Genomic DNA, 56,382 nt, shown 5'->3' with positions numbered 1-56,382 from the left:
CTCGCGATCCATACGCGTGGACAGTCCCTCGATGCCGCCCACGCACAACTCGTCGCGTGGCAGGGCGAGCCCGTCGCCTTCGCGCCGTTCGAGCGCGACCTGGCGCGGATCGCGCAGGATCCGATGACGCGCACCGCCGAGATGCTCGCCGCGCTGGCGATCGAGGACGGCGCGCGCGGCCGGCAGGGCGCGGCGCTGCGGCGCTATCACCACGCGATCCTCGACCATGGGCGGATGCGCAGCGACCACGTGGCGCGCGTCGCGCGCGACCGGGCCCTTTCGTAGCGTTTTGCGACTGTCAATTCCTCTGGACAGACATGCTCCGATAGTGTCGAATGCCTGAGCGGGAGAGTCTAAACGACCATCAGGAGCAGGATCATGCGCACACCATCAACGATGCGGATTGGCCATCTTATTTTCGGCGTATCATGCGCCGCGCTTGCGCTAACGGCGTGCGCGAAAAAGACCGAGAGCGAAGACACGAGCACCAAGACGACGACCGAAACGACCGCCGCGACCACTGCGCCGGCCGCCGCCCCGGCGGGGGCTCCGGCTGCCGCGGCACCCGCGGTCGCCGCCGACAATGTCGATACGATCGCCGGCGTGAAGCTCGCCGCCTATACCGGCGACGCCAAGAAGGGCGAGGCGGACTTCATCACCTGCAAGACCTGCCACGCGATCGAGGCAGGCGTGAACCGGATCGGGCCGTCGCTGCACGCCGTCGTTGGGCGCAAGGCCGGGACCATCCCTGGCTTCGTCTATTCGACCGCGAACAAGGACAGCGGCATCACCTGGACCGAAGACAAGCTGTTCCAATATCTCGAAAACCCGCAGCGCGTCGTACCGGGGACCAAGATGACCTTCGCCGGTTGGCCGACCGACCCGCAGAAGCGCGCCGACGTCATCGCCTATCTCAAGGCGAACTCATAACAATGGGCTACGGTGTGTCACTCCGGGGCTAGTCCCCCGGGGTGACGCCCGACGGGCGGATATCGCGCCGCTAGACCGCCTTCGATCGATCGCGCAGTGCCACGTCCGCCAGATGCGCCGGAAACGACAGCAAGAGCGCCAGTGCGATCCACGGCCATGCCAGCCCGACCAATGCCGCGCGTAATGCCAGCAGCAGTATCGCGCCCGGCAGCAAGCACAGCATCGCAGCGCTCGGCGTCCATCCCCGCCACTGCGTCAGCCAGACCGCTTCGAGCAGCAAGCAGCCGAAGACCAGATCGACCGCATGGCCCTGACCATAGAGCCAGTCCGCGACCCCGCTCACCCGAACGGGCCGTTGAGCCGCGCGATCGCCATCGTGAGATAGCCCGCAAAGGTCACCCCGCCGAGATAGGGCAGCAGCAGCAAGGCGGCGGCGAGCGAGCGTGGCCAGAGCGTGTAGATCCACACCGCGATCGCCACCCACCATGCGACCGCCTCGACCGCCGCCCAATCGGGGCGATGCAACCGGAAGAACAGGATGCTCCACACGATGTTGAGGAAGCCGCTGAGCGCGAACAGCCCGACCATCGCATCGGCCCCCTGCCGATCGGGCATCGCCCGCCACCCGGTGATCGCGGCACAGCCGGTGATCAGATAGAGCGTCGTCCAGCCGATCCCATAGGCCGCATCGGGCGGCGCCCAGCGCGGCTGCACTAGGCCGTGATACCATGGCCCGGTCTCGGTGATCGTGCCGCCCATCACCGCGACGACCGCAGCCGCCAGCGCCGCCGCCACGATCGGCAATCCCCAGGCGGGGTGCAACAGCGGTGCGTTGCGCCTCATGCCGGTGCCAGCCCGAGCAGGTGGCGCATGTCCTTGATGAAGATGCGGACATGCGCGATCGGTTTTGCGCGGACGAGTCGCTTGTGCATATAGGCGTCCCAGGTCAGCCGCTGGACATCGGGATCTTCGCAGATCTTGACGAAGCGCTCGCGCCGTTTGTCGTTGGCGTACCAGAAATACTGCATGATCCCGAGGATCCAGAACACCCGGCCATGCGCGCGCAGGAAGCGTTTGCGCGCCTGGCGCAGCGCCGCCGCCTTGCCCGTCGCGAGATAGGCGTCGATCGCCTCGGCCGCGTAGCGCCCCCCCGCCATCGCATAATAGATGCCCTCGCCCGATGCCGGCGCGACGACGCCGGCGGCGTCGCCCGCGACGAGCACGTCGCGGCCATTGTCCCAGCGCTTGAGCGGCTTGAGCGGGATCGGCGCGCCTTCGCAGCGCAGCGTCTCGCACGCGTCGAGCCCGGTCTGCGCGCGCAGCGCCGCAACCGAGGCACGCAGACCGAACCCCTTGCGCGCGCTGCCGACGCCGACGCTCGCGGTGTCGCCGTGCGGGAACACCCAGGCGTAGAAATCGGGCGAATGCTTGCCCTGGTAGAAGACGTCGCACCGCGCCGGGTCGAAATCGGTGCTGCCATCGGACGGAGCGGCGATGATCTCGTGATAGGCGTAGACGCATGGCACGGGGGGGACGCCGGTGAGTTCGGTCCGTGCGACTTCCGAGCGGGCACCGTCGGCGCCGATCACGCAGCGCGTCGAGACGCGCTGCTCGGCCTCGCCACGGGCGCCGCGCAGAACGACGACCGGATGCCCGGAGGCGTCGCGGTCGACGCGCACGAAGCTGCCGGTGCGCCGCTCCGCCCCGGCGAGCGCGGCGCGCGCGCGCAGCCATTCGTCGAAATCGGCGCGATCGACCAAACCGACGAACCCGTCGCCGACCGGCATGTCGACCGCCTTGGCCGACGGCGCGACCATCCGCGCGGCGGTCGCGCGCGCGACGAGCAGATGATCGGGAATCGCGAAATCCTCGATTGCGCGCGGCGGGATTGCGCCGCCGCACGGCTTGATCCGCCCGCCGCGATCGAGCAGCAGCACGCGCCGCCCGCTCCGCGCAAGGTCGGTCGCGGCGGTCGAACCAGCCGGCCCGCCACCGACTACGACACAATCGAAATCAGGCGTCATATCGTCACCTCCCGGCCAGGCGCCGCGGAGCGTCGCGGCGAATCGATCGAAACGGCGGCGGCGAGCACGAACAGCAATGCCTCGGCGCCGAACACGAGCATGAAGGTTTCGGGCAGCGACCCGATCAGTGCGCGCCCGGCATCGACCGCGACCGCGCCGGTCAGCCCGCCGAGCCCGAAAGCGATGGCTTGCGCCGCCCCCCACAGGCCCATGCGCAAGCCCGCCTGCGAATCGCCATCGGCCCCCGCCAGCGCCATCATCGCGCCGATCGCGGCAACCGCGAACACGCCATTGGCGAAGCCCAGCGCGAAGATATTGGCGAGGATCGGCCAGCCCGGCCCGACTTGCGCCGCCAGCGCCAGCCCAGCGAGCGCGAGCGCCGAGCCGAGACAGCCGCCGATGATCCAGCGCTGCATAGCCCCGCCGCCGCGCCGGGCGTCGTACGCCCCGCCGCCAATCCCGACCAGGATCATCCCGAGCAGCACGCCGCCATGCTGGATGCCGGAGACCTGCGTCGATTGGCTCGGCGTCATGCCGAAGCGCAAGCCGGTGAACGGCTCAAGGATCAGATCCTGCATCGCGTAAGCGAGCATCGACAGGAAAACGAAGCCGGTGAAGCCGCGCGCGCGGCGATCGGCCCAGAGGGCCGCGAGCGCAGGACCGAGCCGCGCGGGCGGCGCGGACATCACGGTGCGCGGCGTCACGCGTGTGCCTTCGACGCCCCAGATCGCGAGTGTAGCAAGCAGAAAAGCGCCGACGGCAATCCCATCGACCACCGCCTGCAGCCGCGCAAACGAGAAGGGATCGATGAGCTTGCCCGCGACCCCCGCCGATATCGCGATCCCAGCGACCATCATGATCCAGGTGATCGCCGCCGCCGCCGCGCGCCGCTCGGGCGCGACGCGCGTCGCAAGCACCGCGAGCAGCGACGTCCCCGCCGCCCCGACGCCTGCGCCAATCAGCGTGAAGCCAAGCACGGCCATCGCGATGCCCAGAGCGGGGGCTTGCGGGACCAGCCCGATCGCCGCGACCGCCAGCATCGCCCCGCCCGCCAGCACCGCCATCCCACCGATCACCCACGGCGTCCGCCGCCGGCCACTGTCCGAGCCATGCCCCCACAGCGGACGCGAGAGCTGCACCGCATAATGCCACGCAACCAGCCCGGCGGGCAGCGCCGCGGGCAAGGCATATTCGACGACCATCACGCGGTTGAGCAGCGAGGTCGCGAGCATCACGATCGCGCCGATCGCGCTTTGCACCAGCCCGAGTCGGGCGATGCCGAGCCAGCCAAGCCCCGCAACCAGCCCCGCACCCGACCCCGCGCGCGTCATAGCCCGAGCACTCCACCCAAGCCGAGCGCAGAAGCGAGCATCCCGAGCACATAGAGGCTCGTCCCCGTCGCATTGTACCACGGCGTGTGCGCGAGCGGATCGCGCAGCAGGCGCGTCATCAGTGCGAGCTGCCCGACGAGCAATGTCGTTACGGTCGCCGCGACGAGCGAATGGTCCCATAGGCTCAACAGCACGATCACCGCGATTTGCGGCACCACCATCACGACGCACGCCAGCCGCGCCGCCCGATCGACGCCGAGCGTCGCCGGCAGCGAGCGGATGCCCATCGCGCGGTCGCCTTCCACCGCCTTGAAATCGTTGAGCGTCATGATGCCGAACGCGCCAGCGCTGTAGAGCAAAAGGATCGCGAGGATCTGCGTCGAGGGGAGAGCCCCGGCCATTACGGCAGTTCCTGTGAACCAGGTCAGCCCTTCATAGGTCAGGGCCACCGCTATCGGCCCCCAGACTCCGCTTTGCTTCAGCCGGAACGGCGGGGCGCTATACGCCCAGGCGAAGATCAGGCCGAGGCTGGTGGCGGCGAACACCCAGCGGTCGGTCACCGCTGCCACGATCAGTGCGAGCACGGTCCCGATGATCGCGATCCACAAGCCCCATTGGCCGGGGATCCGTCCCGATGGGATCGGTCGTCCGGGTTCGTTGATCGCATCGACATGGCGGTCGAACCAGTCATTGACCGCTTGGCTGGTGCCGCACACCAACGGGCCGACGAGCAGGATTCCGGCGATGAGGAACGGCCAGCGGCTCGCTACCGGCACCCCCGCCGAAGCGACGCCGCACCCAAAGGCCCAGATCGGCGGGAACCAGGTGATCGGCTTGAGCAGCTCGAGCACATCGCGGGGCCGCGGAAGCTGCGGAGCAGCGAGCGAAGGAGTCGTCACACGTGCCATGTCACGAAGCTATGGCGACCGAAGCGCAGCGTCAAATAGTTTTGACACTCACACTGTCAACATTTCGTGTCAGCGGCTCAATTGTCGCCAGAGACGAGGTTTCCGAGGCCGTGCCGATGGAGCTTAGAATAGAGGCTCTGCCGGCTGACGCCGAGAATCTCCGCCGCCGATGCGCGATTGTCCGACGTGTAGGCGAGCGCCGCCTCGATGCAGAGCCGTTCGATCAGGTCGGTCGATTCGCGGACGATATCCTTGAGCGACATCCGCCCGACCAATTCGGTCAATTGCTCGACCGAACGCGGGGCGTCGCGTTCGTCGGACGCCACGCTGTGCAGGCGCCGCGCGACATTGCGGATCGTGAAGCCGTAGCACGGCGAATCGCCCTGCGGTGCGACGACGCCCGACAGTTCGATCTCCTCCTGCGCGCCATTCTGGCCGCGCAGGATCGTCGCGACATTGCGCACGGCGTTGTGGTCGCGAATCTGCGCGAGGATCAGGTCGAGATCGATTCCCGGGCGGCCGAGCCATGTGCCGAGCGGCGCGCCGATCACGCGTTCGGCCGAGGCGACCCCCGCCAGCTCGACGAAGGCGGCGTTGGCGACGAGGATGTTGAGCGCCGCGTCTGTCAGCACGAAGGCGTCGGGCATGTGCTCGATCACGTCCTCGACCGCGGCGGCGTGCGACGCGAGCACCGCCACCGGGGTCGCCGCGACGATCCGCACGAGCAGCAAGGCCGCGCGTCCCTGGCGGAACAGCCGTGCCGAAATGTCGGCATTGCCCTGCTCGCCAGCGAGTCGAACCGTGATCGGCGGGAGATCGTCGGTCGCGCTCGCCGCGCCGAGATGTGCGATGAAGCTGTCGCGATCGTCCGGCGCGACGATCGTCGCGATCGGTTGGTCGGCGAGCGCACCGTCCTTGACGCCGAGCAGATGCAGCGCCGCCGGGTTGCTCTCGCGGATACGGCGCGTTGCTGCATCGACGATCAGGATCGGTTCGGTGCCAAGGTCGAACAGCATGCGATAGCGCGCCTCAGCCTGGCGCAGCTTGATATAGTCGCGTTCGAGCGATTGCTGCGTCTGGAGCAAGCGCTGCTGCAGCGCCGCCGCCGCGCGCATCTCGCGGCCGATCGCGATCACGCTGCCGTCGGCGCCCGACTTCATCACCATATACCGCATCGGCACATCGCCGCCGACAACGCGGTGATTGATCTGGCGCCAGCGCGCCGGCTCGGCGGTATCGCCGAGCATGTCGGCGACCTTGCCGATGCTGTCTTCGGCGACCACATCACGCCATGGCTGACCGACCCACTGGCGGACGCCCTGCGCATCGAGCTCGGCATTGGGGACGGCGATGTCACGGATCACACCAGCCGAATCGATCACCAGCGCGACGTCACCGACCGAGGCGAGCAACGCCACGGCTGCGTGGGGCGCAAGGGTGCGCGCCACCGTTTCGGGATCGCAAAAGGCATTGGGTGCAGGATGGGGGGGACGATCGTTCATCGCCGAACCGTTCATACTCCTGAAGTCCTTCGTCCCGCGGTCTGCCTGTTGCCGCGTGACCCAAGATTGGATCAGCCGGTCATCGACGCAACCGCCTCCCGAGCGACCGCATCGACCAGCTCGCCCGCGACGCGAACCGCCGCACGCGCATCGGGCGCCGTTCCATCGGCCCCGACCGCGGCAGCGCGGCTGGCATCGAGGGCGAACACCCGGCCACCGACCATCACGCAAATCCGTGGATTACAGGACGCTGCACGAATGCTGCGGACGATCGAAGGCAAGGGCGCGATATGGCAGTCACACGTGATCGTCAATCCGACCAGATCGAACCAAGTGTCGCGAACCCGCTCGAGCAGTTGCGGCTGTGTTGCCTCGGCGAGCCGATCGGTCATCCAGCCGTGCGCGCAGAACAGTTCGTCGACCACCACGGTGCCGAAACTGTGCTGGTCGCCCTCGAGTGAGGCGAACAAGGCGCGGCGCGCGAGACTCGGAATATGGCCGTCAGGCGTGGCGCGACCGAAAATCTCGTGCACCACTTCCTGCAACCGCCACAGCCCCATCGTCACATCGACGAAATCGCAGCGATCCTCTTCCCAGAACTGGCCGAGCATCCGCGCGGCAGGCGCAAGCAGATCGACCAGCAGCGTCTCGCGCGATACGCCGCGCGCGATCAGCGCCTCGACATGCTCGAGCAATTCGTCGGCCTCGACCTGCAGCGCGAGCGGCGCGAACGCCGCGACCTCGGTATCGGCGATCCGGTCGCTATGCGCCGCATCGGTCGGGGCAATCGGCGCGGCATGCGCGACGAGCAAGCGGGGGATGATCTCGCATTCGATCAATTGATTGAGCGCGCGCGCCTTATCCACCGCAGGCGCGGGATGCACGGCATCGCGCCTTTCGTGCGTAGATCGATCGCGCAAGCGACTCAATCGCGCGCGGCCACGCTGGACGAACTCTTCGAACCTGATCACCGAAGCCACCCCGACTCTCCCGGTCTGGTTGATCACGCGATGTACGTCGGCGGCCATGTTTGGCTGGTCCGGCGACTCGCAACGTATGCCTGTCGCAAGGCGGTGGCAACGCCCTATCGATGCGGCAGCGCACCATTCTGTAATAATTTTTGGACGTCAATTTTTATTGACACTCCAAATGGGCTGGCCCAGTCTGCTGTCACGAAAAGTGGAGCGGAAAGATGCGGCTTAGCGGGCATTCCGATACGAAACGGGCCAACCCTTCGAGGGTGGGTCTCTACACGCCCGAAGAGCGGCTGCGGCGCGATTCGACACGCTGGACGCTCGTCCAAGGCATTCTTGCCCCGCTGCAATTCCTCGTCTTCCTGGTCAGCACCATTCTCGTCCTGCGCTATCTCGGAACGGGATACGGCGCGACCGCGGCGACCGTCTCGATCGTGCTCAAGACGCTGACGCTCTATACGATCATGATCACCGGGTCGTTCTGGGAAAAGGCGGTGTTCGACCGCTGGCTGTTCGCCGACGCCTTCTTCTGGGAGGATGTCGTCAGCTTCCTCGTGCTCGGCTTGCACACCGCGTATCTCGGGATGCTGACCTTCGGGCTCGGCAGCGAACGCGGGCGGATGCTGCTCGCACTCGCAGCCTACGCCACCTATGTCGTCAACGCGACGCAGTTCCTGCTCAAGCTGCGCGCCGCACGCTTGCAGAGTAACGGCGCGACACCCGGCCTGCAGGCGGTGGCAGCATGAACGCCCTCACCCTCGCGGTCCCGGCAGGCAGTGACTGCGCGCCAGCCGTGCGCGGCGCGGTGCTGCGCGAACGCGGCCAGCGCGAGGTGTTTTGCGGGCTGACCGGGATCATCTGGCTCCACCGCAAGGTGCAGGACGCGTTCTTCCTCGTCGTCGGCTCGCGCACCTGCGCGCATCTGCTGCAATCGGCGGCGGGCGTGATGGTGTTCGCCGAGCCGCGCTTTGGCACGGCGATCATCGAGGAGCGCGATCTCGCCGGGATGGTCGATTGCAATGCCGAGCTCGACCGCGTCGTCGATCGGCTGCTGGCGCGCCGCCCGGATATCAAGCTGCTGTTCCTGGTCGGCTCGTGCCCGTCCGAAGTGATCAAGCTCGACCTGTCGCGCGCGGCGCAGCGGCTTTCGGTCAAGCATTCCGGCGCGACGCGCGTGCTCAATTATTCGGGCAGCGGGATCGAGACGACCTTCACCGAAGGCGAGGATGCCTGCCTCGCCGCACTGGTGCCCGAGCTTGCCGCGACTGCGCCCGGCGACGCGCTAGAGCTGATGATCGTCGGCGCGCTGCCCGACGTGGTCGAGGACCAGTTCCTGCGGCTGTTCGCGCAGCTCGGTATCGCGCGCGTGCACAGCTTCCCCGCGCGGCGCGCTGGCGCGATGCCGCCGGCCGGGCCCAACACGCGCTTCCTGCTCGCGCAGCCGTTCCTCGGCGAGACGGCGCGCGCGCTCGAGGATCGCGGCGCGGTGCGGCTCGATGCGCTGTTCCCGTTCGGCGCCGAGGGGACGAGCGCCTGGCTCCATGCCGCCGCGGTCGCCTTCGGGATCGACGAGATGCACTTCCGTACGGTCATCGCGCCGGGCCGCGAACGCGCCAAGCGCGCGATCGCGCATGCGCGCGAGCAACTCGGCGGCAAGAGCATCTTCTTCCTGCCAGATTCGCAGCTCGAACTGCCGCTTGCGCGCTTCCTGGCGCAGGAACTCGGCATGGTGCCGCTCGAAGTCGGCACGCCCTATCTCCATCGCGCGCATATGGCGCGCGAACTCGCGCTGCTCCCGGCCGAAACGGTGATCAGCGAAGGGCAGGACGTCGATCGCCAGCTCGACCGCGTGCGCGCGGCGCGGCCCGACCTGACAGTGTGCGGGCTCGGTCTCGCCAACCCGCTCGAGGCCGAAGGGCTGACGACCAAATGGGCGATCGAACTCGTTTTCTCGCCGATCCACGGCTTCGACCAGGCGGGCGATCTCGCCGACCTCTTCGCGCGTCCGCTGCGGCGGCGCGACGTATTGAAGGTATAGCGCGATGCAGCTGACCGTCTGGACCTATGAGGGCCCCCCGCACGTCGGCGCGATGCGGATCGCGACCGCGATGGAGGGCGTCCACTACGTGCTCCACGCCCCGCAGGGCGACACCTATGCCGACCTGCTGTTCACGATGATCGAACGCCGCGGCAAGCGCCCGCCGGTCACCTACACCACCTTCCAGGCGCGCGATCTCGGCAAGGATACCGCAGCGTTGTTCCAGACCGCGGTTAGCGAGGCGGTCGATCGCTTTGCCCCGCAGGCGCTGCTCGTCGGCGCGTCGTGCACCGCCGAGCTGATCCAGGACGATCCCTCCGGGCTCGCCTCGGCGCTGCGGCTGCCGATACCGGTGATCGCACTCGAACTGCCGAGCTATCAGCGGAAGGAAAATTGGGGAGCGGCCGAGACCTTCTACCAGTTGGTGCGCGCCCTCTGCACCCCGGCGAAGGCCGAGGCCGAGTCGCGCAAAGATCGCCCACACACGCCGACCGCCAACATCCTCGGGCCCACCGCACTCGGCTTCCGCCACCGCGACGATGTCGTCGAGATCACCCGGCTGCTCGAGACGCTCGGTATCGGCGTCAACGTCGTCGCCCCACTCGGCGCGACGCCCGCCGATCTCGCGCGGCTGCCCGACGCCGATTTCAACATCAGCCTCTATCCCGAGATCGCCGACACCGCGTGCCGCTGGCTCGAACGCACCTACGGCCAGAAAACCGTGCGCACCGTGCCGATCGGCCACGGCGCGACGCGCGACTTCATCGCCGAGGTGGCCGCGCTTGCCGGCGTCGATCCGAGCGCCGCGCTCGACACCTCGCGACTGCCGTGGTGGAGCCGCTCGGTCGATTCGACCTACCTCACCGGCAAGCGCGTCTTCATCTTCGGCGACGCGACGCACGCCGTCGCAGCAGCGCGCCTCGCGCGCGACGAGTTCGGCTTCGAAGTCGTCGGCCTCGGCTGCTACAATCGCGAGTTCGCGCGCGAGATCCGCACCGCCGCGCAGCTGTACGGGCTCGAGCCGCTGATCACCGACGACTATCTCGAAGTCGAGGAGGCGATCGCCAAGCTTCAGCCCGAGCTCGTGCTCGGCACGCAGATGGAACGCCACATCGCCAAGCGTCTGCGGATCCCGTGCGCGGTGATTTCGGCGCCGGTCCACGTCCAGGATTTCCCCGCACGCTACTCGCCGCAAATGGGGTTCGAGGGGGCGAACGTGTTGTTCGACACCTGGGTCCACCCGCTGGTGATGGGGCTGGAGGAACATCTGCTGACGATGTTCCGGGATGACTTCGAGTTTTCGGATCAGGCTGGGGCGAGCCATCTGGGGCATGGCGCTGCCCCTGCAGCTACCCGTCACCCCGGCCCTGTGCCGGGGTCCACCGTGCCGCAGGCGGACGTTCAAGTGGCGGAGTGGGCCCCGGCACAGGGCCGGGGTGACGAGGACGGTATGGCGCAACCCCGCGGCTGGTCGCCCGAGGCCGAGCGCGAGCTCCTGAAGATCCCGTTCTTCGTGCGCGGCAAGGCGCGGCGCAACACCGAACGCTATGCCGCCGAGCACGGCATCGCCGCGATCACGCTCGACACGCTCTATGACGCAAAGGCGCATTATGCCCGCTAGCGCACCCATCTCCGCCGGCTCTGGATCCACCGCGGTCCACGTCGTCATCGTCACGCTCGACAATCATCTTGCGGGCGCGGTGCAACGTGCGCAGGCGCGACTCGCCCGCGAGAATCCCGGGATCACGATCGGCTTCCACGCCGCCGCCGATTGGGAAGAGAAGCCCGAAACGCTCGCCGCCGCACGCGCCGACATCGCGCGCGGCGATATCGTGCTGGCGACGATGCTCTTCCTCGAGGATCATATCCGCGCGGTCCTGCCCCAGCTGCAGGCGCGGCGCGACCAGTGCGACGCGATGGTCGGGCTGATGTCGGGCGGCGATGTCGTCAAGCTCACGCGGATGGGCGACTATCGCATGGACAAGCCCGCGACGGGCATGCTCGCGCTGATCAAGAAGATGCGTGGCACCAACAAGGCCGGCGCCAGCTCGGGCGCGGGCCAGATGGCGGTGCTGCGGCGCCTGCCCAAATTGCTCAAATTCGTCCCCGGCACCGCGCAGGACGTCCGCGCCTATTTCCTGACGATGCAATATTGGCTCGCGGCGTCGGACGACAATGTCGTCGATATGATCCGCGCGCTGGTCGATCGCTATGCCGACGGCCCGCGCAGCGCGCTTCGCGGTACGATGAAGGCGCAGGCCCCACGCGATTACCCCGAAGTCGGCGTCTATCATCCCGCGCTGCCCGGCCGCATCGCCGCCACCGCGACCGAGCTGCCGCGCCATCGCGGTGCGCGCGGCACCGTCGGGCTGCTGATGCTGCGCTCGTACATCCTCGCCAAGGATGCCGGTCATTATGACGGGGTGATCGCCGCGCTCGAAGCGCGCGGGCTCGACGTGATCCCGGCCTTTGCCGGTGGGCTAGACGGGCGTCCGGCGATAGAGGCGTTGTTCCAAAAGGACGGTGTCGCGACGGTCGATGCGGTGATCAACTTGACCGGGTTCAGCCTGGTCGGCGGCCCCGCCTATAACGACGCCGCGGCGGCCGAGACGGTGCTCGCCAAGCTCGACGTCCCCTACATCGCCGCGCACCCGGTCGAGTTCCAGTCGCTCCAGGCCTGGGCGGCGAATGCGCAAGGCCTGCTCCCGCTCGAATCGACGATGATGATCGCGATCCCCGAGCTCGATGGCGGCACCGTGCCGATGCTGTTCGGCGGCAAGTCCGACGGCACAGCCTGCACCGGCTGCACGCGGCGCTGCAGCTTCCCTGACGCCACGACGCCCCGTGCGATGCAGGTGTGCGGCGAACGCGCCGAAATGCTCGCAGCGCGCACGCTGAAGCTGATCGCCCTGCGCCGCGCGGAAAATGCGGAGAAGCGCGTCGCGATCGTGCTGTTCAACTTCCCGCCCAACGCTGGCGCCGCCGGGACCGCGCAATTCCTCAGCGTGTTCGCCTCGCTCCACGCGACGCTTGCGCGGCTCGGGCGCGAAGGGTATCAGGTCGAAATTCCCGCAACCGTCGATGTGCTCCGCGAGGCGATCCTCGGCGGCAATGCCGCACGCTTCGGGACCGAGGCCAATGTCCATGCCAAGGTTGGTGCCGACGCGATCGTCGCGCGCGAGACCTGGCTCGCCGAGATCGAAGCCTCGTGGGGCCCCGCGCCGGGCAAATTGCAGTCCGATGGCACTTCGGTGCAGATCCTCGGGCGGCAGTTCGGCAATGTGTTCGTCGGCCTGCAACCCGCTTTGGGCTATGAGGGCGACCCGATGCGGCTGCTGTTCGCGGGCCGCTTTGCCCCGACGCATGCCTTTGCCGCTTTCTACCGCTGGCTGCGCGAGGATTTCGCGGCGCATGCGGTGCTGCATTTCGGCACGCATGGCAGCCTCGAATTCATGCCCGGCAAGCAGACCGGGCTGAGCGCGGGTTGCTGGCCCGACCGGTTGATCGGCGACTTGCCCAACATCTATCTCTACGCCGCCAACAATCCATCCGAGGGGGTACTCGCCAAGCGGCGCTCGGGCGCGACCCTGGTATCCTATCTCACGCCAGCGCTCACCAATGCCGGCGTCTACAAGGGCCTCGCCGCGCTGAAAGCATCGGTCGAACGCTGGCGTGTCGCCGCACCGGGCAGCGACGAAGCGCGCGACCTGGCCGAACTGATCCGCGACCAGGCGAACGACCTCGACCTCGCGCGCGCTCCGGCCGATGCTGGTGTTGCGCCGGCGCAGGACGATGGCTGGATCGCCGACCTCGCCGCCCGCCTCTACGAGATCGAGCGCGAACTGATCCCGCAAGGCCTCCACGTCGCCGGCGAAGCGGCGAGTCGCGAGGAGCGGATCGCGATGATCGCCGCCACGCTTCAGGCGCGCGGCGAAACGCTCCCACCCGAGACGATCGTCGCTTTGGTCGATCGCACGCGCGCAGCCGACACGCCGTTGCTCAAGGACATGGCCGCGCTCGACGCAGCGCTGTCGGCCAATGGCGAGATCGACGGCATCGTCACTGCGCTGGCCGGGCGCTACATCCACCCGGTCACCGGCGGCGACCTGCTGCGCAATCCTGAGATCCTGCCGACCGGGCGCAACATCCACGGCTTCGACCCGTTCCGCATCCCTTCGGCCTTCGCGGTCAAGGACGGCGCGGCACAGGCGCAGCGGCTGATCGAGCGCAGCCTCGCCGATTCGGGGCATCTGCCCGAGACGGTCGCGATGGTGCTGTGGGGCACCGACAATCTCAAGAGCGAGGGCGCGCAGATCGCGCAGGCGCTCGCGCTGCTCGGCGCGCGGCCGCGCTTCGACAGCTACAACCGGCTGGCGGGTGCCGAACTGATCCCGCTCGAAGAGCTGGGGCGGCCGCGGATCGACGTCGTCGTCACGCTGTCGGGGGTGTTCCGCGACCTGCTGCCGCTCCAGACGCGGATGCTCGCGCAGGCCGCTCTGCTGGCGGCCGAAGCCGACGAGCCCGACGACCAGAACTTCGTCCGCCGCCACGCCCGCGCGCACGCCGCGGCGCAGGGCTGCGACCTCGAGACCGCGGCGCTGCGGGTCTTCTCCAATGCCGAGGGCGCATATGGCGCCAACGTCAATCTGATGATTGACACCGGCGCCTGGACCGATCCCGACGAGCTCGCCGACAGTTTCGAACGGCAAAAGGGTTATGCGTACGGGGTCAAGGGCGCGCCGGTGCGCCAGCCCGAATTGCTCAAGGCTGCGCTGCAGACGGTCGATTGCGCGTATCAGAATCTCGAAAGCGTCGAGCTCGGCATCACCAGCATCGACCAATATGTCGACACGCTCGGCGGGATCAGCCGCGCGGTGACCCGCGCCAAGGGCGGCCAGACCGCGCCGGTCTATATCGGCGACCAGACGCAAGGTACCGGCAAGGTGCGGTCCTTGCAGGAGCAAGTCGCGCTCGAGACGCGAACGCGCGTGCTCAACCCGGTTTGGACCGAGGGTCTGCTCCGCCACGGCTATGAAGGCGTCCGCCAGATCGAGGGCAGCGTCACCACGACGATGGGCTGGTCGGCGACGACCGGCGAGGTCGATCCGTGGGTCTATCAACGCATCAGCGAAACCTATGTGCTCGACGCCGAAATGCGCGAGCGGATCGCGGCGCTCAATCCCAAGGCTTCGGCGCGTGTCGCCAACCGGCTGATCGAAGCGTCCGAACGCAAATACTGGTCTCCCGACGCGGCGACGCTCGCCGCACTCCATGCCGCCAGCGATGAACTCGAGGATCGTCTCGAAGGCATCGTTGCGGTGGCGGCATAAAGGAATTTCGCATGGCTCTACTCGATCCCCCCATTCGCGGCCTCGACGGCGAGGGCTCACTCCAGGTCGGGCTCGATCCTAACGACCGGATCGGCAACGCGAAGGTGTTCGCGGTGTACGGCAAGGGCGGGATCGGCAAGTCGACCACCTCGTCCAACCTCTCCGCCGCCTTCTCGCTGCTCGGCAAACGCGTGCTGCAGATCGGCTGCGACCCCAAGCACGACAGCACTTTCACGTTGACCAAGAAGCTGATGCCGACGGTGATCGACGTGCTCGAGACGGTCGAGTTCCACGCCGAGGAATTGCGGCCCGAGGATTACATGTTCGAGGGCTATAACGGCGTGATGTGCGTCGAGGCGGGCGGACCGCCGGCCGGCACCGGGTGCGGCGGCTATGTCGTCGGGCAGACGGTCAAGCTGCTCAAGCAGCACCATCTGCTCGAGGAAACCGATGTCGTGATCTTCGACGTGCTCGGCGACGTGGTGTGCGGCGGGTTCGCCGCCCCACTGCAACATGCCGAGCGCGCTGTGGTGGTCGCGGCGAACGATTTCGACAGCATCTTCGCGATGAATCGCATCGTCGCGGCGATCAAGGCCAAGGCCAAGAATTACGACGTGCGGATGGCGGGCGTGATCGCCAACCGCTCGGCGGCGACCGATGAGATCGATCGGTTCAACGCGGCCACGGGGTTGAAGCGGCTCGCGCATTTCCCCGATCTCGACGCGATCCGTCGTAGCCGCCTCAAGAAATGCACCTTGTTCGAGATGGACTCGACCCCCGAGGTCGATGCCGCCTGCCTCGAATACAAGCGCCTCGCCGCGCAGATGTGGGCTGGCTGCGAGCCGCTCGACGCACAACCGATGAAGGATCGCGAGATCTTCGAATTCCTGGGGTTCGAATGAGATGAGCACGGCGAGCTACACCCACTTCCGCGGCAATCTCGAAACCTATTTCGATCGCACCGCAGCCAAGGCGTGGGAGCAGCTCACGTCGGACGCGCCGGTCAGCGGGATCCGCGCGACGGTGCGCGCCGGGCGCACCACGATGCGCGACACGCTGCTGTCGTGGCTGCCCGCCGACATGACCGGGCTGCGCCTGCTCGATGCCGGCTGCGGCACCGGCGCGCTCGCGGTCGCGGCGGCCGAGCGCGGCGCGCAGGTGGTGGCAATCGACGTCGCGGGCAGTCTCGTCCAGATCGCGCGCGATCGCGCACCGGCGCATCTGGCGATCGACTGGCGCGTCGGCGATCTGCTCGATCCCGCGCTCGGGCATTTCGATCATGTCGTCGCGATGGATTCGCTGATCCATTACCGCGCGTTCGATATCGTCGCGGTGCTGCAACAGCTCGCCGAGCGCACGCACGGCTCGATCGTCTTCACCTTCGCCCCGCAGACGCCGCTGTTGATGGCGATGCTCGGCATGGGTCGGCTGTTCCCACGCAGTGACCGCTCGCCCGCGATCCTGCCGGTGCGCGACCGCTTGCTGCGCACGCTGATCAGCAACGCGGTCCCGACGAGCCGGATCGGGCGCGACCGGCGCATCTCGGCGAGCTTCTATACCAGCCATGCGCTCGAGATGGTGACGGCGTGAGGGACCTCTCCGCCTTGAAAGCCTCGCTCGCACCGCGCGCTCCGGCGCAGCCCGGGCGGCTCGCGACGGTGCGGAGCGGCGCGTTCTGGGGCCGACTCGGCACGCGCTTCCTGCCCTTCGCCGATGCTGCCACCACCGAACTCCCGCTCGGGCGGCTGCTGCGGCTGTCGCTGTTCCAGGTCTCTGTCGGGATGGCGGCGGTGTTGCTCACCGGCACGCTCAACCGCGTGATGATCGTCGAGCTCGGCATGGCGTCTTGGGCGGTCGCGGCGATGGTGTCGCTGCCCTTGCTGTTCGCGCCGTTGCGCGCGTTGATCGGGTTCAAGTCGGACCGGCACCAGTCGATCCTCGGCTGGAAGCGCGTTCCCTATATCTGGTTCGGCACGCTGCTCCAGTTCGGCGGCTTCGCTTTGCTCCCCTTCGCGCTGCTGGTGATGACGGGGCTCGGCCAGGGTCCGACGATCGTCGGGCAGATCGGCGCTGGGATCGCCTTCCTGATGGTCGGTGCGGGGATGCACACGACGCAGACCGCCGGCCTCGCGCTCGCCACCGATCTCGCGCCGCCCGAAAGCCGGCCGCGCGTCGTCGCGTTGCTCTATGTCATGCTCCTGCTCGGGATGATGGTCAGCGCGATCGTGATCGGCCGGCTGCTCGACAATTTCACGCCGACGCACCTCGTCCAGATCGTCCAGGGCGCGGCGGTGCTGACCGTGGTGCTAAACATCACCGCCTTGTGGAAGCAGGAAGCGCGCCGCCGCGGCGGCACCGCACCCGAGGAAAGCTCCGCTCCCTTCCGCGAGATCTGGGCGCTGTTCATCGCGCGCCCGCGCACGATGCGGCTGCTCGTCGCGACCGGGCTGGGGTCGGCCGCCTTCTCGATGCAGGACGTGCTGCTTGAGCCTTATGGCGGGCAGATCCTCGGCCTGTCGGTCGGCGCGACGACGTCGCTCACGGCTTTGTGGGCGGTCGGCATGCTCAGCGGTTTCGCGCTCGCCGCGCGCAGCCTGGCCAATGGCGGCGAACCGCACCGGCTCGCGGGCTTCGGCGGCGTCGCGGGGATCGCGGCGTTCCTGTGCGTGATCTTTGCAGCGCCGCTGCACGCGACCGCGTTGCTCGCGATCGGCGCGACGATCATCGGCTTTGGCGGCGGTCTGTTTTCGGTCGGCACGCTGACCGCGGCGATGGCGATCTCCGACAGCGCCGAACTCGACGGCCGCACCGGGCTCGCGCTCGGCGCCTGGGGCGCGGTGCAGGCGACGTGCGCGGGGGCGGCGATCGCGATCGGCGCGATCGTCCGCGACGTGACCAGCGCCGCCGCGACCGCGCGCGAGCTTGGGCCGACGCTCGCCGATCCGGCGACCGGCTACGGCGTCGTCTACGGCGTCGAGATCATCCTGCTGCTCACCACGCTCGTCGTGCTCGGGCCGCTCGTCCGCCCGGTCGCACCCTCGCAGACCATTCGCTTCGGCCTGGCCGAATTTCCGGCTTGAACCCAGGGGAGACCGCCCATGCATCCGACCCTCACGCCCGGCATCGATGTCGCACTGCTCGTCTTCTACGCCTTCGTGCTGTTCTTCATCTGCCTCGTCTTCTATCTGCGCCGCGAGGATCGCCGCGAGGGCTATCCGCTCGAGCATGAGCTGACCGGTCGGGTCGAATCCGAAGGCGGCCCCTTCCACACCGCGGTCGCCAAGACCTTCAAGCTTTCGTTCGGCCGAGGCACCGTCACCACGCCGACCAAGGGCCGCGAGCCCTTCCAGATCGCCGCACGCCAGACCGACCGCTTCACCGGCGCGCCCTATGCGCCGACCGGCAATCCGTTGATCGATGGCGTCGGCCCGGCGGCCTATGCCAACCGCGCCAAGCACCCCGACATCGACATGGAGGGTCACCCGCGCATCGTCCCGCTCGGCGCGGCGCTCGACATCACGATCGCACGGCGCGATCCCGATCCACGCGGGATGCCGATCTTCGGGTGTGACGGACGCCCCGCCGGGACCGTCACCGAGCTGTGGATCGACCGCGCCGACCGACTCGTTCGCTATCTCGCGGTCGATGGTGCCGCCGGGACCGGCGCGATCCTCGTGCCGATGATGATGGTCACGATCGACCGCCGTCGCGGGCGTGTCGCCTGCGATGCGATCACCGCCGCGCAATTCGCCGATGCTCCGCGCATCGCGACCGACACGATCACCCTATACGAGGAGGAGCGCGTGCTCGGCTATTTTGGCGGCGGTTATCTCTATGCCACCCCAGCCCGTCAGGAGCCCTTCCTGTGACCGAACATGATTACGAGCCGATCCCGGGTCTTCCCGGATTGCTGCCGCCGGGCGAGCGCATCGTGTGGCAAGGCGCGCCCGACTGGCGGGTGCTGGCGCGGTACGCCTATCATACGCGCGCCGTGACGGCCTATTTCGGCGTGCTCGGCGCCTGGGCGGTGATCGCCGCGGTCGCGCGCGGCATCCGTGGCCCCGGCGATCTGTCGGGCGTCGCGCTGACGGCGATGTTCGGGATCATCGCGGTCGGCCTGTTGCGCGCGCTCGCCTGGGGCGCGGCGCGCACGTCGCTCTATACGTTGACCAACCGCCGCGTTGTGCTCCGCATCGGTGTGGCGTTTCCCAAATGCATCAACTTGCCGCTGGCGATGATCGGTACGGTCGGCCTTGCGGTCAATCCCGACCAATCGGGCGACATCCCGCTCGCGCTCACCGGCGAGCGTCGGCTCGGCTTTCTCGCCTTGTGGCCGCACGCGCGGCCCTGGCATGTCGCGGCGGCGCAACCGATGCTGCGTGCGCTGCCCGACGCGGCGCACGTCGCTTCGCTGATCGCGCGCACGTGCCTCGAGGTTCAGCCAAGCGGTCAGGTGACGCAGCCGGTGAGCCCCGCAGCGCCTGCAAACGGCTTCGGCCAGGCGGTGGCGGCATGAGCCCCGCCCAGGCCGAGCAGCTCCCGCGCGGCGCGCTGATCCTCGCCGGGTCACTCGTCGGCTTCGCCTTCCTGCTGACCGCGACCGTCCGCATCGCGCACATCCCGCCCGCCGGCTCGCCGGCCGCGCTGCGCGAGACGACGCATGTCGCGCCGGTGCAGACGCGCACGCTGCGCTTCCTCGACGCGGCCGATCGCGGCGTGCGGATCGAGGATGTCGGCACCGGGCGGACCGCGGGGACGATCGTACCGGGGCAGCAGACGGGCTTCATCCGCGGCGTCATGCGCGGGCTCGCACGCGAGCGGCGGATGCACGGGATCGGCGGCGAGGCGCCCTTCACGCTGACGCAGTGGCGCGACGGCGAACTGACGCTGACCGACAGCGCGACGGGGCGCTCGATCGAGCTCAACGCCTTCGGCACGACCAACCGCGCCGCCTTCGCCGCGCTGCTGAGCGCCCCGGAGACGCCGCGATGAGCGCGTTCCGCCGCACCTGCTTCGACACGCCGTGCCGGATCGAGGTCGAACATAGCGACGAATTCCTCTGCGCGCATGTCGAGCTCGCCGGCGGCGTCGCGATCAACCCGGGCGACCGGGTGCGCGTGCATGGCGAACCGATCCACGTCGAGTTCGGCAGCGCGCGCGTGTTCGAGCGCATCGCGACGGTCGAACGCGCCGGGCCGATCGAGCGGCTGTGGACCAAGCTGTGCGGCCATTTCGAGATGAACGAACTGTACGAAGTCAGCTTTTCGGATCGGAGACTGTCATGAACGCCATCACGCCGATCGCGCCCGCCACGCCGCAAGGCGCCGACACGCTGGCGATCGCCCGCGAAGACACCGTGCTGTCGCCGCGCTTCTACACCACCGATTATGCCGCGATGGACCGGATCGACGTGTCGCCGGTGCGCGCCGAATGGGACCAGCTGATCGCCGAAATGGTCGCCGACCCCAATCGCCGCCATTTCCGCCGCACCAATGCGTTCGACGGCGTGATCGAAAGCCTGCCCGACGGCCTGCGCGAGGAATTCATCGATTTCCTGGTGAGCTCGCTCACCGCCGAATTCTCGGGCTGCATCCTCTATGCCGAGATCCAGAAGCGCGCGCAGAACCCCGACATCAAGGCGCTGTTCCGGCTGATGAGCCGCGACGAAAGCCGCCATGCCGGCTTCATCAACGATACGCTCAAGGACGCCGGCATCGGGGTCGATCTCAGCTTCCTGACCAAGACCAAAAGATACACCTATTTCCGACCCAAGTTCATCTTCTATGCGACCTATCTGTCGGAGAAGATCGGCTATGCGCGCTACATCACGATCTTCCGGCACCTCGCGCAGCATCCGGAATGGCGTTTCCATCCGATCTTCAACTGGTTCGAGGAATGGTGCAACGACGAGTTCCGCCACGGCGAGGCCTTCGCCATCCTGATGCGGACCGATCCCAAATTGCTGCGCGGCCACAACGTGCTGTGGATCCGCTTCTTCCTCGTCGCGGTCTATGCGACGATGTACGTGCGCGACCACAATCGCCCGGCGTTCCACAAGGCGCTCGGGATCGATCCGGACGTCTATGACCACCGCGTCTTCACGGTCTGCTCGCAGATCACGCGCCAGGTCTTCCCGCTCGTGCTCGACACCGACTCGCCGCGCTTCCGCGCCGGGCTCGAGCGGATGCGGCGGATCGCCGCCGGGATCGACGCGGCCAAGGCGCAGGGCGGGGTGATCGGCGGGATCAAGCGGGTCGGGCTGATCGGCGCTGCTGCGGTGAACTTCGCGCGACTGTATCTCACGCCGGTGCAGCGCAACGCGATCCCCGCCTCGGCCCGGCTGGTTCCGGCCTGGTGACGATCCCGCCGCTCCTGTTCGCACTCGTGATGTGGTTCATCGGGACGGCCGCGGTGGTGTGGCTCGACAGCCGACCGCGCGCGACCTTCCGCACCAGCTTCCGCCTTGCCGGCGTCATGGCTGCGGCGGCGACAGGCGCGGTGTGGTGGTCCGCCGGTGATGCGAGCTGGGGCGGCGCCTATCTCGGCTTCGCAGCGGCGATCGTGATCTGGGGCTGGCATGAAATGGGCTTCCTGATGGGATTCGTCGCCGGCCCGAACCGGCTGCCCTGCCCACCCGAAGCGACCGGCTGGACGCGGCTCAAGCTCGCGACCGCGACGGTGATCCATCACGAAGTCGCGATCGCCGCGACCGCGCTGCTGCTGTTCGCGCTGACCTGGCGTCAGCCCAACCAGAGTGCGCCGCTCACTTTCCTGCTGCTGTTCGGTTTGCGGCTCAGCGCCAAGTTCAACCTGTATCTCGGCGTGCCCAACCTCAGCGACGAAGTCTTCCCGGCGCATCTCGCCTATCTCAAGAGCTATTTCCGCAAGCGCGCGGGCAACGCGCTGCTGCCGGTGTCGGTGATCGGCTCGGGCGCGCTCGCCTGGTGGGCGTGGAGCGTCGCCGAGGCCGCGCCTGCGGAGAGCGGCGCGGCGGTCACCGCGACCTTGCTCGCGGGACTGTCGGCGCTCGGGCTCGTCGAGCATCTTTTTCTTGTGTTGCCGCTGCGCGATGCCAAACTGTGGCAATGGGCGTCGGCAAAGACCCAAGCGGCCAAAGCCGCAATAAGCGAGTAGGAGGGGTACGCCATGAACTATGAGGCATTCTTTCAGGTCGAGCTCGACGCGCTGAAGGAGGACGGGCGCTACCGCATCTTCGCCGAGCTCGAGCGCAAGGCCGGCAGCTTCCCGCGCGCGCGCCATTATGCCGAGGACGGCGTCGGCGATGTCACCGTGTGGTGCTCGAACGACTATCTCGGCATGGGGCAACACCGCAAAGTGCTCGACGCGATGCACACCACGCTCGATGCGTGCGGCGCGGGCGCTGGCGGCACGCGCAACATTTCGGGCACCACGCACGCGCATGTCGTGCTCGAGGCCGAGCTCGCCGATCTGCACGGCAAGGAAGCGGCGTTGCTGTTCACTTCGGGCTATGTCTCGAACTGGGCGGCGCTCGGCACGCTCGCCGCGCGGATGCCGAATTGCGTCGTACTGTCGGACGAACTCAACCATGCCTCGATGATCGAGGGAATCCGCCACAGCCGTGCGGAGTGCCTCCGTTTCAAGCATAGCGACCCCGCCGATCTCGACCGCAAGCTCGCACAGATCGACCCGGCGCGGCCCAAGCTCGTCGCGTTCGAGAGCGTCTATTCGATGGACGGCGACATCGCGCCGATCGCCGAGATCCTCGACGTCTGCGAGAAACATGGCGCGATGTCGTATCTCGACGAAGTCCACGGCGTCGGCCTGTACGGCCCACGCGGCGGCGGCGTCGCCGAGGAGCGCGGGCTGATGGACCGCATCACCGTGATCGAAGGCACACTCGGCAAGGCGTTCGGCGTGATGGGCGGCTATATCGCCGCCTCGGCCGCTTTGTGCGACTTCGTCCGCAGCTTTGCGAGCGGCTTCATCTTCACGACCGCGCTGCCGCCCGCGCTCGCCGCGGGTGCGACCGCGAGCATCCGGCATCTGAAAGCGAGCGGCTGGGAACGCGCGCAGCACCAGGCGCGCGTCGCGCAGGTCCGGCGACGGCTCGATGCGATCGGCATCCCGACGATCGACAATCCCAGCCACATCATTCCGGTCATGGTCGGCGACGCCAAGAAGTGCAAGATGATCAGCGACTGGCTGCTCGAGGAGCACGGCATCTATGTCCAGCCGATCAACTATCCGACGGTGCCGGTCGGCACCGAGCGGCTGCGGCTGACCCCCTCGCCGGTGCATACCGATGGCGATGTCGACAAGCTCGTCGATGCGCTGTCGGAAATCTGGTCGCAATGCGCGTTGGCGCGGCGCGCTATGGCGGCTTGAAGGGATCTAAAGCGAGGCGGCTGATTTTCCGCACAATCGCCATTTAACGTCACCCCGGCCTTGTGCCGGGGTCCACGGCTCAGCGCGGCACGGCGACTGATGCGATAGCAGCACGGTAGCCCCCGGGACGAGCCCGGGGTGACGAGTTTGTGGCGGACGGGCTACCTCTTTCGGCGTAATTCGGACCGTGCGCGCCTACTCTTCGAGCCCCTTGCGCACCCGCCGCGCGAACAGCCACGCCGCGCCAAACACCAGCGGCACCGCGCCGACCATCACCCATTCCTTCCAGGCATGCGCCGGCGCCGCGAGATAGCCGATCAGCGCCACCGCATAGTAACTGATCGCCACCACCGAGAGTCCCTCGACAGTCTGCTGCAACCGCAATTGCAGCTGGGTGCGCGTGTCCATCGATTCGAGCAGGTCGCGATTCTGCTTGGCGAGTGCGATGTCGATCCGCGTGCGCAGCAGCTCGCTCGTCCAGGCGGCGCGCTGCGACAGATCGTCGAGCCGTGCCGAGAAGCTGTCGCACGTCCGCACCGCCGGGGTCAGCCGCCGCTCGGTGAAATCCGCGAGCGTCTGATAGCCCGCGATCCGCCCGATCCCGAGCGTTTCGAGCCGGTCGAGACTGAGTTGCGCATAAGCGCGCGTCGCGCTCATCCGATAGCGCGTCTCGGCGAGCAACCGTGCGAGCTCGGCCGAGAGATAGGTCAGCTCGTCGAGCAGATTGTCGTCCTGCGTCCGCCGTTCGGAAACGGCGTGCGTCAGATCGGCGAGTCGCGCCTCGAGCCGCGAGACGTCGGGGGTGAGCCGCTGCGCCAGCGGCAGGCCGAGCAGCGCCATGTTGCGATAATTGCCGAGCTCCTGCAGCCGCAGCACGAGCTGCGACGGTTCGTCGCGCAGAAGACCATGGTCGATCAGCAGCAGCCGTCCGAACCCATCGGTGTTGAGCCTGAAGTCCGACAGCATCGTCGCCTTGCCGCTGGCGATCTGGCAGCGGATCATTGCATCGGGCGCGAACAGCCGATCGAGCTGCGCTTCGCCGGGCGGATCGGTCCCCGGGGGATAGACCGCGATCTGCGTCGCGCGGATCACCGCACCCGGCATGTCGGCGACGATATCGGGCGCCAGCGGATCGAACAGGTCGGTCGCGAACGGCTCGTCGAACGCCCCTTCGCTCAAGAAGGTATAGCTCGCGAATTCGGTATGCCGCTCGAGCACGAGCTTTGTGGTGCCGAAATCGACCACCGCATAGCGCGTGTCGGGGGCAAGGCGTGTCCCGATATGCCGCGTCACCCGCTCGAAATGCGCGGCCGCACCGCTTGCGCCTTCCTCGCCGAGCACGGTCACGATTTGCATCAGGCGGCATGGCGCCGCGAACCGCGGCAGGCGGCGGACGTGCATCTCATCGGCCAGCGCGGCACGTAAGGGATGATTATGGAAGCTCAGGCCATCCATGGGTCCGACTCCGCATCGGACACCCGCCCGCAGCCGAGCAGCTGCGGGTCGAGCACGATCATTGCCGCTGTGTCATCGCCTGCGGGTTGGCCAGCACCGCGGGCACCGCAGCCCCGGCCGCGCCGCCCTCGGGTGCAGCGGTCGGCATTGGCGGCGCCTTGAGCGTCGGGTTGGCCGCGAGCATCGAGATCCCGCCGAGTGGCTTAGACTGGCCCTGGTGGCAGGTCTGGCAATTCGCCTTGTACGGGTCGCCATGCGGCCCCTTGCGATAGGCCGGGAACACCCCCGTCAGCGAATCGATATATTCGCCGTTGATGTCGCGCACCATGCGAATGCCGTAATAGGCGGTCGCACGCTGCGGCCGGCTGAGGCTCCACGAGCGGAACGACTGGGTGTTGTGGCAATAGGTGCAGTTGACGCCGAGCGCGGTGCTCATGTGCATCATCAGGCCGTAGCTCTTCTCGGCATCCTTGATCGACACGACATGGTTGGGCGAGGGATACTGGCTGCTCGACGCGACGCGGATCTGTGCCTTGCCGTTGAGATAGGTCTGGAACGGATCATACGGCAGCGACGCATAGCCGACCGCCACGTTCGGGCTATTCTGGCCATGCTTGTTGCGCACGATCGAATCGGGATCTGCGACCCCTTCCGCGATCGCCCATTTATACGCCGGCACCGCATTGCCACGATGGCAGGTGTAGCACGTCACTCCGGTCGTCTTGACGTGGCTCGACCATTTGCCGTTGATCTGCCGCGTCATCTGCAACATCCGCCGCGCGACGATCTTGGTGTATTTCTCGTCCGACGCCATGTTGTTGGGATTGTGGCAATAATTGCAGCCCTGCTCGGGCGGCGCGACCCATTGGCTGATCGCCGCCATCAGATGGTTGAAGCGCTCGGTCGAGACATCGCCGAGCACCTTCACATTCTGATAGGTCTCTTTCGCGCGCGGTCCGCTGTCGTCGGGCAGCGCATAGGGCGGCGCGGGGATCGCGGCGGCCTTCACGGCGCTCCGCACATTGACGATCTGGTCCATCCCCGTTCCGCGATAGCCGGTCTGCTGCGTCGCCTTGGGCCCGATTTCGCAGCCGCCAAGCAGCACGGTCCCCGCCATCCCGGCTGCGCCGAGGATCTGAGCTGCGCGCGTCATTGCGATGCTCCCGGAAGAGTGGCGGGATCGATCACGCCGGTGCCCGGATAATCGGGCGCATAACCGTGCTGGATCGCCCACAGATACCAATTGTCGACCACGGTACCGGTCAGCAAAATCCCGATTCCACCGACCAGCGTGGTCAACACCGCGAACCACCAGGCCCAGCGATGGATCGATTCGTAGGTCGCGTTGAAGCCCATCGTCCAGCGCCAGAACAATGCCGCGCGCTCGGCGGCGGTGCCGCGGTCGGTGATGTGTTCGAGCTCGCGCTCGCCGCCATAGCGCCCGACCGCGAGGATCGTCGCGCCGTGCATCGCGAACAGCAGCGTCGATCCGTAGAGGAACACGATCGAGAGGCAGTGGAACGGGTTGTAGAAGAGGTTGCCGTAGCGGATCGAGAAGGCCGCGGTCCAATCCAAGTGCGGGAAGATACCGAACGGCACCGCCTCGGCCCAGCTGCCCATCAGCATCGGGCGGATGAAGCCGAGGACCAGCATCAGCCAGATCGCACTCGCAAACGCCCAGGAGACATGCGTGCCGAGCCCCAGCGCCTTGGCGCGGCGGAAGGTGCGCAGCCACCACAGCAGCACCGAGGCCGACATCGAGAAGCCGGCGATCTGCCACCAGCCACCCTTGGCGAGCGGCACGAACAGCTGGAAGCCATATTCGGGCCCGGGCGGCTCGAGCGCGAGCCACGGCAATTGCCGCGCGAACTGGACCGGGTCCCAGCCGACCGACGCCCACATATTGAGACCGACCACCTCGAAGGCGAGGAACCCGAACATGAGCGAGAGGATGCCGAGCCCGCCAAGATAGATCGGGCCGATCTGCGCATTGCCGATCTTGCCCATCCAGTAGGAGAAGCCCGGCTTGCCGATCCGCGGGAAATCATAGGGTCCAAGTGCGGGCCCCATTTCGGGCGCCCCGCGCAACTGGATTTGGGTAAAGATGTTCTGATAGCTTGCCACGCGACGTCTCCCCTCAGGACCAGATCGGCAAATTGAGCCACCAGCTCCACCATTCGGGCCAGCCGCGCGTCCAGAGCGGCCCCGAGATGATGATGCAGATCGCGCTCCAGAAGCCCGCGCTCAGCGCGAGGAACAGCCCGAGCCGGTGAATGCCGAGCGTGCCGACCGAATAGCCGATCGTGTCGCGGAAGAAGGCGTCCTCATATTCGGGCGAGCGCACCTCGCCATTGCCGATCCCGTCCTTGGGCGGGTTGGCCGCCGACAGCACCAGGCCGCCATGCAGCGCGAGCGCGAGCGTCGTCGTGAAGAAGAAGCTCACCGCGAGCATGTGCGCGGGATTGTAGTGGAAGTGGAGATATTGGTAGCCGGTGTTCGACACCCAATCGAGATGGCTGAAGATGCCGTAGGGAAAGCCGAAGCCCCACGCGCCGAGCAGCATCGGGCGGATCACGACGAGCGAGACATAGGCGAAGATCGCGACGCCGTATGCCGCGGGCACGTGATAGCCGATGCCGAGCTTGCGACAGATCTCGACCTCGCGCAGCGCCCAGGAGATGAACGATCCGACCGCGCAGATCGTGATGATCTGCCAGAAGCCGCCCTCTCGCAACGGCGCCAGCGACAGGCCATAGCGGATGTCGGGCGGCGCGATGCTGATCAGCCAGATGTTCCAGGTCGGCCCGAGCGACGCGGCATAGACGATCAACGCCGTGCCGAGCCCCGCGAACAAGGCGGTCGTCACCCCGAAGAACCCCACAAAAAAGGGCCCGACCCAAAAATCGAAAAGGTCACCGCCAAGCAGCGTGCCGCCGCGGACGCGGTATTTTCGTTCGAAACTCAGCAGCGCCATGACGCCATCCTCCACCGCCTGTCCACGGGTGATCCGTGGCACGCGAACCCCTCACGCAAATGTCCAGCTTCGAGCGGACGCGACGGCTGTCACGCCCCGTCCGCTCGAGCCCGGCGGTCGGCTACGGCGCAGCCGTCGTCGCCGGCGCGGTCGCTGCCGCAGGCGCGGTGTGCGGACCATCGAGCCAGTTGAACCGGTCGGTGCTGAGCAGGATGAAGTGGATCAGCAGCGCCAGCACGAACAGGAAGGCGAACAACGCGACGAGCGTGCGCCGCGGATCGAAAATAAGCCAAACTCTCCACATGACGTGGTCTCCTCGTTACGATGAAATATCAATGGATCCAGGGACGCCACATCCACACGAGGATATGCGCCACGATCGCGACTGCGGTGAACAAAGCGAAGCTGGTGATGAAGAGCTTGTGAAACTCCTTCGCTTCTTCCGGGGTCAAATAGGTCCCCGGCCCGAACCTTTCTTCTCGATTGTCGCTCATTGCTGCGTCTCCATACTGACGACCACGAACAGGAGCGTCAGAGGCGCTCCCCGGCTGCATCCACGCGGCACCTGCCGTGGGATCCTGGGTCCGCGCGGACGCGGAAAAGGGCATCGCGCGGTCATCCGCCGCGGCTTTCGGTGATGGCGTGCGCGAGGCGGCTCGGCGAAACCGACACCTCGCCGGCGCGGCGCGCACCACGTTCGGCGGCATCGCGGATGCGCTTGGCGGCGGAGATCCGCACCAGCACGGGCTCACGCTCGACCGCTGCGTCGAGCGCGGCCTTGGCGGCATCTTCCCACGCGACCTCGCGCTCGATCCGCGCGGGCGTGGCCTCGACCGTGTCGAGCTGGCCTGCGAGCGGGAGGATGTGGAAGAGCGCGTCGAACAGCGCGTTGCACACTTCCTGGATAAGATATGTCGCGCCGGCATAGCCCATGAACGGTGTGCCGGTGTGGCGGCGGATCACCGCGCCGGGGAAACTCGCCGGGATATAGACGCCGCGCGCGCCGGCCTCGGCCATGTACATGCGCTCGTTGAAGCTGCCGAACACGATCAGCGGCGGGTTGCTGCGGATCGCGTCGATCACCGCCTGGTTGTCAGGCTTGATCCCGGCCGAGCGCGCGAAGGCGAAGTGGCACGGCAGCCCCATGTCGCCTTCGAGAAACGCGCGGATCCCGCGCGCGTAGGTTTCGGTCGCGACGATGCCGAAGCTGGCCGTCCCGAAGAAGTCCTGCGTGACCGAGCGCCACAGATCCCAGAGCGGCTTGATCGTGGTGTGTTTCTCGCGTTCGATGAACGGCTCGGGATCGAGCCCGAGCAATTCGCCGAGCTTGCGCAGGAACAAGGTCGTGCTCTCGAGCCCGATCGGCGCCTGGAGATACGGCCGATCGAGCGCCTCGCACAGCCCGCGACCGAACTCGCGATAGAGGCAGATATTGACGCGCGCATCCGCGAGCTTGCGGACGTCGGCGAGATGACTGCCGAGCGGGAAGACCATCCCGACCTCGGCGCCGATCCCCTCGACGAGGCGGCGGATCTCGGCGATGTCCGACGGCATGTTGAAGCTGCCGTACATCGGGCCGATCAAATTGACCTTGGGGCGTTCGCCCTCCTTGAGCGGGCGCAACGCCGGCACTTTCTTGGGGCCGAACTGCGTCCACAGCCAGGTCAGCGCGCGGTCGCCCGACTGCCACTGATCCTCGTCGATCGTGCGCGGCAAAAAGCGCTGGATGTTGGTGCCCTCGGGCGTGACGCCGCCGCCGATCATCTCGGCGATCGATCCCGTCACCACCACCGCGGGCAGATCCGGATCGAGCGTCGCCCAGGCGCGCTTCATCGCGCCTTCGGTGCCGTCGCGGCCGAGCTCCTGTTCGCCGAGGCCGGTGACGACGATCGGCAATTCGTGCGGGGGCAGCGCATCGGTGTAGTGCAGCACCGAGGTGACGGGGAGATTCTCGCAACCGACCGGGCCGTCGATGATCACCTGCAGGCCCTTGATCGCGGTGAAGGCGTAGACCGCGCCCCAATAGCCGCCGGCACGATCGTGATCGAGGATCAGCGTCATACGCCGACGCTTTCTTCCGCCTTCGCGGCGGCGATTCGTTTCGCGGCGTATTTGGCCTTGAACTCGGGCCGGTCGACCGGCGTATTCTCCCACACGCCGGCCGACGGCCCCGCCCCCACCCCTTCGAAAAAGCGCGTCATCTTGTCGAAGCGCGCCTGGTTGGCGAGTGCGCCGTTGACGACGAGCGCAAGGCTTCCCGCGCCCGCCGGCCCCATCAGCGGCCGCGCCGAGATGAGGTTTGTGAAATAGAGCGCCGGAATCGCCTTCTGCTTGGCGTGCTGGACGACGGGCGTGGTGCCGATCGCGAGATCGGGGCCATATTCCTCGACCGCGGCGATATCCTGCTCAAGGCTCGCGCGATATTGCACGCGGCAGCCATGCGCCTCGAGCCAGTCGCGATCGGGATCCGACCAGATTGTCCGCGGGCAGGCGGTCCCGACATAGGGGACGTCCGCCCCGCTCTCGATCAGCAACCGCGCGACGAGCAGCTCGGAGCCTTCATAGCCCGAGACGGTGATCCGCCCCGCAATGGGTTTGGCCGCAAGCGCGCCGCGAATCGCGGGGATGAAGCGGTTCTTGGCCGCATCGACCTTTTCCTGCGCGATACCGCACGCCGCGCCGATCGCGTCGAGCCATGCCGCCGTCCCGTCCGCACCGACCGGCGCCGAGCCAATTACGCTGCGCCCAGCCGCCTCGAACTCGCGGACGCTCGCGGTGTAAAACGGATGGATTGCCGCCACCGCTGCGCAATCGAGCGCGGCGTAGAGCTCGCGCCATTCGCGCGTCGGGACGACCGGGCCGGCCGCTAGCCCCAGCGGTTCGAGCAAAAGCCCGATTCCTGGCGGGTCGGCCGGGAACATCTCGCCCAGCAGCGTCACGGTCGGCCGGTCTGCGCGTTGTTTCGGCGCGGCGACGGGGCCTTGCTCTGCCTCCTTGCGCGCATAGCTGAGCATCGCGCCGGCGAGCACGTCCTTCGCCTCGGCATGCGTCGGCACGCCGAAGCCAGGGACGTCGATCCCGATGATCCGGACGCCGTTGATCTGGTCGGGGAGCAATTGCAGCGGGACGCCGCTTGCAGTCGGCACGCACAGATTGGTGACGATCACCGTGTCGTACAGCGCCGGGTCGGCGAGTTGGTAGACGGCGTCGCGAATGTCCTCGAACAATTTGCCCGTCACCAGCGTCTCGGACGAGAAGGGCACGTAGCCGACGCTGCGTTTCGCGCCGTAGAAATGCGAGGTGAAGGTCAGGCCGTAGACGCAGCAGGCCGAGCCCGAGAGGATCGTCGCGGTGCGGCGCATGCGGAGGCCGACGCGGAGCGAGCCGAAGGCGGGGCACATCGATTGCGGCTGGTCATGCGGGCCCTTGGGATAATCGGCGTCGTAGCGTGCCAGCACGTCGGATTTGCCGGCGAGTTCGGCGGCTTCGCGCAGGGTGGCGCCGCTTGAGCAGCCGCCTTGGGCACCGGTGATATCGATCGTGTCGCGAGCGCGCGGCTCCTCCCGGGGGGGCGGGGGGGGGTCGGCCTGCGGCGCGCGATCGGCTGCCACAACGGGCCGACCCACCCCCAGCCCCTCCCTTTCAGGGAGGGGAGCAGAGACGAGGCGCGCGTCAGACGGCATCGTACACCACCTCCAGCGTCGGCTTGGCCACGTAAGCGACACCGCGCATGTCGCCCTGGCTCGCGGGTTTCAGCGTATAATCCGCGCCCGTCACATCCGCCGAAAACAGCCCAAGCAGCCCGTCCTGGTCGAGCGGGGTCGGCCGCAGCGGCGGCGCCTCGGCGACGTTGACCGCGAGCTGTTCGAACAGGCTCGCCCATTGTCCGCCGGGCTTGCCGATGATCTGATAGTTGGCGCTCTTCTTGCGGATGTCCTCGTTCGCGGGGATCGCGGTCAGCACCGGGATCCCGACGGCCTCTGCGAAGGCATTCGCCTCGCCGGTGCCGTCATCCTTGTTGAGGATCATCCCCGCGACGCCGACATTGCCGCCCATCTTGCGGAAATATTCGACCGCCTTGCAGACGTTGTTGGCGACATAGAGCGACTGGAGATCGTTCGACGCGACGACGATCACCTTCTGGCACATATCGCGCGCGATCGGCAGGCCGAAGCCGCCGCACACCACGTCGCCGAGGAAATCGAGCAGCACATAGTCGAAGCCCCATTCGTGAAAGCCCAGTTTCTCGAGCGTCTCGAACCCATGAATGATCCCGCGCCCGCCACAGCCGCGGCCGACCTCGGGACCGCCCAATTCCATCGCGAACACGCCGTCGCGCTGGAAGCAGACGTCCTCGATGCCGATCTCCTCGCCGGCGAGCTTCTTCTTGGACGAGGTCTCGATGATCGTCGGGGTCGATTTGCCGCCGAACAGCAGCGACGTCGTGTCGCTCTTGGGGTCGCAGCCGATCAGCAGCACGCGCTTGCCCTGCTGCGCCATCATGTAGCTGAGGTTCGCCAGCGCGAACGACTTGCCGCTGCCGCCCTTGCCGTAGATCGCGATGATCTGCGTTTCCTTGGTCACCGGCCCGGTCGAAACGGGATCGGGCTCGTACGCGGCTTCATCGCGCAAGGGGCCTGGGTCGAGCATCGTCATATCGCACTCCAATCGAGCACCATCTTGAGACAGGCGGGGTCGCCGAACGCGGCGGGATAGGCGTCGACTGCATCGTCGGCGGGCCGGACATGGCTGATCAGCCCGTCGAGCCGCAGCGCGCCCGATGCGATCAGCGCATTGGTCGCAGCGACATCTGCCGGGGTGAATTCGGATGAGATCCGCAGCCGCGCCTCGCGCTGGAAGGCAGGCGGGAAGGCAAAGCCGATCCGATCGTAGAATCCTGCGAGCACGATCTCGCCGCGCTTCGCCAGCCGCGGGACGATCGTATCGAGAATGTCGGGCGCGCCGCTCGCTTCGCAGATCGTCGCATAGTCGCGGCGCTCGTCCTGCGCAGGATCGATCACCGCATAGCCGCTCGCGTCGCGCCGGTCGGGATTGACCTCCCACACCATGGGCGCCGGCGCGCCGAGCGCGACCGTGATCCGCGCGGCGAGACGCCCGACGATGCCGTGTCCGATCACCAGCTCGGGCGGCGTGCCGCCCGCGACGGCGTGATAGGCGGTCGCCGCAAGCGCGGTGAGGATCCCGTCGGCGCCGAGCGACTCGTCGACCGGGATCGCGCGTGCCGAGGGGAGCACGACGCGCTGCGCCGATCCGCCGAACAGCCCGCGCGCGCCCTCATAGCAATTGGCACCGGGGACGAAGACCCATTCGCCGATCCGAGCGCGCACTTCGCCACCCGCATCGACGATCCGCCCGACCGATTCATACCCCGGCACCAGCGGATAGCCCATGCCGGGGAACGCCGGCATCTTGCCCGACCACAGCAATTTCTCGGTGCCCGCGCTGATCCCGCTCCAGGCGATCTCGATCAGCACGTCGGCAGGCCCCATCGGGTTCAATACCAGACGCCGCAGGGCAAGCCGTTCGGGCTCCTCCAATACGATCGCCAGTGTATCCACCGTGCTTCCCCTACCGCGGCCCGTTACGGGTCGTCTTGGTGTCAATCTATATGGACACTATATTTTGTCAATCGTGATTGACGCTTGGTCTTTAGCGATCTGCGATCACCACCCGACAGGTGATCGGAAGCGCGGTTGGCAGCAGCCGCGTGCGTGAAAAGCCGGCAGTCCGAAGCATCGCGCGGATCTCGGTTTCCGAGCGCGGGCGCCCCGAGCCCATCGCGAGCAGATACAGGCCGAAATAGGCGTCACCCGCTGGCTCGGCGCCGGGCGTTTGCGCCATCGGCTCGGCGATCAGCAGGCGTCCGCCGGGCGGAAGCGCTGCATGGATCGCGCGGAGCAAGGCGAGCGCGACCGAATCATCGTGGTCGTGGAGCACGCGGACCAGCGTGATGAGATCGTAGCCCCGCGGCACCGGATCGCTGCGGAAGCTGCCGGGATGGATCGTCGTGCGCCCGGCAAGCCCTGCGGCGACAAAGCGGGCGCGGGCGCGCTCGCCGACCGCTGGCAGATCGAACACGGCGAGTTCGAGCGACGCGACTCGCGCAGCGACCGACGCGACGAACCCGCCTTCGCCCCCGCCGATATCGAGCATCCGCCGGTGCCGCGCGAAGCGATAGGCGTCGAGCGTCTGCGCCGCGACGAGCGGCTGCGACGCCGCCATCAGCCGCGAATAGGGCGCGACCGACTCGGCGTCGCCGGCACCCGGCGCCTCGGCATAGCCCCAATATCCCGCGAGCGCCCCGCCGCCGCCACCCCGCCGCAGCAGCGCCACGGGATCGGCCAGATCGGCGTAGAGCAAGCCATGGTGCGCGACCATTTCGGCAATCCCGCCATTGCCGCGTAGTGCCGCGCCCGCGCTCCCCAACACCCACGCATCGCCGAGTCGCTCGACCAGTTGCAACGCCGCCGCGGCGCGCAACAGCCGCAGCGTGCCCTCAGGCGGCAGGTCGATCTGCGCGGCGAGCGCGTCGCACGTCTGCGGTCCACCGCCGAGCCGATCGAGCAGCCCGGTCGCGATGCATGCGGCAAGCGTCTGCGAATAGACGAAGCCCGCAACCAGATCGAACAGGCCGCGCGCACGCGACCGGGCTATCGGGCGCGTCAGCCAGCAGCGCGCGGCGAAGCGCTGAAAGCGCGACGACGCCAGCAGCCGGTTGCGCCAGGCCAACCAGGACGTGCGGGCCGAAAGCAGGATGGGATTGCGCAAGACAGGCTTTGACATGTCGGCATTGGTGGACGAAACTGAATGTCCAGTCGAGTGGACACAGACTGATCGAGGACTCGCCACGGTGGACAGACGCGATACAGTGCTCGTCATCGGCGCCGGAATTGGCGGCTTGGTCAGCGCGGCCTTGCTCGCGGCGCGCGGCATGTCGGTCACCGTGGTCGAAGCGGCCGCCGGCCCCGGCGGAAAGATGCGCCAAGTGATGGCGGGGGGCGCAGCGATCGACGCCGGGCCGACGGTGTTCACGCTTCGGCACGTGTTCGACGAGATCTTCGCTGCTTGCGGCAGCTCGCTCGACGCGCACATCGCGCTGACCCCCGCTGAAATTCTTGCGCGCCATGCGTGGGGCGACGACCGGCTCGATCTGTTCGCCGACCCGGCGGCAAGCGAGGCCGCGATCGGCGCGTTTGCCGGCGCGCGCGCCGCGGCGGGCTATCGCGCGTTTCGCGCCGAGGCGCGGCACATCTTCGAAACGCTCGAGGCGCCGTTCCTGCGCGCGCCGCAGACCAACCCGCTCGGGCTCACCTGGCGGATGGGCTGGCGCGGGCTGACCGACCTCAGCCGCATCCGCCCCTATGAAACGCTCTGGTCCGCGCTCGGCGACCATTTCCCCGACCCAAGGCTGCGGCAATTGTTCGGGCGCTATGCCACCTATTGCGGATCGTCGCCCTTCGATTGCCCGGCGACGCTGATGCTCGTCGCGCATGTCGAGGCGGCGGGCGTGTGGCTGATTTCGGGCGGGATGCACGCGCTCGCCAAGGCGATCGAGGCGCTGGCGATCCGGCACGGCGCGGTGTTCCGCTATGGCGAACCGGTCAGCGAGATCCTGGTCGAGCGCGGGCGCGCGAGCGGCGTGCGGCTCGCGTCGGGCGAGCGGATCGCCGCCCGCGCGGTCGTGTGCAATGCCGATCCCGCAGCGCTTGCGAGCGGCGCGTTCGGCCAGGCGGCGCGGCGCGCGGTCGCCGCGCAACCGCCCCGCGGGCGCTCGCTCTCGGCGCTGGTGTGGTGCGCAGACACCCCCGCACGCGGTTTCCCGCTGCTGCGCCACAGCGTCTTCTTCGCGCGCGACTCGGCGACCGAATTCGCCGAGCTCGCCGCCGGCCGCGTGCCCGCCGACCCGACCGTCTATGTCTGCGCGCAGGACCGCGACGCCACCACCGGCGCGGGCGCCGGCGCCTCCGAACGCATCCAGATCATCGTCAACGCCCCCGCCACCGGCGACACTTCCCCTCTTTCCCAAGCGGAGATCGAGCAATGCACGCTATCGATGCACGCCACCCTGCGCCGCGCCGGCCTGACGCTGGACTTGCCCGAACAGGCGACGGTGCTGACGACGCCGAGTGGCTTCAACGGCCTGTTCCCACGGACGGGTGGAGCCCTTTATGGACGGGCCTCGCACGGGTGGGCGGCATCCTTCCAGCGCCCCGGCAGCCGGACGCGGATCCCTGGGCTCTATTGCGCGGGCGGGAGCACCCATCCGGGCGCGGGCGTGCCGATGGCGGCCTTGTCCGGCCGGCTAGCCGTCGCCTGCCTGCTCAAGGACCGCGCTTCGACGTCCATGTCGACGCGAACGGCTATGCCTGGTGGTATGTCGATGCGGTCAGTGCCGACCGTCGTTTCGGCCTGACGATCATCGCCTTTATCGGCAGCGTGTTCTCGCCATACTACAAGCTCTCGGGGCGCGGACGGCCCGACAATCACTGCGCGATCAACGTCGCGCTGTGCGGTCCGCGCGGCGGGGCCTGGGCGATGACCGAGCGCGGCGCGCAGCATGTCCGGCGCGATGCCGATCATTTCGCAGTGGGCCCGAGTTCGCTCAGCTGGGATGGCGACACGCTGGTGATCGAGATCGACGAACGCTCGGCACCCTTGCCGTACCGGGTTCGCGGAACGGTGCGCGTTACCCCCGAGCAGATCGGCACGACCGCCTTCGCGCTCGATCCCGCGGCGCGGCACCGCTGGCACCCGGTCGCGCCGCGCGCGCGCGTTGAAGTGGCGATGACGCATCCCGATCTCGGCTGGTCGGGGCACGGCTATTGCGACTCAAACTTCGGCGACGAGCCGCTCGAGGCGGGATTCGATGACTGGCATTGGTCGCGGGCGCATCTGCGCAACGACGTGGCGGTCCTCTACGAGGGGCGGCGGCGCGGCGGTGATCCGTTCGAGCTCGCGCTCAAATTCGATCGGCAAGGCCGCTGGCACGACGTCGCGCCGCCGCCGCGCGTCAGTCTCCCGCATACCGGCTGGCGCGTCGCCCGCGCGACACGCGCCGATGCGGACGCCGCGCCGCGCGTGACGCGGACGTGGATCGACGCGCCGTTCTATGCGCGCTCGGCGCTGTCGACGCGGCTGTTCGGCGAAAATGTCGATGCGGTGCATGAAAGCCTGTCGCTCTCGCGCTTCCGCTCACCGATCGTCCAGTCGATGCTCCCCTATCGGATGCCCCGCGCGCTCTGGTAACTCTTCGGGCGGCGGCACCTTCTTGGCTTTGTCGCGCGCAATCTCGCGGTTGATCGAGACGAGCTGCCAGATCACGAAGAGAATCGTCGGCACCCCGACGATCGCCATGTCGAGCAGCGCGAAATAGCTATTCGGCATCCGCAAACCCTCGAATCAAGGCGGCGACATCGGCGGCACGTTCCTCGTGTGCGAGATGGCCGAGCCCCGCGAGCACCTCGAGCCGGCTGTCGGGCAGCAATGCCGCGGCCTGGCGGACCGATGCCAGCGGGATCGCCGAATCGGCCGAACCGTGGACGAGCAGGGTCGGCACGCGGACGCGCGGCAGATCGCGCGCGAGCGACTCGAGATCCCAATCCGCCATCATCGTGATCGCACCTGCGACATGGTCCGACGTCGAGAACAGCCGCCGATACAAGCCCACCCCGCGCGCATCGATCGTCGAGCCCGTCGCCCGCTCGAGATAGCGCGCCGCATCGCCCGGTCCGCGCGCGAGCCCGGCGACGAGATGCGGCGCGAACGGATTGACGAACAGCATCCGCGCAAGCGTCGGGAAGAGCGCTGCGGCAAGCCCGGGAAACGGCATCAGCGCGGGATTGAGCCCGACCAGCCGCGCCGGATTCGCGCCGCCATCGAGCACCAGCCGCGCCCCGATCGCCGCGCCGGCGGAATGGCCCACCACCAAATCGGGCGTGAGCCCGAGCGCGCCGAGCAGCTCGCCCACCGCCCGCGCCATCGCGGGCATCGCCAGCCCGCCGACCGGGCGCCCGGTGGTGAAGCCATGCCCCGGCAGATCGGGCGCCACGACGGTGAAGCTTTCCGCCAGCAGCGGTGCGAGATCCCGCCAGCTGTGCGTCGCAGCCCCCGTGCCGTGGAGCAGCAGCAGCGCCGGCCCTGCGCCCATCACCTGAACATGCCAGCGAATGCGCGCGGTATCGACGAACCGACTCGCGGCGTGATTGGGCCAGTCGCGCCCCTCGACCTCCCAGCGCGCGCGGCTCATGCCGCCTGCGCGGCGACGACCACGCGATGCATCGCGGCGGCATCGGCGCGCGGCAGCGGCAAATAGCGCGCACCCATCGCTAGCGCGAGCCGCGCCCCCTCGGGGCGGGGGCGTGCCGCGGTATCGAGGAACACTGCGCCGATTCCCGCTTGCCCGATCGCGCGGGCGGCATCCTCGGCATCGCGCTCGGCACTCTCGCGCACTGCGCTACCATCCGCGGCGATATTGCCGCGCCCGTCGGTCAAGACGACGAGGAACGGCGTGCGTCCCCGTGCGCGTGCCGCCTCGGCAAGCGTGCGCGCCGCGTCGAGCCCTGTGGCAAGCGGCGTTCCGCCCCCACCCGGCAGATCGGCCAGCGCCCGCCTGGCGCGGGTCAGCGAGCGCGTCGGCGGTAGCAAGACCTCCGCCCCGACTCCGCGAAACGCCACCAACGCGACCTGCGCGCGCTTCACATAGGCTTGTGCGAGCAGCAGCTCGACCGCGCCCTTCGCCTCCGCCAACCGCGCCGCCGCCGCCGAGCCCGAGGCATCGACCGCAAAGATCGTCACCGTTTCCGCACGCGTCTCGAAGCGGCGGATGCGCAGATCATCGCGGCGGATCCGGATCGCGCCGACACCGCGTTCACGCAGTTTCTGCCACGGCGCGGCGGCGCGCAGCGTGTCGATCAGGCTGAGCCGCAAGCCGCCGCGCGGGATCCCGGCCCGCGCGCCGAGCGGGCGACCGCGGAGTGGCGACTTGCGCCGCTCGCCCGTTCCGCGCGCGCGGTTCGCACCGTGCCGTCCGCCCCCCGCGGCGAGTCGTTCGAGCACGTCGCGCGGGAGCGCGGCGAGGGCGGCCGCCAACACCACGTCTTCGGGCGGTTCGGGCGCGCCGCGTTCTTCCTCGCCCGACTCGGTTTCGGGCGGCGGCGGCGGCGTGTCGGCCGCCTCTTCCTCCTGTGGCGGCGGCGGAAAACGCGTCGCGCGCGGACCCAGCACGAGCCGGACCGCGACACCTACATCCTGCGCGTCCGGCGCGCTGCGCCCGGCCAAGGCCGCCGATGCGCGCGCGGCGCGCAGCGCAAAGAGCGGCGCGCGCGCCGAATCGACCCCCAGCGCCGCCGCTGCCGCGGCAAGGATCGCGATCGGATCGAGCGGTTGCGCGTCGCTGCTGTCCACATTCGGTTCGGCAGCGGGTGGATCGGAGGAGATCGGCCCGCGGCACTCGGAAAGATCGATCCGAAACGCCAGGCGCTCGACCAGGGCCTGTGGCGGCGCTTCGTCCTCCACCCCGTCGTCGAATGCGACCACCGCCACCCGCACCGGCACGGCGTCGATCGCGCGCGCGTCGAGCACGGCGGTCATCCGCGCCGCGGTCGCCTCGGCGATTCGCTCCGCCATCGGCAGCACGACGATCCCGCCATCCGCGGCGGCGAGCACGCCCTGCTGCCGCACCGGTCGCCCGAGCGCCAGCGTCGCGCCGAGATCGAGCCCGCCGAGCAGCGCATCGTCATCGACATGCGCCGGTATCCGCCGCAGCGGCGCGCCCGGCGGCAACGCGCCGTGCAACGCCGCAAGGACGCGGTCGCGCAAGTCTCCGCCGCCGCGCAGGATCATCCCGCCCAACCCGACCGGATCGATCGCACACAGCCGCGCCGCAAGGATCGCATCGTCGAGCGGCGCGGCGTGGTCTCGCAGCGAGGGGGCCGCGCTCACGCCGCCGCCAGTTCGTCCAGCGCGCGTTCGATCCGCACCGTCGAGCCCGTCTCGTCGAGCACGCCGCGCCGCAACCGGTGCCGCAGCGCGAGCGGCGCAACACGCGCAAGCTGCGCCGGGCCGACGACGACCTCGCCATCGAGCGCCGCCAGCGCCCGCGCCGCGCGCATCAGCGTCAGCTCGCCGCGCAAACCATCCGCGCCGACCGCCATGCACAGCCGCGCGGCGCGCGCCAGGATCGCATCGGGCACCGTCACCTGCGCTACGCCAGCCCGCGCGCGCGCGAGGCGTCGCAGCGTCTTCTTCTCCGCCGCGCGCCACGTTTCGGCAAATTCCGCCGGCGTGCGCTCGAACGCGTCGCAGCGCTTGAGGATCTCGATCCGCGCGGCGAGGTCCTGCGGCGTGCGCACCTCGACCGACAGGCCGAAACGGTCGAGCAATTGCGGGCGCAGTTCGCCCTCTTCGGGATTGCCGCTGCCGACCAGCACGAAGCGCGCCGGATGCCGCACCGACAGCCCCTCGCGCTCGACGACATTCTCGCCCGACGCCGCGACGTCGAGCAGCAGGTCGACGATATGATCCTCGAGCAGGTTGATCTCGTCGATATACAGAAAGCCGCCATTGGCGCGCGCGAGCAGCCCCGGCTCGAACGCCTTGACCCCGGCCCCCAGCGCGCGCTCGAGATCGAGCGCGCCGACCACGCGGTCCTCGGTCGCGCCGAGCGGCAGATCGACGAAAGGGACGGGCACGGTCGCCTTGCGATCGGGCGGGGCTGCGCCCTCGGGATGAAACCCGGCAAGGGCGGCAGGCATTGGTGGCAGCAAGGCGGCAAGCGCGCGCACTGCGGTTGACTTGCCGGTGCCGCGATCGCCGAATACCATCACCCCGCCGATCCGCGCATCGATCGCGGCCAATAGCAGCGCCAGTTTCATCTCGTCCTGGCCGACGATCGCCGAAAAGGGAAAAGCCATGCCCATTGCCGCAGTGTACCACGCGCTTGACACTCGGCAAGTGGACAGTCGTCGAAATGTGATCGAGCGCAGCGCATGAGCCCGCTGATCGTCTCGGGCGGATGCGCCGCCGTGCTGCTCGTGGCGGGTGGTCTCGCGACGCCGATCGGCTCGTGGTACAAGGCGCTGCGCAAGCCGTGGTGGCAGCCGCCCGGCTGGGCGTTCGGCCCCGCGTGGACGATCCTGCTCGGCCTCGCCGCCTGGTCGGCGGCGATCGCCTGGACCGCCGCGCCCGATGCAGCGGCGCGGCACACGGTGCTCATCCTGTTCGCGGTCAACGCCGCCTGCCATTTCGCCTGGAGCCCGCTGTTCTTCGCGATGCGGCGGCCCGATTGGGCGCTGGTCGAAGTCGTCTTCCTGTGGGGCTCGCTCGTCGCCCTGCTGGTCGGGCTGTGGCCGATCTCACATTTCGCCGCGGCGCTGATCGTCCCCTATTTCCTGTGGGTCAGCTTTGCCGCGGTGCTCAACCGCACGATCGTGCAGCTGAACAGGCCGTTCGGCTGAGGCGTTTCGGCTGCCCCCTTTTCGCTAACATTGTCGGCACTCGCCAAAAGGCGTACACCAAGTCTCCAAGACAAAGGAAAGTACGCCTAGGAAGAGGATCGACCGATGACCGCCACCCTACACGCAACCGCCACGCCCGCACACGCCGCTGATCTGCCAGAGATCCGACGAATCGGGACTGCCGACTTGACCTGGGCGCTTAGCGAGGGGTGGAAGGACTTTACCGAAAAGCGCGGCGATCTGATCTTTCTGGGGCTGCTCTATCCCGTCATCTGCTTCGTCGCGGTCGCGCTCGCCTTCAATGCGCCGCTCCTCCCGCTTCTCTTCCCGCTCGTAGCCGGGCTGTCGATCGCCGGGCCGGCGGTCGCCTCGGGCTTTTACGAACTCGCGCGGCGGCGCGAAGAGGGCCGCGACTCGAGCTGGTGGCACTTCCTCGATCCGCTCAACGGCCGCAGCCGCTGGCCGCTCGCGCTGCTGACGCTCGGCATCGCGGTGCTGTTCGTCGCCTGGCTGGGCGTCGCCTACGCGATCTATGATGCGACCTTCGGCGCGGCCGCGGCGATGCAGCCGGGCGACGTGCTCGAACGGCTGTTCACCACGCCCGAGGGCTGGGAGCTCATCGTGCTCGGCAATCTCGCGGGCGGCGGCTTTGCAGTGGTGACGCTCGTCGTCGCGATCGTCGCCTTTCCGATGGTGGTCGACCAGCCGGTCGATGCGATGACCGCGGTGCGCACCTCGCTCGGGGCGGTGCGCAAAAATCCGCGCGAGGCGCTCGGCTGGGGCGTCCGCGTCGCAGGCCTGCTCGCGTTAGGCATGATCCCAGCGGCGATCGGTCTGGCGGTGGTGCTGCCCTGGCTCGGCTATGCGACCTGGCACCTCTATACGCGGCTGGTGGTGCGTTAAGGCGTACCGGAAGCGCGGCGCTGCGCGGCGGCCATCCGATCGAACTGATCGAGCGCTTCGAGCCGCTGCGCGATGTCGTCGCGATACGGCGCGTCGGCCGGCGTGGCGGCGAGCGCATAGGCCCAGGCGGGGCGGGCCTGCGCGACCTCGCCGGCATCGACATAGGCCATGCCGAGGAAGAACGCCGGCCCCGGGCTGCGCGGCGCGAGCGCGACCGCACGGCGGAACGCGAACTTTGCCGCAGGCGACACCGCGCTATCATGCAGCGCGAGGACATAGCCGAGCCCGGTCCACAGCATCGCATCGTCGGGGCGCAGCGCGATCTCGCGCCGCAATCCGTCCGCCGCGGCATGCGCGTCGCCCGCCTGCAGCCGCGCATCGGCGCTGGCCAGCGCAAGGCTGTCGACGCGCGACGGGGCGAACACCGCCTCGCGAAACGCGACCATGCCGGGATCGACCGTGATCGGCGTGACATCGGCCGCGATCGGCTTGCCCGGCAGATGCCGCGCGCTCTGCAGCGCGAAGCCCGCCGCGCCGAGCACCAGCGCCGCCCCCGCGATCGTCCAGAGCGAGCGCCCGATCCCCAGCCCCCATAGCAGCCCTGCGGCCGCAACACCGACCAGCACGAGCATCAGCAGGTTCACGCGCGCCGCCTCCGCTTGAAACTCGCACGTGCGAACCAAACGCCGAGCGCGAGCAGGACGAGCGGCGCGATCCACAACGGCGCGGTGATCGCGCTCAGCGGCGGATCGTAGCTGACATAGTCGCCGTAGCGCGCGATCAGCCACGCGCGGATCGCCTCCGGGCTCTGCCCCGCAGCGATTCGCGTGCGCACCAAAGCGCGCATGTCGCCCGCCATCTCGGCATTGCTGTCGGCGATCGACTGGCCCTGGCAGACGACGCAGCGCAGCGTCAGCATCAGCGTCTGCGCCTGCCGCTCCTGCGCCGGATCCTTGAGCTGGACATTGGCGAGCGGCGCCGGCGGCAGCTTGCTGTCCGCCCAAACCGGCGCCCCGACGAGGAACAGGAGGAGGATTAGCAGCCGCGTCACCGCGCGTTCCGGACCGTTGCGATCAGCCCCGGCACTTCGTCGGCGCGGATGTCGCCGACATGCTGGAGCACGATCCGCCCGTCGCCGCCGATCACGAAGGTCTCGGGCACGCCCGACGATCCGAGCGCGAGCTGGACCGAACTCGTCTTGTCGTCGCCGATCGAGGCATAGGGATCGCCATTGCGCGCGAGGAAGTCGGCGATCGCGGCGGGCGTATCGCGGATCGCGACCGCGTCGATCTCGACGCCAGCCTGCTTCAGCGCGAGCAATTGCGGCGCCTCGGCGATGCACGGGATGCACCAGCTGGCAAAGACGTTGAGCAAGCGCGGCTTGCCCTTGGCGAAGGCGGCGGTGGCGAGGCCCGGCTTGCCCGGCACGATCGGCGGGAGCGCGAATTTGGGGAGCGGCTGTCCGACCAACGCAGAGCGCACGGTGCGGTCGGCGGGCTTGTAGAGCCCCCAGCCGACCAGAGCGAGCAGGCCCAGCGCGACGGCGAACGGCACCCAGATCAGCCAGCGCTTCATGCGTACGCCTCGCGCACCCGCACGCGCCGCTCCCGCCGCAAGCGGCCGAGCAGCGACAGCGCGCCGCCGAGGGCGACGAGCGCGCCCCCGAACCAGATCAGCGTCACGAACGGCTTCCACCACAGCCGCAGCTGCCAACGCCCGGTGCCATCGGGCTCGCCGAGCACGGTGTAAAGCTGCCCGTCCCAGCGCGTCGCGATCGCCGACTCGCTCGTCACCGTCACCGGATTGGCGAAGAAGCGCGATTGCGGGCGGAGATAGAAGACCGCGCCGTCGGCCCCGCGCCGCGCGCTCAGCCGTGCCTCGAGCGCCGACCAATTGGGGCCGACCACCGGCTTGATCCCGTCGAGCGTGACGGTGAACGGCCCGGCGCGATACGGCTCGCCGACGCGCACCGCAACGAGCGTCTCCTGCGTGAAGGCGGCGTCGCACGCCATGCCGGCAAGGCTCACCGCAATGCCGAGATGCGCGACGACCATGCCGTAGGTGAACAGCGGCGTCCGGCGCCAATTGCGACCCCACAGCGGCAACACGCTCGCCACCGCCAAGCCAATCGCGAGCGCGAGCCCGAACAGCGGCAACCACGCGATCCCACCGCCGAGCGCGACCAGAGCGACCAGCGCAAAGCCCGTCATCGCAACCGGCACCGTCATCCGCCCGAGCACCACGCCCGGATCGTCTCGCCGCCAGCGCACCATCGGCCCGACCGCCATCACCACGCCGAGCGCGAGCGCGATCGGGCCGATGAACTTGTCGAAGAACGGCTTGCCGATCGACAATTGCGTCCCGAAGCCCGCCGCGACGATCGGATAGAGCGTGAACAGCAGAACGAGCGCGAGGATCACCGAGAGCAGCAGATTGTTGACGATCAGCGCGCCTTCGCGGCTGACCGCATCGAAGGTATTGCCCTGCTTCACCGTGCCGACGCGGAGCGCGAACAGCAGCAGCGCGCCGCCGATATAGATCGCCAGCAGCGCAAGAATGAACGAGCCGCGCGTCGGATCGACCGCGAAAGCGTGAACGCTGGTGAGGATCCCCGAGCGCACCAGGAAGGTGCCGATCATCGACATCGAGAAGGCGACGACCGCGAGCATCAGCGTCCACGCCCGCAACCCGTCGCGCGTCGCCAGCACGCTCACCGAATGGAGCAAGGCGGTCGCGGCGAGCCACGGCATCAGCGAGGCATTCTCGACCGGATCCCAGAACCACCAGCCGCCCCAGCCGAGCTCGTAATAGGCCCAATACGATCCGGCGGTGATGCCGAGCGTCAGGAAGATCCACGCGCCGAGCACCCACGGCCGCATCGCGCGCGCGAACGCCGGGCCGACATCGCGCGTGATCATCGCGCCGACCGCGAAGGAGAAAGCGATCGAGATACCGACATAGCCGATATAGAGCGTCGGCGGATGGAACGCCAAGCCGGGGTCCTGCAGCAGCGGGTTGAGTCCGTTGCCATCGGCAGGCGCCGGATCGATCCGCGCGAACGGGTTCGAGGAAAAGAGCAGGAAGGCGTAGAAGCCGAGCGCGATCGCCGCCTGCGCGCCGAGCGTCGCGATCAGCGTGGGCTTGGCGAGGCTGCGCTCGAGGATGGCCACCGCAGCACCGGCGACGCCGAGGATCGTCACCCAGAGCAACATCGAGCCCTCGTGATTCCCCCACGCGCCCGCGATCTTGTAGAGCATCGGCTTGTCGGAATGGCTGTTCTCGGCGACGAGCAGCACCGACATGTCGCTGCGCACGAACACGGTGATGAGCAGCAGCATCGCGAACAAGGCGAGCACGCCCTGCACCACCGCGACCGGTCGGACCGAGGCGATGATGTCGGCGGTGAGCGTGGTTTCCTCATCGCTTCGAGCTGAACCTGTCGCCTCAGCGCGAACGGGGGTGGAGCGCCAGACCCCCAATCCGGCCAGCACGAGCTGCAACAGCGCGAGCGCAGCGGCGAACCACAAGGCGGCAAGGCCTGCCTCGGCGATCAAAGCGCCGCCCCCCGGCCGTCACCCCGGGCTCGTTCCGGGGTCCACCCTGCAACGAGCGCCACGCGTGCGGCACGGTGGACCCCGGGACAAGCCCAGGGTGACGAACCCTCTACTAAGGACCGGTCCACCCTCATTGCTGCAACGTCTTCGTCTCGTGCATCTTGCCGGCGATTTCGGGGGGCATGTATTTCTCGTCGTGCTTGGCGAGCAGATTGGTCGCAGTGAAGCTGCCGTCGGGGTTGAACGATCCTTCGGCGACGACCCCCGATTTCTCGCGGAACAGGTCTGGCGCGATGCCCTTGAAGGCGACCGGCACCGTGGCCACGCCATCGGTGACGACGAAGCGCATCGACACGCCATCGGCGAGGCGCTGGATAGAATGATCCGCGACCATCCCGCCGAGCCGCACCGCGCGCCCGATCGGCAGGCCGTCCTTCTTCACGTCGCCCGGCGCGTAGAAGAACGCCGCCTGGTCCTTCAGGGCCGACAAAGCGAGCAGGCTTGCCCCGCCGACCGCACCGATCGCGAGCAGGACGAGCGTCAGGCGTTGATGCTTGGCTTTCATTTCTTCTCGCTGCTGCGCATCGCCTGGAAACTCCACACGGCGAGCGCGACGGACACGGTCCCAGTCAGGACATAGGCCGCGGTGACGAAGGGCCAGGGGTTCATGCGGTCACCTCGACGACATTCGCCATCCGCCGCAGCCGCGCCTCGGCCTTGGTGCGCGCGAGGATCGTGCGCATTCGCATCAACACGATGCCAGCGAAGAAAAAGGTGAAACCGCCGAGCGTGAACCACAGCGGCCACAGGATCGACGAGTCGATCGTCGATTTGGTCAGGCCGATGCTCTGCCCCTGATGCAGCGTGTTCCACCACACCACCGAATAGCGGATGATCGGCAGCAACACCGACCCGGCGATCCCGTACAGCGCGGGGATCCGCCCGTCGCCGCCACGCTCGTCATCGGCGCGGACCAGCGCCATGAAGCCGAGATAGACGAAGAACAGCAGCAGCATCGAGGTTAGCCGCCCGTCCCATTGCCACCACGTCCCCCAGGTCGGGCGCCCCCAGATCGACCCCGTCGCGAGGCAAAGGCCGGCGAACACGGCTCCGGGCGGCGCAATCGCGCGCGCCGCGATCATCGCCAGCGGATGCCGCCAGACGAGGAACACCAGCGACGAGATCGCGATCCCGCTCCACCCGCCCATGCCGAGCCAGGCGGTCGGCACATGGATATAGAGGATGCGGACGGTCTCGCCCTGCAGATAGTCGGGCGGGGTCTGCGTCAGACCGCCCCAGACGCCGACGGCGATCAATCCGACGCCGGCCCAGAACAGCAACGCGGTCAGGGGGCGCGCAAGTTTCAGGAAACGCGCCGGATTCGCGAGGGTGTGGAGGCTCTGCACGCGCTGAGTGTTACGCAAGACCGACAGAAGAATCTATATGCACGCCGGCCCTTCCCCTCATCATCGGTCGCACGATCCTATTCTGCGGCGCGCAATCCTGCCTCACCATAATCGACATCTTCGGGCAGTGCCCAGAGCAATTCGTGCTTGGTCAGCACGCGGCCGTCCCAGGCGCGTACGTCGATCGGGGCGATCGGGCGCATGTCGCGCTTGTCGACCAGCACCGGGCTGGCGCGAAAGCCCGTCTCCCAGCGCTCGCCCCATTGCCGCAGCGCGAGCATCGTCGGGAGCAGCGCGGCGCCCTTTTCGGTCAGCTCATACTGGATCTTGCGGCGATCGGCGGCGACCGCGGTACGCGTCAGGATGCCATGCTCGACCAGCCGCCCCAGCCGATTGGCCAGGATATTGCGCGCAATGCCGAGCTCGGACTGGAATTCCTCGAAATGGTGCAGGCCGTTGAAGGCGGCGCGCAGGATCATGAAGCTCCAGCGTTCGCCCATCACTTCGAGCGCCGCGGGGAGGCTGCATTTGACCAAATCCCGCAAGGGCTCGCGCAACTTTGCATCCATGATCGTCAACCCTAACGCATTTATACTTGAAGGGGGAAGCAAAACTACGTTTTGACTTGCAACTCGCAACTGCAGCATTTAAGTAGCGAATCGAAACCGAAAAGGCAAGGAGCCTCCCCATGATCCGTTCGCTTCCGCTTGCTGTCGCCGCCTTCGTCGCGACCCTGCCGTTCGTGCCGAGCGTAGCGCGCGCCGCCGACGCCGCGCCGTATTACGCCGCGACCCCGGTCGCCGCCCCGGCCAAGACGATGCTGATCACCAACGGGACGGTCTGGAAGTGGAACGCCACCGCATTCACCGCCAACAAGGGCCCGCAGCGCGAAGGGATCGTCTGCGAGATGATCGCGCAGCGCGCCGGCAAGCTCTCGGCCTTCGCCATCGCGGGCCAGCCGCTCGATGCCGACGCGCTCGCCAAGTGCAACGCGCGCGCCAAATAAGCGTCGTCCTGGAGCGATCCCGGCCCCTTTCGCATCCGTGCGAGAGGGGCTTTTTTCTGCGATTCGCGCAAACATGTTGCAAAGCAACAGTTCGTAACGCCATCTTGGGTGGACATGTTGCGTCAGTATGAACTTGTCGATCGTGTCCTCGAATACGATCCCTCCGCCAATGAGGCACTGCTCAACCGCGCCTACGTCTTCTCGATGCAGGCGCACGGCTCGCAGAAGCGCGCGAACGGCGACCCCTATTTCAGCCATCCGATCGAAGTCGCGGGGATCCTGACCGACCTGCATCTCGACGACGAGACGATCGCGACGGCGATCCTCCACGACACGATCGAGGACACCGTCGCGACGCCTGAGGAGATCACCCGGCTGTTCGGTCCGAGCGTCGCGCGGCTGGTCGACGGCGTCACCAAGCTGTCGAAGATCGAGGCGCAGACCGAAAACGAGCGCGCCGCGGAGAATCTCCGCAAATTCCTGCTCGCCATGTCGGACGACATCCGCGTGCTGCTGGTCAAGCTCGCCGACCGGCTGCACAACATGCGCACGCTGCATTTCATCAAGAATTCCGACAAGCGCAAACGCATCGCGCGCGAGACGATGGACATCTACGCGCCGCTCGCCGAGCGGATCGGCATGTACGAGTTCATGAAGGAGATGCAGACGCTCGCCTTCGCGCAGCTCGAGCCCGAGGCGTTCGAATCGATCACCAAGCGGCTCGCCCAGCTCAAGGAGGGCGGCGGGGACCGCATCGCGAAGATCGGCTCGGGGCTGAAGCTGCTGCTCAGCCGCCAGGGAATCGAGGGCGACGTATCGGGGCGCGAAAAGCACCCGTATTCGATCTGGAAGAAGATGGCCGAGCGGCACATCAGCTTCGAACAGCTCAGCGACATCATGGCGTTCCGCGTGATCGTGCCGAGCGAAGAGGCGTGCTACACCGCATTGGGCGTGATCCACCGCCGCTGGCCGATGGTGCCGGGCCGCTTCAAGGATTACATCTCGACCCCCAAGCGCAACGGCTATCGCTCGCTCCACACCACGGTGATCCACGCCGACAATACGCGCGTCGAGATTCAGATCCGCACGCGCGACATGCACGAGGAGGCCGAGCTCGGCCTCGCTGCGCACTGGGCGTACAAGCAGGACAAGGTGCGGCCCGATTCGCAGGTCAGCTGGATCCGCGACCTGGTCGAGATTCTCGACAATGCCGAGAGCCCCGAGGAGCTGCTCGAGCATACCAAGATGGCGATGTATCAGGATCGCATCTTCGCCTTCACACCCAAGGGCGAGCTCCACCAGCTCCCCAAGGGCGCCTCGCCGATCGATTTCGCTTATGCCGTCCACACCGATCTCGGCGACCAGGCGGTCGGCGCGAAGATCAACGGGCGCGTCGTCCCGCTTCGCACCGTGATCGAGAATGGCGACCAGGTGCAGATCCTGCGCTCCAAGGCGCAGGAGCCGCAGCCCGGCTGGCTCAACTTCGCGATCACCGGCAAGGCGCGCGCCGCGATCCGGCGGCATCTGCGGCAGAAGGAGCGGATCGAGACGCAGGCGCTCGGGCGGAAGATGTATGACGAGCTCGTCTCACGCCTCCCCGCCCCGCTCGCCGGCAATGCGCAGGCAACCGCGATGCAGCGCCTCAAGGTGTCCGACGAAGCCGCGCTGCTCGAGGCGATCGCACGGCGGCGCATTCCCGATGCCGCGGTGATGGAGGCGCTGATGCCCGGCTCGGCCGGGGTCGATGCGATGCGCGAGCTGCCGCCGCAATCGAGCGCGATCTCGATCCGCGGGCTGACCGCGGGCGTCGCGTTCGATCTCGCCGAATGCTGCCATCCCGTCCCCGGCGACCGGATCGTCGGCCTGCGCCGCCCCGATGCCGGGATCGAAGTGCATACGATCGACTGCCCGGTGCTCGCCGCCGCCGACGATACCGATTGGGTCGATCTGTCGTGGGGCGACAAGACCGAGGGCGCGACCGGGCGAATCTCGGTCGAGGTCAAGAACGAACCCGGCGCGCTCGGCACGATCGCGACGATCATTGGCGCGCAGAAGGCGAACATCGTCAACCTGCGGCTCGATAATCGCGACACCGGTTTCCACACCAACACGATCGATGTCGAGGTGCACGACGTTCAGCATCTGATGCACGTCATCGCCGCCTTGCGCGCGGCTGACGCGGTCAACGGGGTCGAGCGCGTTTGAGGCGTCCTCTACCGGCCGCCGATCACCGGCTTGCGAACCCGAGGTGAGCCGCTAGGCTGCGCCTCTGCAAAGCAAGGGGATGATGATGGACCGGCGTGATTTTCTGTGGTCGACCAGCGCTTTCGGCGCGCTCGCGCTGCTCCCCGCCGCCGCTGCCCGCGCAGCCGCGGCAACTGGCGCGGGCGACGCCGCGCTCGCCGCGCTGTTCGACCGGATCTTCGCCGAAGGCCTGCAGGAAAGCCCCGAGAGCGCGACGCAGCTCGGGCTCGACAAGGGCGCCAATGCCGCGTTGAAGCAACGGCTCGACGATCCGTCGCTCGCCAACCGTGCGCGCGGCCTCGCCCGGACGCGCCGCGCGATCGCCGCGCTCGACGCGATCGATCCCGCGACGCTGTCGCCGACCAGCAAGCTCGACCGCGAGGTCGTGCTCTACTCGCTGCACCAGCGCGAAGTCGGCCCCGCGCGCTTCAGCGTCGGCTCGCCGCAGCGGCCCTATCCGATCACACAGCAGCAGGGCGCCTATTTCGGCGTTCCCGATTTCCTCAATTCGCGCCATGTCGTCGCGAGCGCCGCCGATGCCGAGGCCTATCTCGACCGCCTCGCCGATTTCGCGCGCGTGCTCGATGCCGAGAATGCGGTGCAGGAGGATGCCGCCAAGCGCGGCCTCGTCGCCCCCGCCTTCGCGCTCGATCTCGCGCTCGGGCAGATGGCGGCGCTGCGCAAGCCTGCACCGGCCGAGAGCGGACTCGTCACCTCGCTCACGCTCCGGACGACGGCGGCCAAGCTGCCCGGCGAGTATGCCGGCCGCGCGACCAAGCTCGTCGCCGATTCGGTCTATCCCGCGCTCGACCGGCAGATCGCGCTCGTCACCCGGCTGCGCCGGACCGCGCGGAGCGATGTCGGGCTGTGGTCGGTGCCGAATGGCGATGCGCTCTATGCCGCCGCGCTGGCGAGCGCGACGACGACCGATTTCACGCCCGATCAGGTCCATCAGATGGGGCTCGACCAGGTCGCCGAGATCAGCGCCACGCTCGACTCGCTGCTCAAGGCGCAGGGCCTGACGACCGGCAGCGTCAGCGCACGGCTCGACACGCTCAACACAACCCCCGCGCAGCTCTACCCCGACACGCCCGAAGGCCGCGCCGCCTTGCTCGCCAGCCTCAACGACCAGGTGCGGACGATGCAGGCGCGCCTGCCGACGCTGTTCATCAACCCGCCCGACGCCCCGCTCGAGATCCGCAGCGTGCCGGTCGAGATCCAGGACGGCGCGTCGAACGGCTATTATTACCGCGCCGCGCTCGATGGCTCGCGTCCGGCGATCTACTGGATCAACCTCAAGCACATCAGCGACTGGCCCAAATACGGGCTGCCGACGCTGACGCATCACGAAGGCGTCCCCGGCCACCATCTCCAGATCAGCATCGCGCAGGGCGCCGCGGGTCCGCTGATCCGCAAGACGAGCTTCTTCAACGCCTATACCGAGGGCTGGGCGCTCTATGCCGAGCAACTCGCCGACGAGAGCGGGGTGTACGACCAGGATCCGCTCGGCCGGATCGGCTATTACCAGTCGCTGCTGTTCCGCGCGTGCCGGCTCGTCGTCGATACCGGCATGCACGCCAAGCGCTGGAGCCGCGAAAAGGCGATCGCCTATATGGTCGAAATCACCGGCTTCCCGCCGCCGCGCGCGACGAGCGAGGTCAACCGCTACTGCACCATGCCGGGACAGGCATGCAGCTACAAGATCGGCCATGTCAGCTGGCTGCGCGCCCGCGCCAAGGCCAAGACGATCCTCGGCGCGAAGTTCGATGTGCGGGAGTTCCACGAGATCCTGCACAGTGGCGCGGTACCGCTGGTCATTCTCGAACGGCTTGCCGAGGAACGCGCCCACGCCGCGGCGTGAACCGGACGCGCTGCGGATTGGCGATGACGCGCGGGCAAAGCGGCGCTAAACCGACGGCATGATCCGCCCCGCGCTCTCCATCGTCATTCCCTGCTATAACGAAGCGGCGTGCCTCGACCTGCTCCATGCGCGCGTCTCGGCGGCGGCGCAGGCGGCGGTCGGCGCGGATTACGAGATCGTGCTGATCAACGACGGCTCGCGCGACGAGAGCTGGCCGGTGATGCAGCGCCTCGCCGCCGCCGACCCGCGGCTCGTGGTGATCAACCTGTCGCGCAACCATGGCCACCAGCTCGCGCTGACCGCGGGGCTCGATCTGTGCTCGGGCGCGCAGATCCTGATCATCGATGCCGATCTGCAGGACCCGCCCGAATTGCTCAGCGACATGCGCGCGGCGATGACCGCGCAGCAGGCCGATGTCGTCTATGCCGTGCGCCGCACGCGCGAGGGCGAGACCGCGTTCAAGAAGCTCACCGCGGCGGTCTTCTATCGCCTGCTCGACCGCGTCACCGACACCGCGATCCCGCTCGACACGGGGGATTTCCGCCTGATGAGCCGCCGCGCGCTCGACGCATTCCTGGCGATGCCCGAACAGGCGCGCTTCATCCGCGGAATGGTTGCCTGGGTCGGTTTCCGCCAGGTGCCCTTCCCGTATGACCGGGCCGAGCGCCATGCCGGGGAGACGAATTACCCGCTCGCCAAGATGATCCGCCTCGCGCTCGATGCCGTCACCGGTTTCTCGACCGCGCCCTTGCGTTTCGCGAGCCATTTGGGGCTCGCGCTGACCGCGGCGTCGCTGTTGCTGTTCCTCTATATCGCGATCGGCTTCTTCAGCGGCAGCGCGGTCGCCGGCTGGACCTCGACGATGCTCGTCGTGGTGCTGCTCGGCGCGTTCCAGATGTTCGTGCTCGGGATGATCGGCGAATATCTCGGCCGGCTCTATGTCGAATCGAAGCGCCGGCCGCTCTATTTGGTCGCCGATGTGGTCGGCCCGATCCAGGGGCAGGCGACGCTAGGCTATCGCGCCGAATCCGAGCCCCAAGCGGTTCGCGCGGAGCCTGTCGAAGGGCTCGCTGCACCACAGGCGGCCCGAACCGACGGCTAGCGCCGCCTCATTTGGGCGACGCCAAGGTCAGGATCGACACCCCCGGCGACAGCGGCACGCGGCCGACAAGGTGCCGCTCGAGCCGGAAGATCCGCTCGAACAGCGCGTTGAGCGCAGCCGGCGGCGGCGAATCGTCGCTGTCGTCCTTGCCGCGCAGCCGCCCGGCGATCCGCGACGCGGCGGCAAGCGGGAAGAGCAACGAGTTGAACCAGCGCAGCCCGTTATGCTTGAGCCCGGCCTGGCCGATCGCCGCGGCGAGCGTCGCCTTCGAATAGCGCCGGTGATGGTGGTTGACGACGTCGTGCGCGCTCCACAGCCATTGGTGCGCGGGGACCGCGATCAGGATCTTGCCGCCGGGCTTGAGGCATTCGCCCATCGCCTTGAGCGCCGCGACATCGTCCTCGATATGCTCGACCACATCGAGCACCGCGATCAGATCGTATGCCCCGCGTTCGATCCCCGGCAGTTCGGGGAGCGGCGCCGCGCTCACCGGCGCGCCGAGCCGCGCGCTCGCGATCGCGCGCGCGGCGGGATCGATCTCGATCGCCTCGACGCGCCCGAACTGCGCCAGCATCGGCAGATTGTGCCCGGTGCCGCAACCGATCTCGAGGATCCGCGCATCCTTGGGCAGGCCGCCTTCGCGCGCGAGATAGTCGGCAAGGATGTCGCGCCGCGCGCGATACCACCAATGCGTGGAATCGTGTGCCGCCATGCGGTCGTAAACGATGCGGTCCATTTATTTGAACACCAATTGGCGATTGAGGAAAAAGGTGAAGACGGTCGCACAGGCGACCGCGGGGAGCAGCGGCGCCCATGCCGGATATCCCAGCTTGGCGGTGCCGATCCAGGTGATCAGCGCGTTCAAGAGGACGCCCGACGCTTGCACACAGACGAATTTGACGTGCTGCATCTGACCCGGATCGCGCGATCCGTGGTCCTTGAAGCTCCACCGGCTGTGCAGGAAGAACCCCGCCGTCACCGCCACCAGAAAGGCGAACGGGACGGCATAGACGGCGTGGCGCTGCTCGAACACGAAGTGCGTCAGCGGCAGATAGACCGCGGCGTAGATCGCCGTGGTGATCACCCCGGCGATGCCGAAGCGCACCAGCTGACCGAACAGCGCATTGTCCCGCAAGCCTGCAATCTGTCGCTGGATCGATGTCACGTTGGCTTGCCCTTTACGATAGCGGCATTAGAGCGCGCAGAGACCCGAGGAAAGCGTTTTACATGATTGACGGCACAGTGGCGCGGACGCTCGATCGGGATTGGGTCCGCCTCAGCCTGATCGCCTGGGTCGGCATCGCGATCTATTATGTCGCGCAGCGCTGGACCGGAATCCATTACCTCCAGCTCGGCGATACCGACGACAATATGCGGCTGATGCAGGTCCGCGCCTGGCTCGGCGGGCAGGGCTGGTACGATCTGCGCCAGTACCGGCTCAATCCGCCGCTCGGCTTCGACATGCATTGGAGCCGGCTGGTCGACCTGCCGCTCGCCGGACTGATCGTGCTGCTGCGCCCGTTCGTGGGGCCGCGCGAGGCCGAGATGCTGGCGTGCGGCATCGCGCCGTTGCTGCCGCTCGGCATCGTGCTGCTCGGCCTCGGCGCGACCGTACGGCGCCTCGTCAGCGTCTATGCCTGGCCGCTCGGCATTGTGCTGCTGCTGTGCTGCTCGGCGACGATGCTGATGTATATGCCCGAGCGGATCGACCATCATGGCTGGCAGCTCGCGATGCTGAGCCTCGCCGTCGCCGGCCTGTCCGACCCCAAGGGCGCGCGCGGCGGCGCGATCGTCGGCGTGGCGAGCGCGGTGTCGCTGACGATCGGGCTCGAGATGCTGCCTTATGCCGCGCTCGCCGGCTCGATCCTGACGCTGCGCTGGATCTGGGACCGCAGCGAGGCGCCGCGGCTCGCCATCTACGCGCTGTGCCTCGGTGCCGGCAGTGGGCTCGGCTATGCGCTGTTCGCGTCCTATGCCGATGCGGTGCTGCGCTGCGACGCGCTGACGCCAGTGTGGCTGAGCGTGATGGTACTGGCGGGCGCGTTGCTGTTCGCGATGGGCTGGGCGAACCCGGCGAACCGCTGGGTACGGCTTGGCCTGGCGATCGCGGCGGGGGCGATCATCGTCGTCGGTTTCGCGCTCGTCTTCCCGCAATGCCTCGGCCGGCCCGAACAGGCATCACCCGAGCTGCAGGAGAACTGGCTCAACATGATCCGCGAGGCCAAGCCGATCTACAGCCATCCGTTCCGCGTCGCCTTCCCGGTCGCGGTGATGCCGATCGTCGGGGTGATCGGCGCGGCGGTCGCGACGTGGCGCGCGCGCGGCACCGCACTCGGCGGGGCGTGGGCGACCGTCTTGCTGTTCGTCACCGGCGCGGCGTTGCTGCTGCTGTGGCAGGCGCGCGCCGGGCCGGCGGCGCAGATGCTGTCGGTCCCCGGCGCGGTCGCGCTCGGCTGGTTGCTGATTCCGATGCTGCAGGGCAGTCGCTCGGCGCTGGTGCGCGTGCTCGGCACTGCGGCGGCGATCGTGCTGATCGGGTCGGGCCTGTTCGCCGGGCTTGCGATCCGCTTCCTGCCGATCGACCGGCCGAGCAAGCGCGTCCAGATCATCGACCGCGCGAGCGGCCAATGCCCGACGATGACCGCGCTGCGCCCGCTCGACCGCTATCCCGCGCAGACGATCTTCAGCTTCATCGATCTGGGGCCGCGGATCATCACGATCACGCATCACGATGCGATCGCCGGGCCGTATCATCGCAATGGCGCCGCGATCCTCGACGTGCAGCACGCGTTTTCGGGCAGCCCGGAGAATTTCCGCGCGATCGCCAAGCGTCACGGTGCGACGCTGCTACTGGTCTGCCCCAACATGGCCGAATCGACGATCTATCGCGTGCGGGCGCCGGGCGGCTTCTACGACCAGCTCGCGCATCGCAAGACGTTCGATTGGCTCGAGGAACTGCCGATGCCGGCCAAGTCGCCGCTGCGGCTGTGGCGGATCA

At 68.1% G+C, this 56,382-nt stretch carries 56 protein-coding genes (2 of these 56 only partly in view); 25 read left to right on the top strand and 31 right to left on the bottom strand.

Translation table 11 applies throughout. From position 1 onward, the window contains the following. A protein-coding gene (locus EAH76_RS13705) for a DUF885 family protein (RefSeq protein WP_140850824.1) crosses the window boundary here: on the top strand, positions 1 to 285 show its end. It extends 954 nt beyond the left edge of the window; only the last 285 of its 1,239 coding nucleotides appear in the window; the start codon falls outside the window, past its left edge; it ends in the stop codon at positions 283 to 285. A 93-nt stretch (positions 286 to 378) separates the two neighbouring features. Next, positions 379 to 930 carry a c-type cytochrome gene (locus EAH76_RS13700; protein WP_241659691.1) on the top strand — a complete coding sequence of 184 codons (552 nt, stop codon included), beginning with the start codon at positions 379 to 381 and terminating at the stop codon, positions 928 to 930. A 70-nt stretch (positions 931 to 1,000) separates the two neighbouring features. Here EAH76_RS13700 and EAH76_RS24110 read toward each other — a convergent pair whose 3' ends face one another. From EAH76_RS24110 to EAH76_RS13665, 7 genes are all read right to left on the bottom strand, one after another. Further along, on the bottom strand, positions 1,001 to 1,273 hold the full coding sequence (locus tag EAH76_RS24110) for a hypothetical protein (RefSeq protein WP_140850823.1): 273 nt from the start codon (positions 1,271 to 1,273) through the stop codon (positions 1,001 to 1,003). Then, the gene (locus tag EAH76_RS13690) at positions 1,270 to 1,773 is read right to left on the bottom strand and encodes a TspO/MBR family protein (protein ID WP_140850822.1); all 504 of its coding nucleotides are present in this window, start codon (positions 1,771 to 1,773) and stop codon (positions 1,270 to 1,272) included. Before EAH76_RS13690 ends, EAH76_RS24110 begins: the two co-directional genes overlap by 4 nt. Then, positions 1,770 to 2,954 (bottom strand): geranylgeranyl diphosphate reductase, encoded by a 1,185-nt coding sequence (locus tag EAH76_RS13685; RefSeq protein ID WP_140850821.1) that lies wholly within the window; start codon positions 2,952 to 2,954, stop codon positions 1,770 to 1,772. Before EAH76_RS13685 ends, EAH76_RS13690 begins: the two co-directional genes overlap by 4 nt. Beyond that, positions 2,951 to 4,285: a BCD family MFS transporter gene (locus EAH76_RS13680; RefSeq protein ID WP_140850820.1), complete on the bottom strand. Its 1,335-nt coding sequence runs from the start codon at positions 4,283 to 4,285 to the stop codon at positions 2,951 to 2,953. The genes EAH76_RS13685 and EAH76_RS13680 overlap by 4 nt, the downstream gene beginning before the upstream one ends. After that, complete coding sequence (chlG, locus tag EAH76_RS13675) at positions 4,282 to 5,193, bottom strand: chlorophyll synthase ChlG (protein ID WP_140850819.1); 912 nt, start codon at positions 5,191 to 5,193, stop codon at positions 4,282 to 4,284. The genes EAH76_RS13680 and chlG overlap by 4 nt, the downstream gene beginning before the upstream one ends. Positions 5,194 to 5,270: 77 nt before the next feature. After that, positions 5,271 to 6,641 carry a transcriptional regulator PpsR gene (gene ppsR / locus EAH76_RS13670; protein ID WP_241659690.1) on the bottom strand — a complete coding sequence of 457 codons (1,371 nt, stop codon included), beginning with the start codon at positions 6,639 to 6,641 and terminating at the stop codon, positions 5,271 to 5,273. A 125-nt stretch (positions 6,642 to 6,766) separates the two neighbouring features. Next, on the bottom strand, positions 6,767 to 7,723 hold the full coding sequence (locus tag EAH76_RS13665) for a cobalamin B12-binding domain-containing protein (protein WP_140850817.1): 957 nt from the start codon (positions 7,721 to 7,723) through the stop codon (positions 6,767 to 6,769). A gap of 164 nt (positions 7,724 to 7,887) precedes the next feature. On the opposite strand from EAH76_RS13665, the gene bchF reads away from it, so the two are divergent. From bchF to hemA, 14 genes are read left to right on the top strand one after another with little or no spacing between them, the layout of a single operon-like run. Continuing rightward, on the top strand, positions 7,888 to 8,415 hold the full coding sequence (gene bchF, locus EAH76_RS13660; protein ID WP_140850816.1) for a 2-vinyl bacteriochlorophyllide hydratase: 528 nt from the start codon (positions 7,888 to 7,890) through the stop codon (positions 8,413 to 8,415). After that, entirely contained in the window at positions 8,412 to 9,707 is a 1,296-nt protein-coding gene (locus EAH76_RS13655; RefSeq protein ID WP_140850815.1) for a ferredoxin:protochlorophyllide reductase (ATP-dependent) subunit N, read from the top strand. The genes bchF and EAH76_RS13655 overlap by 4 nt, the downstream gene beginning before the upstream one ends. A 4-nt stretch (positions 9,708 to 9,711) precedes the next feature. Further along, complete coding sequence (gene bchB, locus EAH76_RS13650) at positions 9,712 to 11,328, top strand: ferredoxin:protochlorophyllide reductase (ATP-dependent) subunit B (protein WP_140850814.1); 1,617 nt, start codon at positions 9,712 to 9,714, stop codon at positions 11,326 to 11,328. Then, positions 11,318 to 15,037: a magnesium chelatase subunit H gene (locus EAH76_RS13645; RefSeq protein WP_140850813.1), complete on the top strand. Its 3,720-nt coding sequence runs from the start codon at positions 11,318 to 11,320 to the stop codon at positions 15,035 to 15,037. Before bchB ends, EAH76_RS13645 begins: the two co-directional genes overlap by 11 nt. Positions 15,038 to 15,048: 11 nt before the next feature. Further along, entirely contained in the window at positions 15,049 to 15,939 is an 891-nt protein-coding gene (gene bchL, locus EAH76_RS13640; protein ID WP_133191447.1) for a ferredoxin:protochlorophyllide reductase (ATP-dependent) iron-sulfur ATP-binding protein, read from the top strand. Position 15,940: 1 nt separating this feature from the next. Next, a complete protein-coding gene (gene bchM, locus EAH76_RS13635) occupies positions 15,941 to 16,627 on the top strand; it encodes a magnesium protoporphyrin IX methyltransferase (protein WP_140850812.1) in 687 nt (228 codons plus the stop codon). Further along, positions 16,624 to 18,117, top strand: a complete 1,494-nt coding sequence (locus tag EAH76_RS13630) for a BCD family MFS transporter (RefSeq protein ID WP_140850811.1) — start codon at positions 16,624 to 16,626, stop codon at positions 18,115 to 18,117. Before bchM ends, EAH76_RS13630 begins: the two co-directional genes overlap by 4 nt. 18 nt (positions 18,118 to 18,135) lie before the next feature. Then, the gene (gene puhA, locus EAH76_RS13625) at positions 18,136 to 18,906 is read left to right on the top strand and encodes a photosynthetic reaction center subunit H (RefSeq protein ID WP_140850810.1); all 771 of its coding nucleotides are present in this window, start codon (positions 18,136 to 18,138) and stop codon (positions 18,904 to 18,906) included. After that, positions 18,903 to 19,553: a photosynthetic complex putative assembly protein PuhB gene (puhB, locus tag EAH76_RS13620; RefSeq protein ID WP_140850809.1), complete on the top strand. Its 651-nt coding sequence runs from the start codon at positions 18,903 to 18,905 to the stop codon at positions 19,551 to 19,553. Before puhA ends, puhB begins: the two co-directional genes overlap by 4 nt. Continuing rightward, positions 19,550 to 20,029, top strand: coding sequence for a photosynthetic complex assembly protein PuhC (gene puhC / locus EAH76_RS13615; RefSeq protein WP_140850808.1), 480 nt, complete (start codon positions 19,550 to 19,552; stop codon positions 20,027 to 20,029). The genes puhB and puhC overlap by 4 nt, the downstream gene beginning before the upstream one ends. Further along, the gene (locus EAH76_RS13610) at positions 20,026 to 20,322 is read left to right on the top strand and encodes a hypothetical protein (protein WP_140850807.1); all 297 of its coding nucleotides are present in this window, start codon (positions 20,026 to 20,028) and stop codon (positions 20,320 to 20,322) included. Before puhC ends, EAH76_RS13610 begins: the two co-directional genes overlap by 4 nt. After that, the gene (acsF, locus tag EAH76_RS13605) at positions 20,319 to 21,395 is read left to right on the top strand and encodes a magnesium-protoporphyrin IX monomethyl ester (oxidative) cyclase (protein ID WP_140850806.1); all 1,077 of its coding nucleotides are present in this window, start codon (positions 20,319 to 20,321) and stop codon (positions 21,393 to 21,395) included. Before EAH76_RS13610 ends, acsF begins: the two co-directional genes overlap by 4 nt. Then, positions 21,392 to 22,171, top strand: coding sequence for a putative photosynthetic complex assembly protein PuhE (gene puhE, locus EAH76_RS13600; protein ID WP_140850805.1), 780 nt, complete (start codon positions 21,392 to 21,394; stop codon positions 22,169 to 22,171). The genes acsF and puhE overlap by 4 nt, the downstream gene beginning before the upstream one ends. A 12-nt stretch (positions 22,172 to 22,183) precedes the next feature. Continuing rightward, on the top strand, positions 22,184 to 23,404 hold the full coding sequence (hemA, locus tag EAH76_RS13595; protein WP_140850804.1) for a 5-aminolevulinate synthase: 1,221 nt from the start codon (positions 22,184 to 22,186) through the stop codon (positions 23,402 to 23,404). A 195-nt stretch (positions 23,405 to 23,599) separates the two neighbouring features. Here the strand turns inward: hemA and EAH76_RS13590 are convergent, their stop codons facing one another. From EAH76_RS13590 to EAH76_RS13540, 11 genes are all read right to left on the bottom strand, one after another. Continuing rightward, positions 23,600 to 24,859: a DUF3422 family protein gene (locus EAH76_RS13590; protein ID WP_140850803.1), complete on the bottom strand. Its 1,260-nt coding sequence runs from the start codon at positions 24,857 to 24,859 to the stop codon at positions 23,600 to 23,602. Positions 24,860 to 24,917: 58 nt separating this feature from the next. Next, positions 24,918 to 26,012: a photosynthetic reaction center cytochrome PufC gene (gene pufC, locus EAH76_RS13585; protein WP_140850802.1), complete on the bottom strand. Its 1,095-nt coding sequence runs from the start codon at positions 26,010 to 26,012 to the stop codon at positions 24,918 to 24,920. Then, a complete protein-coding gene (gene pufM, locus EAH76_RS13580) occupies positions 26,009 to 26,983 on the bottom strand; it encodes a photosynthetic reaction center subunit M (protein WP_140850801.1) in 975 nt (324 codons plus the stop codon). The genes pufC and pufM overlap by 4 nt, the downstream gene beginning before the upstream one ends. A gap of 13 nt (positions 26,984 to 26,996) precedes the next feature. Continuing rightward, on the bottom strand, positions 26,997 to 27,833 hold the full coding sequence (gene pufL, locus EAH76_RS13575) for a photosynthetic reaction center subunit L (protein WP_140851001.1): 837 nt from the start codon (positions 27,831 to 27,833) through the stop codon (positions 26,997 to 26,999). 121 nt (positions 27,834 to 27,954) lie between these two features. Beyond that, positions 27,955 to 28,137 (bottom strand): light-harvesting antenna LH1, alpha subunit, encoded by a 183-nt coding sequence (gene pufA, locus EAH76_RS13570; protein WP_140850800.1) that lies wholly within the window; start codon positions 28,135 to 28,137, stop codon positions 27,955 to 27,957. 28 nt (positions 28,138 to 28,165) lie between these two features. Next, positions 28,166 to 28,327 carry a light-harvesting antenna LH1, beta subunit gene (gene pufB / locus EAH76_RS13565; protein WP_133191433.1) on the bottom strand — a complete coding sequence of 54 codons (162 nt, stop codon included), beginning with the start codon at positions 28,325 to 28,327 and terminating at the stop codon, positions 28,166 to 28,168. A 121-nt stretch (positions 28,328 to 28,448) separates the two neighbouring features. Continuing rightward, positions 28,449 to 29,894: a chlorophyllide a reductase subunit Z gene (bchZ, locus tag EAH76_RS13560; RefSeq protein ID WP_140850799.1), complete on the bottom strand. Its 1,446-nt coding sequence runs from the start codon at positions 29,892 to 29,894 to the stop codon at positions 28,449 to 28,451. Beyond that, positions 29,891 to 31,516: a chlorophyllide a reductase subunit Y gene (gene bchY / locus EAH76_RS13555; RefSeq protein ID WP_431357989.1), complete on the bottom strand. Its 1,626-nt coding sequence runs from the start codon at positions 31,514 to 31,516 to the stop codon at positions 29,891 to 29,893. The genes bchZ and bchY overlap by 4 nt, the downstream gene beginning before the upstream one ends. Then, a complete protein-coding gene (locus EAH76_RS13550; protein WP_140850798.1) occupies positions 31,506 to 32,489 on the bottom strand; it encodes a chlorophyllide a reductase iron protein subunit X in 984 nt (327 codons plus the stop codon). The genes bchY and EAH76_RS13550 overlap by 11 nt, the downstream gene beginning before the upstream one ends. Next, a complete protein-coding gene (gene bchC / locus EAH76_RS13545) occupies positions 32,486 to 33,412 on the bottom strand; it encodes a chlorophyll synthesis pathway protein BchC (protein ID WP_140850797.1) in 927 nt (308 codons plus the stop codon). The genes EAH76_RS13550 and bchC overlap by 4 nt, the downstream gene beginning before the upstream one ends. A 91-nt stretch (positions 33,413 to 33,503) precedes the next feature. Continuing rightward, entirely contained in the window at positions 33,504 to 34,637 is a 1,134-nt protein-coding gene (locus tag EAH76_RS13540) for a methyltransferase (RefSeq protein ID WP_140850796.1), read from the bottom strand. Between the two features lie 67 nt (positions 34,638 to 34,704). Here EAH76_RS13540 and crtD point away from each other — a divergent pair, with 67 nt between their 5' ends. Both crtD and EAH76_RS13530 read left to right on the top strand, forming a co-directional pair. Beyond that, positions 34,705 to 36,267 carry a 1-hydroxycarotenoid 3,4-desaturase CrtD gene (crtD, locus tag EAH76_RS13535; RefSeq protein WP_241659689.1) on the top strand — a complete coding sequence of 521 codons (1,563 nt, stop codon included), beginning with the start codon at positions 34,705 to 34,707 and terminating at the stop codon, positions 36,265 to 36,267. A 122-nt stretch (positions 36,268 to 36,389) separates the two neighbouring features. Continuing rightward, positions 36,390 to 37,100, top strand: a complete 711-nt coding sequence (locus EAH76_RS13530) for a hydratase (protein ID WP_140850999.1) — start codon at positions 36,390 to 36,392, stop codon at positions 37,098 to 37,100. Here the strand turns inward: EAH76_RS13530 and EAH76_RS13525 are convergent. The 4 genes from EAH76_RS13525 to EAH76_RS13510 are packed head-to-tail and all read right to left on the bottom strand — an operon-like array spanning position 37,047 to position 40,771. Next, on the bottom strand, positions 37,047 to 37,238 hold the full coding sequence (locus tag EAH76_RS13525) for a hypothetical protein (protein ID WP_140850794.1): 192 nt from the start codon (positions 37,236 to 37,238) through the stop codon (positions 37,047 to 37,049). The two genes, EAH76_RS13530 and EAH76_RS13525, sit on opposite strands and share 54 nt — an antisense overlap. Further along, positions 37,228 to 38,100: an alpha/beta fold hydrolase BchO gene (gene bchO, locus EAH76_RS13520; protein WP_140850793.1), complete on the bottom strand. Its 873-nt coding sequence runs from the start codon at positions 38,098 to 38,100 to the stop codon at positions 37,228 to 37,230. Before bchO ends, EAH76_RS13525 begins: the two co-directional genes overlap by 11 nt. Further along, a complete protein-coding gene (locus tag EAH76_RS13515) occupies positions 38,097 to 39,794 on the bottom strand; it encodes a magnesium chelatase subunit D (RefSeq protein WP_277754279.1) in 1,698 nt (565 codons plus the stop codon). The genes bchO and EAH76_RS13515 overlap by 4 nt, the downstream gene beginning before the upstream one ends. Then, complete coding sequence (locus tag EAH76_RS13510) at positions 39,791 to 40,771, bottom strand: ATP-binding protein (RefSeq protein ID WP_140850792.1); 981 nt, start codon at positions 40,769 to 40,771, stop codon at positions 39,791 to 39,793. Before EAH76_RS13510 ends, EAH76_RS13515 begins: the two co-directional genes overlap by 4 nt. A gap of 69 nt (positions 40,772 to 40,840) precedes the next feature. Here EAH76_RS13510 and EAH76_RS13505 point away from each other — a divergent pair, with 69 nt between their 5' ends. Continuing rightward, positions 40,841 to 41,308: a TspO/MBR family protein gene (locus tag EAH76_RS13505; RefSeq protein ID WP_140850791.1), complete on the top strand. Its 468-nt coding sequence runs from the start codon at positions 40,841 to 40,843 to the stop codon at positions 41,306 to 41,308. Positions 41,309 to 41,413: 105 nt separating this feature from the next. Further along, a complete protein-coding gene (locus EAH76_RS13500) occupies positions 41,414 to 42,211 on the top strand; it encodes a DUF2189 domain-containing protein (RefSeq protein ID WP_140850790.1) in 798 nt (265 codons plus the stop codon). Here EAH76_RS13500 and EAH76_RS13495 read toward each other — a convergent pair. The 7 genes from EAH76_RS13495 to EAH76_RS13465 all read right to left on the bottom strand — a co-directional run bounded on the left by EAH76_RS13495 (position 42,208) and on the right by EAH76_RS13465 (position 47,740). Next, a complete protein-coding gene (locus tag EAH76_RS13495; RefSeq protein ID WP_140850789.1) occupies positions 42,208 to 42,855 on the bottom strand; it encodes a tetratricopeptide repeat protein in 648 nt (215 codons plus the stop codon). The two genes, EAH76_RS13500 and EAH76_RS13495, sit on opposite strands and share 4 nt — an antisense overlap. Continuing rightward, positions 42,852 to 43,262 (bottom strand): cytochrome c-type biogenesis protein, encoded by a 411-nt coding sequence (locus EAH76_RS13490; protein WP_140850788.1) that lies wholly within the window; start codon positions 43,260 to 43,262, stop codon positions 42,852 to 42,854. The genes EAH76_RS13495 and EAH76_RS13490 overlap by 4 nt, the downstream gene beginning before the upstream one ends. Beyond that, entirely contained in the window at positions 43,259 to 43,786 is a 528-nt protein-coding gene (locus EAH76_RS13485) for a redoxin family protein (RefSeq protein ID WP_140850787.1), read from the bottom strand. The genes EAH76_RS13490 and EAH76_RS13485 overlap by 4 nt, the downstream gene beginning before the upstream one ends. Next, a complete protein-coding gene (locus tag EAH76_RS13480) occupies positions 43,783 to 45,765 on the bottom strand; it encodes a heme lyase CcmF/NrfE family subunit (protein ID WP_140850786.1) in 1,983 nt (660 codons plus the stop codon). Before EAH76_RS13480 ends, EAH76_RS13485 begins: the two co-directional genes overlap by 4 nt. 130 nt (positions 45,766 to 45,895) lie before the next feature. After that, positions 45,896 to 46,330, bottom strand: a complete 435-nt coding sequence (gene ccmE / locus EAH76_RS13475; RefSeq protein WP_140850785.1) for a cytochrome c maturation protein CcmE — start codon at positions 46,328 to 46,330, stop codon at positions 45,896 to 45,898. A gap of 100 nt (positions 46,331 to 46,430) precedes the next feature. After that, entirely contained in the window at positions 46,431 to 47,171 is a 741-nt protein-coding gene (ccmC, locus tag EAH76_RS13470) for a heme ABC transporter permease CcmC (RefSeq protein WP_140850784.1), read from the bottom strand. Positions 47,172 to 47,248: 77 nt separating this feature from the next. Further along, positions 47,249 to 47,740, bottom strand: coding sequence for a winged helix-turn-helix transcriptional regulator (locus EAH76_RS13465; protein WP_140850783.1), 492 nt, complete (start codon positions 47,738 to 47,740; stop codon positions 47,249 to 47,251). A 119-nt stretch (positions 47,741 to 47,859) separates the two neighbouring features. Between EAH76_RS13465 and EAH76_RS13460 the strand changes: the two genes are divergently transcribed. From EAH76_RS13460 to EAH76_RS13445, 4 genes are all read left to right on the top strand, one after another. Further along, complete coding sequence (locus tag EAH76_RS13460) at positions 47,860 to 48,177, top strand: CC_3452 family protein (protein WP_194151002.1); 318 nt, start codon at positions 47,860 to 47,862, stop codon at positions 48,175 to 48,177. 114 nt (positions 48,178 to 48,291) lie between these two features. Beyond that, on the top strand, positions 48,292 to 50,382 hold the full coding sequence (locus EAH76_RS13455; protein ID WP_140850782.1) for a RelA/SpoT family protein: 2,091 nt from the start codon (positions 48,292 to 48,294) through the stop codon (positions 50,380 to 50,382). Positions 50,383 to 50,467: 85 nt separating this feature from the next. Then, on the top strand, positions 50,468 to 52,282 hold the full coding sequence (locus tag EAH76_RS13450) for a DUF885 domain-containing protein (protein ID WP_140850781.1): 1,815 nt from the start codon (positions 50,468 to 50,470) through the stop codon (positions 52,280 to 52,282). Between the two features lie 58 nt (positions 52,283 to 52,340). Then, positions 52,341 to 53,384 (top strand): glycosyltransferase family 2 protein, encoded by a 1,044-nt coding sequence (locus EAH76_RS13445; RefSeq protein WP_140850780.1) that lies wholly within the window; start codon positions 52,341 to 52,343, stop codon positions 53,382 to 53,384. Positions 53,385 to 53,391: 7 nt separating this feature from the next. Here the strand turns inward: EAH76_RS13445 and EAH76_RS13440 are convergent, their stop codons facing one another. Next, complete coding sequence (locus tag EAH76_RS13440; RefSeq protein WP_140850779.1) at positions 53,392 to 54,120, bottom strand: class I SAM-dependent methyltransferase; 729 nt, start codon at positions 54,118 to 54,120, stop codon at positions 53,392 to 53,394. After that, on the bottom strand, positions 54,121 to 54,549 hold the full coding sequence (locus EAH76_RS13435) for a GtrA family protein (protein ID WP_241659688.1): 429 nt from the start codon (positions 54,547 to 54,549) through the stop codon (positions 54,121 to 54,123). It abuts the gene before it with no gap. A gap of 62 nt (positions 54,550 to 54,611) precedes the next feature. Here EAH76_RS13435 and EAH76_RS13430 point away from each other — a divergent pair, with 62 nt between their 5' ends. Continuing rightward, on the top strand, positions 54,612 to 56,382 hold the 5' portion of the coding sequence (locus EAH76_RS13430; RefSeq protein WP_140850778.1) for an AcrB/AcrD/AcrF family protein. 8 nt of this gene lie beyond the right edge of the window; the window shows 1,771 of its 1,779 coding nt (coding positions 1-1,771); it begins with the start codon at positions 54,612 to 54,614; its stop codon lies beyond the right edge, outside the window.

It is taken from the genome of Sphingomonas glacialis (assembly GCF_006439055.1).
GTDB classification, from domain to species: Bacteria; Pseudomonadota; Alphaproteobacteria; order Sphingomonadales; family Sphingomonadaceae; genus Sphingomonas; species Sphingomonas glacialis_A.
Note: the sequence above shows the minus strand (reverse complement) of the source record. Positions and strands in the feature narration are given on the sequence as shown.

Excerpts from the sequence above, each read along its gene's own strand:
- EAH76_RS13700 (WP_241659691.1), top strand. The coding sequence starts at position 379 with ATGCGCACACCATCAACGATGCGGATTGGCCATCTTATTTTCGGCGTA.
- EAH76_RS13690 (WP_140850822.1), bottom strand. The coding sequence starts at position 1,773 with ATGAGGCGCAACGCACCGCTGTTGCACCCCGCCTGGGGATTGCCGATC.
- EAH76_RS13685 (WP_140850821.1), bottom strand. The coding sequence starts at position 2,954 with ATGACGCCTGATTTCGATTGTGTCGTAGTCGGTGGCGGGCCGGCTGGT.
- EAH76_RS13680 (WP_140850820.1), bottom strand. The coding sequence starts at position 4,285 with ATGACGCGCGCGGGGTCGGGTGCGGGGCTGGTTGCGGGGCTTGGCTGG.
- chlG (WP_140850819.1), bottom strand. The coding sequence starts at position 5,193 with ATGGCACGTGTGACGACTCCTTCGCTCGCTGCTCCGCAGCTTCCGCGG.
- EAH76_RS13665 (WP_140850817.1), bottom strand. The coding sequence starts at position 7,723 with ATGGCCGCCGACGTACATCGCGTGATCAACCAGACCGGGAGAGTCGGG.
- bchF (WP_140850816.1), top strand. The coding sequence starts at position 7,888 with ATGCGGCTTAGCGGGCATTCCGATACGAAACGGGCCAACCCTTCGAGG.
- EAH76_RS13655 (WP_140850815.1), top strand. The coding sequence starts at position 8,412 with ATGAACGCCCTCACCCTCGCGGTCCCGGCAGGCAGTGACTGCGCGCCA.
- bchB (WP_140850814.1), top strand. The coding sequence starts at position 9,712 with ATGCAGCTGACCGTCTGGACCTATGAGGGCCCCCCGCACGTCGGCGCG.
- EAH76_RS13645 (WP_140850813.1), top strand. The coding sequence starts at position 11,318 with ATGCCCGCTAGCGCACCCATCTCCGCCGGCTCTGGATCCACCGCGGTC.
- bchL (WP_133191447.1), top strand. The coding sequence starts at position 15,049 with ATGGCTCTACTCGATCCCCCCATTCGCGGCCTCGACGGCGAGGGCTCA.
- bchM (WP_140850812.1), top strand. The coding sequence starts at position 15,941 with ATGAGCACGGCGAGCTACACCCACTTCCGCGGCAATCTCGAAACCTAT.
- puhA (WP_140850810.1), top strand. The coding sequence starts at position 18,136 with ATGCATCCGACCCTCACGCCCGGCATCGATGTCGCACTGCTCGTCTTC.
- puhC (WP_140850808.1), top strand. The coding sequence starts at position 19,550 with ATGAGCCCCGCCCAGGCCGAGCAGCTCCCGCGCGGCGCGCTGATCCTC.
- EAH76_RS13610 (WP_140850807.1), top strand. The coding sequence starts at position 20,026 with ATGAGCGCGTTCCGCCGCACCTGCTTCGACACGCCGTGCCGGATCGAG.
- acsF (WP_140850806.1), top strand. The coding sequence starts at position 20,319 with ATGAACGCCATCACGCCGATCGCGCCCGCCACGCCGCAAGGCGCCGAC.
- hemA (WP_140850804.1), top strand. The coding sequence starts at position 22,184 with ATGAACTATGAGGCATTCTTTCAGGTCGAGCTCGACGCGCTGAAGGAG.
- EAH76_RS13590 (WP_140850803.1), bottom strand. The coding sequence starts at position 24,859 with ATGGATGGCCTGAGCTTCCATAATCATCCCTTACGTGCCGCGCTGGCC.
- pufC (WP_140850802.1), bottom strand. The coding sequence starts at position 26,012 with ATGACGCGCGCAGCTCAGATCCTCGGCGCAGCCGGGATGGCGGGGACC.
- pufL (WP_140851001.1), bottom strand. The coding sequence starts at position 27,833 with ATGGCGCTGCTGAGTTTCGAACGAAAATACCGCGTCCGCGGCGGCACG.
- pufA (WP_140850800.1), bottom strand. The coding sequence starts at position 28,137 with ATGTGGAGAGTTTGGCTTATTTTCGATCCGCGGCGCACGCTCGTCGCG.
- pufB (WP_133191433.1), bottom strand. The coding sequence starts at position 28,327 with ATGAGCGACAATCGAGAAGAAAGGTTCGGGCCGGGGACCTATTTGACC.
- bchZ (WP_140850799.1), bottom strand. The coding sequence starts at position 29,894 with ATGACGCTGATCCTCGATCACGATCGTGCCGGCGGCTATTGGGGCGCG.
- bchY (WP_431357989.1), bottom strand. The coding sequence starts at position 31,516 with ATGCCGTCTGACGCGCGCCTCGTCTCTGCTCCCCTCCCTGAAAGGGAG.
- EAH76_RS13550 (WP_140850798.1), bottom strand. The coding sequence starts at position 32,489 with ATGACGATGCTCGACCCAGGCCCCTTGCGCGATGAAGCCGCGTACGAG.
- EAH76_RS13540 (WP_140850796.1), bottom strand. The coding sequence starts at position 34,637 with ATGTCAAAGCCTGTCTTGCGCAATCCCATCCTGCTTTCGGCCCGCACG.
- EAH76_RS13530 (WP_140850999.1), top strand. The coding sequence starts at position 36,390 with ATGACCGAGCGCGGCGCGCAGCATGTCCGGCGCGATGCCGATCATTTC.
- EAH76_RS13525 (WP_140850794.1), bottom strand. The coding sequence starts at position 37,238 with ATGCCGAATAGCTATTTCGCGCTGCTCGACATGGCGATCGTCGGGGTG.
- bchO (WP_140850793.1), bottom strand. The coding sequence starts at position 38,100 with ATGAGCCGCGCGCGCTGGGAGGTCGAGGGGCGCGACTGGCCCAATCAC.
- EAH76_RS13510 (WP_140850792.1), bottom strand. The coding sequence starts at position 40,771 with ATGGGCATGGCTTTTCCCTTTTCGGCGATCGTCGGCCAGGACGAGATG.
- EAH76_RS13505 (WP_140850791.1), top strand. The coding sequence starts at position 40,841 with ATGAGCCCGCTGATCGTCTCGGGCGGATGCGCCGCCGTGCTGCTCGTG.
- EAH76_RS13500 (WP_140850790.1), top strand. The coding sequence starts at position 41,414 with ATGACCGCCACCCTACACGCAACCGCCACGCCCGCACACGCCGCTGAT.
- EAH76_RS13485 (WP_140850787.1), bottom strand. The coding sequence starts at position 43,786 with ATGAAGCGCTGGCTGATCTGGGTGCCGTTCGCCGTCGCGCTGGGCCTG.
- ccmE (WP_140850785.1), bottom strand. The coding sequence starts at position 46,330 with ATGAAAGCCAAGCATCAACGCCTGACGCTCGTCCTGCTCGCGATCGGT.
- EAH76_RS13465 (WP_140850783.1), bottom strand. The coding sequence starts at position 47,740 with ATGGATGCAAAGTTGCGCGAGCCCTTGCGGGATTTGGTCAAATGCAGC.
- EAH76_RS13460 (WP_194151002.1), top strand. The coding sequence starts at position 47,860 with ATGATCCGTTCGCTTCCGCTTGCTGTCGCCGCCTTCGTCGCGACCCTG.
- EAH76_RS13455 (WP_140850782.1), top strand. The coding sequence starts at position 48,292 with ATGTTGCGTCAGTATGAACTTGTCGATCGTGTCCTCGAATACGATCCC.
- EAH76_RS13450 (WP_140850781.1), top strand. The coding sequence starts at position 50,468 with ATGGACCGGCGTGATTTTCTGTGGTCGACCAGCGCTTTCGGCGCGCTC.
- EAH76_RS13445 (WP_140850780.1), top strand. The coding sequence starts at position 52,341 with ATGATCCGCCCCGCGCTCTCCATCGTCATTCCCTGCTATAACGAAGCG.
- EAH76_RS13440 (WP_140850779.1), bottom strand. The coding sequence starts at position 54,120 with ATGGACCGCATCGTTTACGACCGCATGGCGGCACACGATTCCACGCAT.